A 56445-nucleotide genomic window follows, 5' to 3' on the forward strand; every position below is an offset into this window, starting at 1 on the left:
GCAAACAGATGGACCAGACCGTTCGTTACGCCAATCGTCGTATCCCGGTCAACCTGACGACGCTGCTGATAGCGCGATAACACGTGCCAGGCGCCAATATCCTCGCCCGCGTCCTGTGCCGCGATCAGCGTTTCCGCCAGGCTCATGACATCGCGCAGACCGAGATTAAACCCTTGTCCGGCGATAGGATGCAACGTCTGCGCCGCATTGCCGACCATGACAGTCCGGTGAGTAAACACTTTTGCCGCCGTAGTCAGGGCAAGCGGATACACGCTGCGCTTACCGGCCTGAGTAATTCGCCCCAGCCGCCAGCCGAACGCGGCCTGCAATGCATGGCAGAACTGCGCGTCGGACCAGCTCAGCACCTCATCGCGCTGGTCGAGTGGGTGACACCAAACCAGCGAACATCGGCCATGCGACATCGGCAACATCGCCAGCGGGCCATTGGGAGTAAAACGTTCAAAGGCGCGTCCCTGATGCGGGATAGCGGTCGCGACATTCGCTATCACCGCTAACTGTTCGTAAGGCTCCTGATGCCAGTCAACGCCGCAGGCTGACGCCAGCGCAGAGTGGGTACCGTTAGCCGCCACCAGCAAGCTGCCAGCTATCACATTGCCGTTTTCCAGAGTGACGCTAACTTGCTGTTGGGTACGCGACACGCTGGCTACGCGCTCCGGGCAGTGCAGCGTAACGCCTGGCGCTTTACGCAAGAGCGCAAACAGACGCAGCCCGATATCATGCAGCTCCGCAACGTGACCCAACGCTGCCAGGCTGTAATCCTGCGCGTCGAGAGTCACAAATCCGACATGACCGCGATCGCTGACGTGTACGGTGTTGATTGCCGTTGCGCAATCGGAAATCGCCTGCCAGACGCCAATTCGCGCCAGTTGCTGGCAAGTGCCCGCCGCCAGCGCAATCGCTCTGGCGTCAAAGCCGGGATGACCGTCGGCTTCAGGCGCTTTCGCTTCAATCAGGTGTACCGGCAACGTCCCATGACTGAACTGAGAGATGGCCAGCGCCAGCGTTGCGCCTGCCATGCCGCCGCCAACGATAATGACGCTCATTGCTGCCGCGCCGCCGCCATTAATGCCTCAATGTCATCCGCCTTCTTCACAACGCCAGCGGTCAGGTTTTCATTACCGGTTTCGGTAATGACAATGTCATCTTCAATTCGAACGCCAATGCCGCGATACGCTTCCGGCACGTCGGCATCCGGCGCGATATAGAGGCCTGGCTCTACGGTCAGCACCATGCCCGGCTCCAGGATGCGGGAGCGATCCGGCCCATAAACGCCGACATCATGAACATCCAGCCCCAGCCAGTGGCTCAAGCCATGCATAAAGAAAGGACGATGCGCATTCTCGGCAATCAGTTGATCAACCTCTCCTTGCAAAATCCCCAACTTCACCAGCCCGGTTATCATGATGCGCACGACTTCGCCGGTCACCTGCTGAATAGAGGTACCAGGACGGAACAGTCGCAGGCTGGTCTCCAGCGATTCCAGAACGATGTCATAAATTTCACGCTGAGCTGGCGTAAATTTCCCGTTCACCGGGAAAGTACGCGTGATGTCGCCCGCGTAACCTTTATATTCACAACCCGCGTCGATAAGCACTAAATCGCCGTCGCGCATTTCACTTTCGTTTTCAGTGTAATGCAGGATACAGCCATTTTCGCCGCTGCCGACAATGGTGTTATAGGAGGGATAGCGCGCGCCATGGCGATTAAATTCGTGGTGAATTTCACCCTCCAGCTGATACTCAAACATCCCCGGACGGCATTTTTCCATCGCGCGGATATGCGCCAGAGCGCTAATTTCCCCGGCGCGGCGCATGACCGCAATCTCTTCCGGCGATTTGAACAGGCGCATCTCATGGACGATCGGTCGCCAGTCAGTCATGGTGGCCGGCGCGGTCAGATTCTGGCGGGAGCCTTTACGCAGCTTCCCCAGCGCAGCCAGAACAATCTCGTCGGCATACGCATATTCGCCCTGCGCGTGGTACACCACATCCAGACCATTAAGCAACTGAAAGAGTTGCTGGTTGATTTCGCTAAACGCCAGCGCCCGGTCAACGCCCAGTTTTTCCGGTGCGGCATCCTGTCCTAAACGGCGACCAAACCAGATTTCCGCAGTCAGGTCGCGAACGCGGTTGAACAAAACGCTGTGGTTGTGGGTGTCATCACTCTTAATCAGTACCAGCACGGCTTCCGGTTCGTTAAAACCGGTGAAATACCAGAAGTCGCTACTCTGGCGATACGGATATTCACTGTCTGCGCTGCGCGTCGCCTCCGGCGCGGCAAAGATCAGCGCGGCGCTGCCGGGCTGCATTTGCGCCAGTAATGCCTGGCGACGGCGTTGGTATTCCTGCTGAGTCATGACATGGCCTCCATTTCGTTTTTTCTTAGTGTAGCGTCGGTTTACGCACTTCCGGCGCGGTCGGCTGTTGGCGCGTGAAAGTGTCATGACATAACAGCGCCGCAACACGGACATATTCGATGATCTCTTCGAGCGACATCTCCAGCTCTTCCTGATCTTCGCTCTCATCATAACCAAGCTGCGCAATATTACGCAGGTCGTCAATCGCTTCACCCGTTTCGCCGGTGACTTTATCAAGTTTAGGCTGCGTTACGCCGAGGCCAAGCAAAAAGTGGTTAACCCACCCGGCTAAGGCATCTGCGCGATCGAATACGCTGACATCGTCGCCTTCAGGCAGATAAAGCTGAAAAAGAAAGCCGTCGTCTTCCAGCGCGTCGCTGGTCGCCGCGTGCATTTTGCGCAGCGCCTGAGCAAGCTCATGCCCGAAGGCCAGACCTTCGTTCGTCAGGTCGTGCAGCAGCGGCTGCCATGAGCTGTCGTTGTTGCCGCCGCAAATCATCCCGCTGATTAAACCATGCATTTCAGCCGGGGTCAGACCGGCCCCTTGTTGATTCAAAAACCGGTTCATTTCGTTGTAACCAGGCATTTCGTTCTGTATAGACATAAGCATTCGTCATCAAAGGGAGGATATTCATGATATGCTACCACTTTGGACCCTGGTGAACCAGAAAAGGGCTTGTATCTTCACACCAGGGTAGCTATAGTGTCGCCCCTTCGCGGACCCTGGGTCTGGAGACGAAGGCAGCGCAGTCAATCAGCAGGAAGGTGGCATGTCTGCACAACCCGTCGATATCCAAATATTTGGCCGTTCACTGCGAGTGAATTGCCCGCCTGACCAAAGGGATGCGTTGAATCAGGCTGCGGACGATCTGAATCAGCGGTTGCAAGATCTGAAAGTTCGCACTAGAGTCACAAATACTGAGCAGTTGGTTTTCATTGCCGCATTGAATATCAGCTATGAGTTAACTCAGGAAAAAGCGAAGACCCGCGATTACGCGGCGAGCATGGAACAACGTATTCGGATGCTACAACAGACCATCGAACAGGCGTTGCTTGATCAAGGTCGCATAACCGAAAAAACGGGCCAAAACTTTGAATAACACTTTTCGCTTTACTATGGTAAAGTGATTGTGAAAACAGAATTTCTCTGAGATGTTTGCAAGCGGGCCAGTCCCCTGAGCCGATATTTCATACCACAAGAATGTGGCGCTCCGCGGTTGGTGAGCATGCTCGGTTCGTCCGAGAAGCCTTAAAACTGTGACGACACATTCACCTTGAACCAAGGGTTCAAGGGTTACAGCCTGCGGCGGCATCTCGGAGATTCCCCTTCTGACTGGCGACAGCCATGACGCAACTTCCCGAACTCTCTTTATCACGACAAGAAATCCGCCGAATGATTCGGCAACGTCGTCGTGCGCTGACGCCAGAGCAGCAACGCCGCTTTGGTCAACAGGCCGCCGCCCGAATGCTCAGCTTTCCTCCCGTCGTGATGGCGCACACTGTCGCCGTGTTTCTCTCCTTTGATGGCGAACTCGACACCCAGCCGCTGATTGAACAGCTATGGCGAGCAGGCAAGCGCGTCTACCTTCCGGTTCTTCATCCCTTCAGCCCTGGCAACCTCCTGTTCCTGCACTATCATCCGCAGAGTGCGCTGGTGACCAACCGCTTAAAGATCCGGGAGCCACGGCTTGATGTCCGCGACGTATTGCCGCTGGCAAAGCTGGATGTGCTGGTAACGCCATTAGTGGCGTTTGACGAAGGCGGGCAGCGCCTGGGGATGGGCGGCGGATTTTATGACCGTACGTTGCAAAACTGGCAGCAGCATAAGATCCAGCCCGTGGGCTACGCGCATGATTGCCAGTTAGTAGAAAAACTGCCAGTTGAAGAGTGGGATATCCCGCTGCCTGCGGTGGTGACGCCGTCCAAAATTTGGGAGTGGTAGCCGTGTTTTGTCGATTGACAGCGTCGCTTTTTTGACCTAAATTTCTCGGTGAAGGGTGAGGGAGGCGAACCTCCCTCCTGCGTACTCTCTGTTAATATGCTGGCGTAGCGATGATTAACAGGATCAGCAGCATGATGACGTATCTCATCATCGTCCCTTTCCTTTTTAGAGCCCCTGCTTCGCCAGGGGCTTTCCCGTTTCAGCGCTATGCTGAGCCCTTATCGTAAATTCCTTTTATTGCTGTACAACACGCAACGCTGCCTTTAATTACCAATTGCGGCAAGGCTCGAAAACAGAATGTATGCGTTACACGAAGAGATGTTGAGGCAGGGAAACCAGAGAAAGGATGGGCAGGTCATCTCCTGCCCATTTAGAGGAAATTAGTACAGCAGACGGGCGCGAATGGTACCTGGAATCGCCTTCATCGCCAGCAGCGCTTTCTCCGCCACATCGCCATCGGCTTCTATATCAATTACCACATACCCCATTCGGGCGGAGGTTTGCAGATACTGCGCGGCAATGTTAACGCCCTGCTCGGCAAAAATCTGGTTAAGCGCGGTCAATACGCCTGGGCGGTTTTCGTGGATGTGCATCAAGCGACGACCGCCGTGCAGCGGCAGCGACACTTCCGGGAAGTTCACAGCGGACAGCGTCGAGCCGTTATCCGAGTACTTAATCAGTTTTCCTGCGACTTCCAGACCGATGTTTTCTTGCGCCTCCTGCGTCGAGCCGCCGATATGCGGCGTCAGGATCACGTTATCGAATTCGCACAGCGGAGAGGTAAACGGATCGCTATTAATGGCCGGTTCCGTCGGGAAGACGTCGATAGCCGCCCCCGCCAGATGTTTCGTCGCCAGCGCGTCGCACAAAGCCGGGATATCTACCACCGTACCGCGCGCGGCGTTAATCAGCAGCGAACCCGGCTTCATCAGGGCAATCTCTTTTGCGCCCATCATGTTTTTGGTGGAGGCGTTTTCAGGTACGTGCAGACTGACCACATCGCTCATATTCAGCAATTCAGACAGGTGCTGCACCTGAGTTGCGTTACCGAGCGGCAGTTTATTTTCAATATCATAGAAATAGACATGCATCCCCAGCGATTCCGCCAGAATGCCCAACTGCGTTCCTATATGGCCGTAACCGATAATGCCAAGCTTTTTACCGCGCGCTTCGAACGATCCCGCCGCCAGTTTATTCCATACGCCGCGGTGCGCTTTGGCGTTCGCTTCCGGCACGCCGCGCAGCAGCAGCAACAGCTCGCCAATCACCAGCTCCGCCACGGAGCGGGTATTCGAGAATGGCGCGTTAAAGACCGGAATACCGCGTTTTGCCGCCGCATTTAAATCCACCTGGTTGGTGCCGATGCAAAAACAGCCAATCGCCACCAGCTTCTCTGCGGCGTTAATCACTTCTTCTGTCAGATGAGTACGGGATCGCAGACCGATGAAGTGGGCATCGCGGATGGACGCTTTCAACTGTTCAGCGTCCAGCGCGCCCTTGTGATATTCAATGTTGGTGTAACCTGCCGCACGAAGGCTTTCCAGCGCCTTTTGATGCACCCCTTCAACCAGCAGAAATTTAATTTTATCTTTCTCCAGCGATACCTTTGCCATTTCCCCGATCCTGTCTTTTTTTGCCATCTGATGTTGTGTGTGGATTTGCATCCGTCCTTCAACATATCAAAAAAAATTATCACGGCAATATGAACGTTTGCGCCAGCGTCGTGAAGGAATCGCATACAGCGGGAAATAGCAGATGAAAATACCGGGAATAACTTTTTCTTTGGAGGGATCGGCAGGGCAAACGATTAAACGTGATACATGTCACCAAATTTGCCCTGACCGAATTTTTTACGCGGCAGGAAATACGCCTGGCGCGATCATTTTACGATGGTTTTCACCCCGTCCGGCGTGCCGATCAGTGCGACATCGGCGCCACGGTTGGCGAACAGCCCCACGGTCACGACGCCCGGAATCGCGTTAATGGCGTTTTCCAGCGCGATGGGATCAAGGATTTCCATACCATAAACATCCAGAATCACGTTGCCGTTATCCGTGACCACGTTCTGACGGTACTCCGGACGCCCGCCCAGCTTCACCAGTTGACGAGCGACCGCGCTGCGCGCCATCGGAATCACTTCGACCGGCAACGGGAATTTGCCAAGAATATCCACCTGCTTAGAGGCATCCGCAATACAGATAAATTTCTCCGCCACGGAAGCAATAATTTTCTCACGGGTTAATGCCGCGCCGCCGCCTTTGATCATCTGCATATGACCGTTGATTTCGTCCGCGCCATCGACATAGATACCCAGGCTATCCACTTCGTTGAGATCAAACACGTGAATACCGAGGCCTTTGAGTTTTTCAGTCGAGGCGTCCGAGCTGGAGACCGCGCCTTCAATCTGGCCTTTCATTGTGCCCAGCGCATCAATAAAGTGTGCGGCCGTTGAGCCTGTACCAACGCCCACAATGGTGCCGGGCTGTACATACTGAAGTGCCGCCCATCCTACCGCTTTTTTCAGTTCATCCTGCGTCATAGATCGTTTCGCCTGTGGTGTGAAAATACAGCCGCATTATAGAACATTGTCGGGAAAAATCTCCGTGTCCGTACACAGGCTACGGATTTCATCTGTACCGACGGCAAATTTATGTCATAGTGCGGAAAAAAATAACAGGAGCATGACACAACAATGAAACGTCCGGACTACAGAACACTACAGGCGCTGGATGCCGTTATACGTGAACGAGGGTTCGAGCGCGCCGCCCAGAAGCTGTGCATCACGCAATCCGCCGTCTCACAGCGCATAAAACAGCTTGAGAATATGTTCGGACAACCTTTATTGGTGCGTACCGTTCCTCCTCGCCCTACGGAGCAAGGGCAAAAATTACTGGCTCTGCTGCGTCAGGTTGAACTGCTGGAAGAAGAGTGGCTGGGCGATGAACAAACCGGCTCTACACCGCTGCTGCTGTCGCTGGCGGTTAACGCCGATAGTCTGGCGACCTGGCTGCTTCCGGCGCTGGCGCCGGTGCTGGCGGACTCCCCTATCCGTCTCAATTTACAGGTGGAAGATGAAACGCGCACGCAAGAACGTCTGCGGCGCGGCGAGGTGGTGGGCGCGGTGAGTATTCAGCATCAGGCGCTGCCCAGTTGCCTGGTAGACAAACTGGGCGCGCTCGACTATCTGTTTGTCGCGTCAAGGCCGTTTGCCGAGCGCTATTTCCCCAATGGCGTTACCCGGTCGTCGCTGCTGAAAGCGCCCGCCGTCGCGTTCGACCATCTGGATGATATGCATCAGGCCTTTTTGCAACAGAATTTCGATCTACCGCCCGGCAGCGTGCCGTGCCATATCGTTAATTCATCCGAAGCATTTGTACAGCTTGCGCGTCAGGGCACGACCTGCTGCATGATCCCTCACCTGCAGATTGAGAAAGAGCTGGAAAGCGGCGAGTTGATCAACTTAACGCCTGGTTTGCTGCAGCGCCGGATGCTTTACTGGCACCGCTTTGCCCCGGAAAGCCGGATGATGCGCAAAGTGACCGACGCGCTGCTGGAGTACGGGCACAAGGTGCTGCGTCAGGATTAGCCTCTCTATGAATGCCGGATGGCGGCGTGAACGTCTTATCCGGCCTGCATGACCCATTATTCCCTCGTCACTTCTTTGAAGTTCATCACAAAATCATTGCGTTCAGGCGGCAAAAAACGACGCGCCATTGGCTATTTTTTGCTGGCGACAAGGCGATTCAAAACGCTCACCGTATTAGCAAATCTTCATTTCAATGCGTAATACGGAGCAAAAAACGCGAACACCGGGAGAAAATGCGGCCTGGAAGCGCCCAGGCCGGGCGAGATTACTGCGTGCTGGCGGCCGTGGTCGACGTCTGCCCTGTTCCAGGTTCAAGCTGGAATACCACATCGACCTGATCGTCGAACTGAATGGTCGGCTGCTCGTAAGTTTCCTGCGCGGATACCGGCGCAGCATCTGCGGCTTTCATCATTCGCACCACCGGACTCGGCTGATAATTAGAGACATGGTAACGAACGCTGTAAACCGGCCCCAATTTGCTGTTAAAACCGGCTGCCAGCGCTTGCGCCTGATGAATCGCGTCATCAATGGCGGCTTTGCGGGCTTTGTCTTTATAGGCGTCCGGTTGCGCCACGCCCAGCGATACCGAACGAATCTCGTTCAGACCCGCCTTCAGCGCGCCGTCCAGCAGCGAATTGAGTTTATCTAACTGACGCAGCGTCACCTCAACGGTTCGCACCGCGCGATACCCTTTCAGAATGCTTTTACCGTTTTGGTAATCATAATCCGGCTGCGTGCGCAGATTCGCCGCGCTAATGTCTTTTTTCGCAATCTGATTTTGCTCAAGGAAGGAAAGATATTGCGCCACGCGCTCATCGGCCTGCTTCTTCGCCGTCGCCGCGTCCTTCGCCGCGACGTTCACTTCAATCGCTAAGGTGGCGATATCAGGCACAGCATCGACGCTTGCCGTACCGGAAGTCACGATGTGCGGGCCTTCCGGCAATTCGCTTGCCTGCGCCGACATTGCACTTAAACCCACTAATGCCGCCAGGGCCATCACTTTGAACTTCACAGTCTCTCCTCCATATTGCAGTCATTGCCCTGATATACAGGGCGCATGCAGGCAAGCTTAGCGGATATCGGCCTGTTGTCCATCAGACAACGCTTAGTTGAAAAGCGCGTGCATATGCGCGACGCCTTCCCGCGCCAGTTGGAAGGCGATAAGCCACATCACCACCCCTACCAGAATGTTGATAATGCGTTGAGCTTTCGCCGTACGCAGTCGAGGCGCAAGCCAGGCCGCCAGTAGCGCTAACCCAAAAAACCACAAGAACGACGCGCTAATCGTGCCGAGAGCAAACCAGCGCTTTGGCTCCATAGCCAGTTGTCCGCCGAGACTGCCCAACACGACAAACGTATCCAGATAAACGTGCGGATTCAGCCACGTTACCGCCAGCATCGTAGCAATAATTTTCCAGCGCCCCTGCTTCATAACCTCGGCGCTGGCCAGCTCCAGATTACTGCTCATTGCCGTTTTCAGCGCGCCTAAACCGTACCATAACAAGAACGCAACCCCGCCCCATGTGACCAGCGCCAGCAGCCACGGCGACTGCATCAGCAACGCGCTACCGCCAAAAATACCGGCGCTAATCAGGACTAAATCACTTAACGCGCAAAGCAGCGCTATCATGAGGTGGTACTGGCGACGGATTCCCTGATTCATCACAAACGCATTTTGCGGGCCAAGCGGAAGGATCATGGCGGCGCCAAGGGCAAACCCTTGAAAATAATAAGATATCACGTTAACTACCCTGAGCTGTTTTTCTTAAAGGCAGACTATAGCGCGGGAATATTATTAGCGGAAATTGATAATTTTAATCACTAATAAGAAAAGCTAATGAAGAGACTGAATAACGGATGGCGGCTACGCTTATCCGCTCAATAACCAGAGAATACTGGAGGCGGATAAACGCAGCACTGGCAGGCAGCACGGGAGGAAAATTACTCCGCGGCGTTATCTTTCACGCGTTTAAAATTGACGTCCATCTGCGGGTACGGGAAGCTAATACCAGCGGCGTCGAATTCACGTTTAATACGTTCCAGCACGTCCCAGTAGACATTTTGCAGGTCGCTGCTTTTACTCCAGACACGCACCACAAAATTAATTGATGAGGCGCCCAGCTCATTCAAACGCACCGTCATTTCGCGATCTTTTAAAATACGATCGTCGGACTCGATAATCGTCGTGAGCAGCTGTTTCACCTGATCGATATCCGAATCGTAGGCCACCCCAATAATGAATTCGTTGCGGCGAACCGGCTCACGAGAATAGTTGATGATATTTCCCGCGATAATTTTGCCATTCGGAATCACAATAATTTTGCCGTCTACCGCGCGCATTGTCGTGGAAAAGATTTGCACGTTAAGTACCGTACCGGCAACGCCGCCTAAATCGACATACTCACCGGCGCGGAACGGACGGAACATAACCAGCAATACCCCAGCCGCAAGGTTAGAAAGCGATTCCTGTAATGCCAGGCCAACGGCTAAACCAGCGGCGCCCAGTACGGCAATAACCGAGGCGGTTTGAACCCCCACGCGACCCAGAGCCGCAATCAGCGTAAAAGCGATAACCCCATAGCGCACCAGCGCAGAAAGAAAGTCGGCCACTGTCGCATCAATATGACGCGCACGCATCAGACGATTTACCGTATTGGAAATCACGCGCGCTACAATCAAGCCGATGATGATAATAGCGATAGCCGCAACAATATTCACAGCATAGCTGAGCAATAACGCCTGGTTGCGTACCAGCCAGGTGCCCGCACCATTTATGCTGTCGACAACATTCAAATCTTCCATTCAATATTCCTTGGTCATAGCAAAACAAGCAAATGAGATCATTCTCACGAAAAGAACTTTTTAAAGGTAAACAAAAACAGAGGAATATGCCATTTTTCGGCATCATCCCAAAACCAAAAAAGGCAGGTACATTGTGAGTTGGCCGGATGAAAGCGCTAACTAACGCCGCTCTCCGGAAATAACGATAAAAAAATGGCTTCCCAAGGGAAGCCATTTCAATCAGCAGACTATATTACAGAACGTCAATCGCGTTCAGTTCTTTAAATGCTTTTTCCAGACGAGCGATCATCGAAGTCTGGCCAGCACGCAGCCATACGCGCGGGTCATAGTATTTCTTGTTCGGCTGATCTTCGCCTTTCGGGTTGCCCAGCTGACCTTGCAGATACGCTTCGTTTTCTTTGTAGTAGTTCAGAACACCTTCCCAGGTTGCCCATTGGGTATCGGTATCGATGTTCATTTTCACTACGCCGTAGCTTACGGAGTCTTTGATTTCCTGAGCAGTAGAACCGGAACCGCCGTGGAAAACGAAGTTCAGGCTGTTGTGCGGCAGGTTGTGTTTCTTAGAAACATAGTCCTGAGAATCACGCAGAATGGTCGGGGTCAGAACCACGTTACCCGGCTTGTAAACGCCGTGTACGTTACCGAAGGAAGCGGCAATGGTGAAACGCGGGCTGATTTTGCTCAGTTCAGTGTACGCGTAATCAACGTCTTCCGGCTGGGTGTACAGAGCAGAAGCGTCCATGTGGCTGTTGTCCACGCCGTCTTCTTCACCACCGGTGCAACCCAGTTCGATTTCCAGAGTCATGCCAATTTTGGACATGCGCGCCAGGTATTTGGAGCAGATTTCGATGTTTTCGTGCAGAGACTCTTCAGACAGGTCAATCATGTGAGAAGAGAACAGCGGTTTACCGGTAGCCGCGAAGTGTTTTTCACCCGCGTCCAGCAGACCGTCGATCCACGGCAGCAGTTTCTTCGCGCAGTGGTCAGTGTGCAGGATAACCGGCACGCCGTAGTGTTCAGCCATCTGGTGAACGTGATGCGCGCCAGAGATAGCGCCCAGGATTGCCGCGCCCTGAGGTACGTCAGTTTTCACGCCTTTACCCGCGATGAAGGACGCGCCGCCGTTGGAGAACTGAACGATGACCGGTGCTTTAACTTTTGCAGCGGTTTCCAGAACAGCGTTGATGGAATCAGTGCCCACGCAGTTAACTGCCGGCAGAGCAAAATTGTTTTCTTTTGCTACCTGGAACACTTTCTGTACGTCATCACCAGTGATCACGCCTGGTTTTACGAAATCAAAAATTTTAGACATGTTTCGTTGTCCTGTATCGTCGGGCTTTGGGAAAAAACACGGGCCGCCCTGAATGTCAGATCGGCGATAAATCAACGGGCAGGAATCCCTGCCCGTAACGATTACTTCTTAGCGCGCTCTTCGAGCATCGCTACGGCTGGCAGAACTTTACCTTCCACGAATTCGAGGAATGCGCCGCCGCCAGTAGAAATGTAGGAAATTTTGTCAGCAATGCCGAACAGGTCGATTGCCGCCAGGGTGTCGCCGCCGCCAGCGATGGAAAACGCTTCGCTATCAGCGATGGCATTCGCCACGATTTCAGTCCCTTTACGGAAGTTCGGGAACTCAAACACGCCAACCGGGCCGTTCCACAGAATGGTTTTGGCATTCTTGAGGATTTCAGCCAGCTGCTGAGCGGAAGCATCGCCGATATCCAGGATCTGCTCGTCTTCTTTCACGTCGTTAACGGATTTCAGAGTCGCCGGTGCGGTTTCGGAGAACTCGGTGGCAACGCGAACATCGGTCGGAACCGGGATATCGCAAGTGGTCAGCAGACGTTTTGCTTCGTCAACCAGGTCAGCTTCGTACAGGGATTTACCGACGCTGTGGCCCTGAGCGGCAACGAAGGTGTTGGCGATACCGCCGCCGACAATCAGCTGGTCAGCGATTTTAGACAGGGAATCCAGAACGGTCAGTTTGGTAGATACTTTAGAACCACCAACGATAGCCACCATCGGACGAGCCGGTTCTTTCAGCGCTTTACCCAGCGCATCCAGTTCAGCGGCCAGCAGCGGGCCTGCGCACGCAACATCAGCAAATTTGCCGATACCGTGGGTAGAAGCCTGCGCGCGGTGCGCAGTACCAAAGGCGTCCATCACGAATACGTCACACAGGGCGGCGTATTTTTTAGACAGCGCTTCGTCGTCTTTCTTTTCGCCTTTGTTAAAGCGAACGTTCTCCAGAACCACCAGCTCACCTTCGGCCACGTCAACGCCGTCCAGGTAATCTTTGACCAGGCGAACCGGGTTAGACAGTTTGTCTTTCAGGTAGTTAACAACCGGCAGCAGAGAGAATTCTTCGTTGTACTCGCCTTCGGTAGGACGACCCAGGTGGGAAGTTACCATCACTTTCGCGCCCTGTTTCAGAGCCAGTTCGATGGTCGGCAGAGAGGCGCGGATACGCGCGTCGCTGGTCACTTTCCCTTCTTTAACAGGTACGTTCAGATCCGCACGGATAAAAACGCGTTTCCCGGCCAGATCCAGATCGGTCATCTTAATTACAGACATGGTGAATCCTCTCAATGATGCTTAAAGTTTTGTCGACGCTGACGCGTCGAGCCTGAAACCAACTGCGGCCATCGCTAACGTGGTGTCGAGCATCCGGTTAGCAAAGCCCCATTCATTATCGCACCAGACCAGCGTCTTGATCAGGTGGGCGCCACTAACCCGGGTTTGCGTGCCATCAACAATGGCGCTGTGCGGGTCGTGGTTAAAATCTATCGAGACCAACGGTGATTCCGTATAGTCAACTATACCATGAAATGCACCTTGTGCTGCTTTTTGCAGCAACTGGTTGACTTCACTGGCTTTTACTGGTTTTTTCACCGTTACGCTTAAATCGATCGCCGTCACATTAATGGTTGGAACGCGCACGGCAATCGCCTCAAAACGGTCGTTAAACTGCGGGAATATACGCGTAATGCCTGCCGCCAGTTTTGTATCTACCGGGATAATCGACTGGCTGGCCGCGCGCGTGCGCCGCAGATCGGAGTGATACGCGTCGATCACCTGCTGATCGTTCATCGCGGAGTGGATCGTCGTGACGGCACCAGACTCGATGCCGTAAGCATCATCCAACAATTTAATGACGGGAATTATGCAATTCGTGGTACAGGATGCGTTTGAGACAATACGATGTTCCGCACGCAGTTCATTCTGGTTCACGCCAAAAACGACGGTGGCGTCAAGACCGTTGCTGCCCGGATGAGAAAAGAGCACTTTCTTCGCGCCAGCGGCAATATGCGCCTCGCCATGCTCCCGGTTGCCATATACGCCCGTACAATCTAACACGACATCCACGCCCAGTTCGCGCCACGGCAGATCCGCCAGCGTTCGTTCATGCAGAATACGAATGACGTCGTCGCCGACAAAAAGCTGCTCGCGCTCGTGGCGAACCTCCCATGCAAAACGCCCGTGGCTGGTATCGTATTTCAACAAATGCGCCATGCCTGCGGCATCCGCCAGCTCGTTGATGGCCACCACGGTAATTTCCGCGCGACGTCCGGATTCATACAAAGCACGAACCACGTTACGTCCGATGCGACCAAAGCCATTAATCGCTATGCGTACGGTCATAGGTCTCCTGCAAGGCTATCCCGATTCAGATGAGGCTGACAGAGTAATGCAGCTCATCGTCGAGTAAAACCTCACCTGTCGCAAACTGCGACTGATTGGTTAATTGTCGAACATTTAATTAACTGAAACGCTTCAGCTAGAATAAGCGAAACGGGGAATAAAAGGAATGTTTGTCCAGTCGAAGAAGACAGTTATCTGACCTGCATCACATTTCATGGCCGCTTACGCTGCAATTTATTCCATATTTAAGAATCACCAGTACATCCGTCAGATCTTTTCATCGTCGCGTCACAAATACTGATTTATATCAGAAAGCGCTGTCGCCAGCGTCTATATTATCAGCGCCACGTCCGAGTCTCGGAGTCCTGTAACGATGACTGTATCTCACCACAATGCCTCTACAGCGCGCTTTTACGCGCTTCGTCTGCTTCCCGGCCAGGAAGTGTTTTCCCAATTACACGCCTTTGTGCAACAGAACCAATTACATGCCGCCTGGATTGCAGGGTGTACCGGCAGTCTGACCGACGTTGCGCTGCGTTATGCCGGGCAAGAAGCGACCACATCGCTCACCGGCACGTTTGAAGTTATCTCGCTAAACGGCACGCTTGAATTGACCGGCGAGCATCTGCATCTCGCGGTATCGGATCCCTACGGGGCCATGCTCGGCGGCCATATGATGCCAGGGTGTACCGTGCGTACCACGCTGGAACTGGTTATCGGCGAGCTGCCAGCGCTGACGTTCAGCCGTCAACCGTGCGCCATTTCCGGTTATGACGAACTGCATATTTCTTCCCGTTAATTGACGACTCTTTAAGAGGTACTTTATGGCGCGTCGCCCGTTTTCCAGCCAGTCTCTGGTGCTGATTGTCATCGCTATTGCCATCAATATGATTGGCGGACAGCTTATTAGCATGTTGAAGCTGCCTATTTTTCTCGACTCGATCGGCACCTTAATTAGCGCGGTACTGTTAGGGCCGTTCATCGGCATGTTGACTGGGCTTCTGACCAACTTGCTGTGGGGGCTGCTTACCGACCCTATCGCTGCCGCGTTTGCCCCGGTAGCGATGGTTATCGGTCTGGTCGCCGGGTGGCTGGCGCGCGCAGGCTGGTTTCGTACCCTGCCCAAAGTGATCGTCAGCGGGGTCGTCATTACGTTGGCGGTGACGCTGGTCGCCGTACCGCTTCGTACCGCGCTTTTTGGCGGCGTTACCGGTAGCGGCGCTGATTTGTTCGTCGCCTGGATGCATTCAATGGGCCAAAACCTGGTGGAGTCAGTCGCGATTACCGTCATAGGCGCTAATCTGGTCGATAAAATTCTGACGGCGATCATCGTTTGGGTGCTGCTGCGTCAGCTACCGTTACGTACGACACGGCATTTTCCTGCGATGTCAGCCGTACGCTAAATGCATCCGTTTACCTCGTTAACCTTATGGGCGTTGGCGGCCTGCACCACGCTGCTACTCCCTGCGCAGACCGTGCTCCCGGTTTATAGCGCGGCGGCCTTCCGCTGTCTGCTGGCGCTGAAATCAACGCGGCGGCGGGCGAAGTATGTCGCCTGGCTGATGCTGTCTTTAGGGTTTGGGCTATGGCTGGTACATGGCGGTTGGCTAACGGAATGGATAAGCGGGCAGCCTTGCGATCCGCAGCGCTGGATATATGCCGTTACGCTATGGCTACGCCTGCTGGCGATCGTGTCGACGTCGCAGCTATGGATGCAGTATGTGCCGGTTCAGCGGTTTATTCGCGCCCTGTTCGCTTCACGTTTGCCGCCCGGCATCGCTTACCTGTTCGCTGGCCCGCTGCTGGTCGTCGAACAGCTCAAACGACAACTGACGATCGTTCATGAAGCCCAGCGCGCGCGTGGCGTACCGCTGGATGAAGGCTGGTATCAGCGGCTACGGGCAATGCCTGCGCTGATCGTGCCGCTTACGCAAAATGCGCTTAACGATCTGACAATACGCGGCGCGGCGTTGGATATGCGGGGGTTTCGGCTGCATCGAGCCCGAACCACGCTGTGGGCGCCGAAAGATAGCATGTTACAACGGGTTGCGCGGTATGGCATGGTACTGCTAATACTGGCGGAAGCGGGAGTGTGGATATGGTTACGTTAGAGCAGTTTCGTTATCTTCCGTCCGATGCGACACGCCCGCCGGCATGTTTTGATTTCCACTATTCAACACCCGGAATAGTGGCGATAGTCGGCGATAACGGCAGCGGAAAAAGTACGCTGGCGCAACTGATGGCTGGCTGGTATCCGGATTATCTTCCCGGTGATATTGACGGCACAGGATTACTGCTTGGCGTCCCTATCGGGCAGCTCCCGCTGGTAGAACAGTCGCCCACCATCCAGTTGGTGCAGCAATCGCCTTATTTACAGCTTTCCGGCTGTACCTTTAGCGTAGAGGAAGAGGTGGCGTTTGGCCCGGAGAATCTCGGCCTCCATGAAGCGGAAATTCTACGGCGCATTGACGAGGCGCTGACTCTGACAAACTGCCAGTCGTTACGCCATCGCCATCCCGGCACGCTCTCCGGCGGCGAAACGCAGCGGGTAGTGATTGCCAGCGCGCTTGCCATGCAGCCCAGGCTATTAGTTCTTGATGAAGCCTTCAGTCGGCTGACGTCAGCGGCCACCGGGATGCTGCTGGAACGGCTACAACAGTGGGCGCTGGAACGTCATTCTCTCATTGTGCTTTTTGAGCGTAACCATTTTCCTTTTCTGACGCGATGCCAGCGGGTATGGCAATTGCGCGACGGAGCGCTAACCCCATTATGTTGACGTTAAATCAGGTCGCTTATCGCTGGCCGGATGCCGCAGCCGACTGTTTGCACGCTATCTCGCTTGAACTTCGTGACGGCGAATGGCTGGCGTTGACCGGCGATAACGGCGCGGGAAAATCAACACTGTTACGGATTATGGCCGGCCTGCTTTCCCCCACTTCCGGCTCGGTAACGCTTAATGGAGAGCCGATTGCGCAGCTTAAAAATCGTCAACGCGCCGCCGCTATCGGCGTACTCTTTCAGGAAGCGGAAAACCAGATTTTCCACAGCAATGTCGCGCAAGAGGTCGCTTTTGGGCTGAAACTACAACGCTTATCGGCAGAGGAAATTTCACGGCGCACGCAGGCCGCGCTGCGGTTATGCCAGCTAACGAACGTCGCCGAGGCGCACCCGCTTGATCTGCACGCCGCACCGCGCCGGATGGTGGCGGTCGCCAGTCTGGAGGCGATGGCGCCGCCTGTGTTATTGCTGGATGAACCCAGCCGGGATTTTGACGCCCACTGGCTAACCGTATTTGAACACTGGCTGGCGACATGCCGGGCACGGGGAACCAGCGTCGTGGCGATTAGCCGTGACGCTGCGTTTACCCGGCGTCATTTTTCACGGGTGGTACGGCTGGAAAACGGCAGGTTGTCAAAGGGAGAATAAAAAACGGGTCGCCGAAGCGACCCGTTTTATGCCGTATTAAGGATTACAGCAGTGCTTTCGCTTTGGCGATCACGTTGTCCACCGTGAAGCCAAACTCTTCAAACAACAGCTCTGCCGGGGCGGATTCACCGAAGGTGGTCATCCCGACAATAGCGCCGTTCAGGCCGACGTATTTGAACCAGTAGTCAGCGATACCCGCTTCAATCGCTACACGCGCAGAGACGTCCTTCGGCAGCACGGATTCACGGTAAGCCGCATCCTGCTTGTCGAATGCGTCGGTAGACGGCATGGAAACCACGCGCGCCTTCACGCCTTCGGCAGTTAGTTTTTCGTAAGCGGCAACCGCCAGCTCAACCTCTGAACCGGTCGCAATGAAGATAATCTGCGGCTGGCCCGCACAATCTTTCAGTACGTAACCACCGCGGGCGATATTCGCCAGTTGCTCTTCAGTACGTTCCTGCTGCGCCAGGTTCTGACGGGAGAGGATCAGCGCGGTTGGGCCATCCTGACGCTCTACTCCATATTTCCACGCCACCGCGGATTCCACCTGGTCGCACGGACGCCATGTGGACATGTTCGGCGTTACGCGCAGGCTTGCCACCTGCTCGACCGGCTGGTGCGTCGGGCCATCTTCGCCCAGACCGATGGAGTCGTGGGTATAGACCATCACCTGACGCTGTTTCATCAACGCTGCCATACGCACTGCGTTACGGGCATATCCGACGAACATCAGGAAGGTGGAGGTGTACGGCAGGAAACCGCCGTGCAGGGCGATACCGTTGGCGATAGCGGTCATACCGAATTCGCGCACACCGTAATGAATGTAGTTACCTGCGGCATCTTCGTTAATCGCTTTCGAACCGGACCACAGGGTCAGGTTAGAAGGTGCCAGGTCAGCGGAGCCGCCGAGGAACTCCGGCAACAGCGGACCGAAGGCTTCGATGGCATTCTGGGACGCTTTACGGCTGGCGATTTTGGATGGATTCGCCTGCAGTTTAGCGATGAACTCATTCGCTTTCGCATCGAAGTCAGCCGGCATGTCGCCTTTCATACGACGAGTGAATTCAGCAGCTTCCTGCGGGAAGGCTTTCTCATAAGCCGCGAATTTCTCATTCCATGCGGATTCTTTCGCCTGGCCGGCTTCTTTCGCATCCCACTGGGCGTAGATTTCAGACGGGATTTCGAACGGCGCGTATTTCCAGCCCAACTGTTCGCGGGTCAGCGCGATTTCCGCGTCGCCCAGCGGCGCGCCGTGGGAATCGTGGGTACCCTGTTTGTTCGGCGAACCGAAACCGATGATGGTTTTGCACATCAGCAGGGACGGTTTGTCAGTCACGGCGCGAGCTTCTTCCGTGGCGCGTTTAATGGCGTCGGCATCGTGACCGTCAATGCCACGGATAACGTGCCAGCCGTAGGCTTCAAAACGTTTCGCGGTGTCATCGGTGAACCAGCCTTCAACATGACCATCGATAGAGATACCGTTGTCATCATAGAACGCGATCAGTTTGCCCAGTTTCAGAGTACCAGCCAGAGAGCACACTTCGTGAGAAATGCCTTCCATCATGCAGCCGTCGCCCATAAAGACGTAGGTGAAGTGGTCAACGATATCGTGGCCAGGACGATTAAACTGCGCCGCCAGAGTTTTCTCGGCAATCGCCATCCCGACGGCGTTGGCAATACCCTGACCCAGCGGGCCAGTAGTGGTTTCAACGCCAGCGGTGTAGCCCACTTCCGGGTGACCAGGGGTTTTTGAATGTAGCTGACGGAAATTCTGCAGCTCGGACATCGGCAGGTCATAACCGGTGAGGTGCAGCAGGCTGTAAATCAGCATTGAGCCGTGGCCATTGGACAGCACGAAGCGGTCGCGGTCGGCCCAGGACGGGTTGGTCGGGTTGTGGTTCAGGAAATCACGCCACAGGACTTCGGCAATGTCAGCCATACCCATCGGGGCACCCGGGTGACCGGATTTGGCTTTCTGTACTGCGTCCATGCTCAGCGCACGAATAGCATTGGCAAGCTCTTTACGTGAGGACATTTTGACTCCAGATCGGATGTTGAAAGGCCATGCCCGTAACGACTTGACGACAGCGCGTTTTGGGCTACGCCGGAAAATTTGCCAACAATTTACCCCAAGCCGCGCGTCATGTACATGGAACATCCTTTTACCGCTTCAGAAATCTCTGGATCGTGCTCGTATGTTGCGCAATTAGCTAACTTGCCTGCCATGCTTTTCTTTATACTTAACCCAGGCGCTAATTCATCTGCAACGAGCGCATTTCAAAATAATATTAATTCGTATGGAAGAGAAAAATGAAAATTCGCGCTTTACTGCTTGCTTTGGGCATGGCGACGGTGCTGACCGGTTGCCAGAATATGGACTCTAATGGACTGCTTTCTTCGGGCGCTGAAGCTTTTCAGGCCTATACGTTAAGCGATGCGCAGGTAAAAGCGTTGAGCGATCAATCCTGTCAAGAGCTCGACAGCAAAGCGAAAATCGCGCCGGCGAGCAGCGAATACGCTAAACGACTGGCAAAAATTGCCGCTGCGCTGGGGGATAACATTAACGGCCAGCCGGTGAACTATAAGGTTTACGAGACGAAAGACGTCAACGCGTTTGCCATGGCGAACGGTTGTATTCGCGTCTACAGCGGACTGATGGATATGATGACCGACAACGAAGTTGAAGCCGTGATCGGCCATGAAATGGGCCATGTCGCGCTGGGTCATGTAAAGAAAGGGATGCAGGTCGCGCTGGGCACTAACGCCGTGCGCGTCGCGGCGGCATCGGCAGGAGGCGTTGTCGGCAGCCTGTCGCAATCACAGCTTGGCGATCTTGGCGAAAAACTGGTGAACTCGCAGTTCTCCCAGCGTCAGGAGTCCGAAGCGGATGATTATTCTTACGATCTGTTGCGCAAACGCGGTATCAGTCCGGCAGGACTTGCCACCAGCTTTGAGAAACTGGCAAAACTGGAAGCGGGTCGTCAAAGCTCGATGTTCGACGATCACCCGGCGTCCGCCGCACGCGCACAGCATGTGCGCGATCGTATGAGCGCGGACGGGATCAAATAATCCCCGAACAGTGCCGGATGGCGGCGTGGACGCCTTATCCGGCCTACAAGCATCAATCAGCTGTAGGCCGGATAAGCGCAGCGCCATCCGGCAAAACAACTTACTCGCCTTTCTTCGCCGCCTGGATATAGAGCATTTCTAATGCCAGCGTCGCGGCCGCCAGAGCGGTGATCTCCGACTGATCGTAAGCCGGCGCGACTTCCACTACATCCATACCGACAATGTTCAGATCTTTCAGACCGCGTACCAGTTTAATGGCGCGATCGGAGGTCAAACCGCCGATCACCGGCGTACCGGTGCCAGGCGCAAACGCCGGGTCCAGACAGTCGATATCAAAGGTCAGATAGACCGGCATATCGCCGACGATCTGTTTCACCTGAGCGAGAATATCATCCACGCCGCGATCGTTGACCTGGCAGGCATCCAGCACGGTAAAGCCATTGTCTTTGTCAAACTCAGTACGAATACCGATCTGTACCGAATGATGCGGATCGATCAGGCCTTCTTTCGGCGCGGTGTAGAACATCGTGCCGTGATCGAATTCGCAGCCGTTAGCGTAGGTATCGGTATGCGCATCAAAATGTACCAGCGCCATTTTGCCAAAATGTTTCGCGTGGGCGCGCAGCAGCGGCAGCGTGACGAAGTGGTCGCCGCCGAAAGAGAGCATACGCTTGCCTGCAGACAGCAGTTTTTCAGCGTGCGCCTGTAATTTTTCACTCATCTCACGGGCATCGCCAAACGCATACACCAAATCGCCGCAGTCCACGACGTTCAGGCGCTCGCGCATGTCAAAACTCCACGGGAAACGGTGATGTTCCCAGGCGAGGTTGGTCGACACCTGACGGATCGCCGCCGGGCCATGACGGCCGCCAGCGCGACCGGACGTTGCCATATCAAACGGTACGCCAGTGATCACCCAGTCGGCATCGCTGTCATACGGCTGGAAGTTCATTGGCAGACGTAAAAAACCAAACGCATTAGAAACCAGTGAGTTATCGTACTGATGACCTAAGGTGCTCATGGCAAAAACCTCTTCTTAGTCAATATAAAAAAACCCTCCCGCGTCGTTAGGCCCGACGAGGAAGGGTTTGAATTTGTTTACGGCTCAAAGTTTACTCTGACAGACCGCATTATTGAAGTCAGTTTAGCCAGGTACAGTAGACAACGCCCGAAAAAAATATATATCCAGCGCAAATCAGTAGGCTCATACGTCCATCGCGGTCAGTTAAGAGGCCTTAGGGAGTTGCCGCTGTAAAAACTCAAGCACTAATGCGTAAAACAGCGGTGTTTTCCCCGGCGTCTGGAAAATGGCGTGACCGCTACCGGGAATGAGGGTCATCTCCGCCTGAGGCAGCAGCCGGTACAGCTCGGTAACTTCTTCAACGGTGAAAAATTCATCCCGGTCGCCGTCCAGTAATAGCACAGGAATGTGGATTTTTTTCACCTCTTCTTCCGTCAGCGATGTGGGCGTTGTCCACATTGGCCAGACACCTTCGAGAAACGTGCGCCAGTAGTCTTTTTGCTCTGGATGATGCATGTTCTGATAAAATTTAACCATCCCGGGCGCATCCGAAGCCATTTTATCCAGATCTCGATCCGTCAATTGCCCCTGAGGCATTCCTTTACCATAAAAAATTTCCATCCCCTGCATGTAATGGGTCGTAGCAAAGCGATGCGTTGCGCCGCCGACGATAGCAGCGCGCGCTAGATCCGGGTATCGGCTGGTTAACTTCAGAACGACCATGCCGCCATCGCTGTAACCCATCACCAGCGGTTTTTCCAGCTTCAGCGCTTTAACAAAAGCCGCCATATCTTCCGTCATCAGATCATAGCTAAACGTTCCTTGCGGGTTATTGGTTAATCCATGTCCACGACTGTCCGGCATGATGACGCGAAAATATCGAGATGCCTCTTTCGCTAATCCCTGCCAACTTTTCGCCGTCAGACCACCACCGTGAATCAACAGCAGCGGAGGCCCCTCGCCCTCTTCAACGTAATGAATTTTGATACCATTCGCTTCCACAAATTTATCTTTGTCCATCGTTGTTGCTGAAGCATTTATTAAAAATATAATATTGATAATAAAAATAAATGCTAATTTAAAAATATGATTCATAACACCTCGCCAATCACTTTCCGTGTAAAAGACCATATTATTCAGATTGAACAAAAATAACATCAAAATCGATTTGTATCATTTTCACTTATTTACCGGGGAGACCCCGCATCCTCTTTTTACAGAACGTAAAAAGCCTTTCCGCGATTAGCCTCAACGCGAAAAGGCTCTGAAGTCAGAAAAGTGCCACCTTATTCATTCTGGCTGTAATTCAGGATGACTTGAAGGTCTCTTCCTGAATTGCATTTGGCGCTTTCTTTATTCCTTCGTCTGACAGGGCAAGCTTGACTCGCTAAATGCCGTGGCCGGAATTTTCACAATCGCTTTTTTAACCGGCGCAGGTTTACCACGCGTACAAAGCGGACGGTGGATCTGGTTGGGATAAAAAAGCGCGAAATCGCCAGGATTTAATGTAACGAACTGCTCATTAGCGACACATTCAGGAAAGATGATGTCATCAGGAAGATGCTCAAGCTCCTTTATCCTGGTATCAATTTTGTTGGAATAGCCAATCTCCTCATAACCGCTTAGTAAAATCTGAACATCGATATATTTTTTATGAAGTTCAGCTTTGCGGTTTAACGAAGAGTGTGTTTCTCCTTCGCTTATCATAAGAAATGACTCCGGGAAAGAAAGTTCATATCTACCAGCAGGCTGATCTTCAGCTATCTTCACCGCTTCGATGATAAGTTTTTTAATAATGTGGTTAACGTAAGGTAATAAAGTAAGCTGCTCTATATTTCCATATAGCATACTATAGTTATCCTAAATAATGGTCGTGATTATAATTATCAGCCAATCAGGTACTGGTAAATACCTTCAGCCACAGGAATACCTTCTTTTAAACATTTTTCTTTATAGGCGATTTGCGGATCGTTTGGCGCCAGCACTTTATCAACACCGGGCATCGGTTTTACAGCCCTTAGCTCATTGACCATTGTGCTCATTATTGAGGAAAACAGCGGATTGCCCAACATCTGCGGATCAATAACGATAACCAGACTCGCTAACTTGCGCATCTTGTCATAGTCGCCATACATCCGAACAATATGGTTGCTAAAGTTTGCCCCCATCAGGACGCCCGTGAGCGCATCAATCGCCAGGGCAATACCAGAACCTTTGTGTCCGCCAAAGGGCAGCAGATTTTCAATTTTATGCGGATCGGTAGTGATATGTCCCTCTTTATCCAGCGCCAGACCATGACCTATTGGTTTCCCGGTTTCTTTGGCGTGCAGAATTTTACCAAACGCAATGGCGCTGGTCGCCATATCGACGATCATCGGATGGCTGTCTTTAACGGGGAAGCCGAAGGCGATTGGGTTAGTCCCCAGAAAGCGCTCCGCGCCGCCATACGGCGCAACGCAGGTATCCGTTTGCGTCATGGCGATAGCCACCATTCCCTGGCTTGTCGCCTGCTCAATGAACCACGAGAGCGCGCCGCAATGGGACGCATTTTTGACGCTGACGAAGCCCAGCCCCGTCTCTCTCGCCAGACTAATAGCGTGGTCTGTCGCCTTTATCAGCGCGCAGTGCCCCATTCCATCATCAGAGTCCAGAATAGCGACAGAAGGCGAAATCTGTTCGATGCTGAATGTTGCTTTTGGATTGAGCCCGCCTGCGTTCAGGCGGGTACAATAGTGCTCTACGCGAATAACGCCGTGGGAGTGAACGCCGGTAATATCGGCATGAACCAAAACGTCGGCTACCTGCTGCGCCGTTTGCGCGTCAAGGCCCGCCTGGGTGAGTTTATTAAACGCCAGCGCTTTCAATTCATTTTCTTTGACTAATATTGTTGACATAACTATCCCGCTATTAAAATTTGATAACGCCTTTAACCAATTTTTTGTTTTCTACCACGTTCTTCTGGTACTGGTTGCCGAACGTATAGAAATCGAATTCCTGGTTTTTCATCATTGTTTCGCTAATAGCGCCCTGAGCCATTAGCTCAATGACACATTCGAAGTCTTCCCGCGTCGCGTTACGACTGCTCAATAGCGTGGTCTCTTTTTTATGGAAGGTCGGATCGTCAATGACGAGCTCGCCGATATATAGCCCGATGAAGACGATTTTTCCGCCGTGAAGAATCAGATCAACAGCGCGGCTCATGGAGGATTTATTGCCGGTGGCATCAAGCACAATGCCGGCTAATTCACCGGAGAAACAGGCTTTCAGCACATCAATATAGTCGTCTGACGACGGATCGAGCGTTGCAACGCCTACCTTTTCGGCGACCAGACGACGGCGTTCGGCGTCAATATCAGCTACCGCGACGCGAGCGCCTTTGGCTTTTGCTATCGCGGCGGCGGCCAGCCCAATCGGCCCGGCGCCGACCACCACAATGTTTTGCTGCGGCTTCACGTCAGCGCGGCGTACTGCGTGGGCGCTGATGGCGAAACACTCAACCAGCGCGCCCGCGCTGTCGGTGAGGTTATCCGACAGTTCAACCAGATTTTGTTCACGAACGGCCAGATATTCGCTAAAGCCGCCGTCCTGGTGAACGCCATACAGCGAGACGTTCTCACAGCAGTTGGTTTTTCCTTCCCGGCAGGCTGCGCAAGCGCCGCAAGGAATACAGGGAATAACGCTATAGCGTTGGCCGGCCTTCGCCGTGCTGCACGATTTACCCAATATTTCCGCCACGCCGCAAATTTCATGACCCAGCACGCGCGGATAGGCAAAAAAGGGCTGGCGACCGGCAAACGCATGGATATCGGTGCCGCAAATACCAACCGCTTTAATTTTTAACAGTACTTCATCGTCTTTTAAATGAGGAATATCTCTTTCAATGTATTCGATATTTCCCGGATTATTACAGATAAGCATTTTCATACTTAACCCTTTGAAGATAAACGGTGAATGGTGGCCGTGACGCCATGTAACTCAATATGGTTAAAGGCCTGCTGAATGTCGTTTAAAAAGTCTGCGTTGTCGCCGGCCAGCGTTCCAAAGATGCTATTTATCTGCAGCAAAGACAGCGCTTGTTCCCATCGCGTGTTTTTATTTTTAATAGCCGCATTGAAGGTATCATTGAGCGGGTCGGCCACACTCTGCCCCTGAGAGAGTGTATTAATGACGTAATGGAGCCAGCCCGCAATCAGCGTCGCTAACGCCCTGCCCTTAACGCCGCGCGCCTGAAGCGTCAGATAAGGATCGACGGCCCGCTGAGGCAGCTTCTGAGAACCGTCCATCGCAATCTGTCCGGTCTTATGTTTAATGTTCGGGTTGCTGAATCGCTCAATGAGCAACTGCGCATATTGATGTACATCTACCGCCAAATTCGGGCGCAGCGATTTTGCCTGCTCTTCCGTCATTAAATGATGTACGGCGGTTTTAAAAGCGTCGTCTTCCATGCACTGATAGATAAACTCATATCCAGCCAGGCTGCCGTTATAGGCGAGAAACGAATGGCTGCCATTCAGCATACGAAGTTTCATTTCTTCATAGGGAGGCACGTCCGAGACGAACATCGCCCCTGCTTTATCCCAGTCAGGACGACCGGCAACGAAATTATCTTCGATAACCCACTGACGGAAATCCTCGCATACGATGCCGCAGGGATCGGCAAAACCGATCTGGTCTTTAATCATGTCAAATTGCTCTGGCGTCATTGCCGGCACGATGCGATCGACCATGGTGCCAGGAAAGGTGACATGCTTCGCTATCCAGGCCGCCAGTTGCGGATCGAGATTATCGGCAAACGTAACGATCGCCGTTTTGGTCAAATGACCGTTTTCCGGAATGTTATCGCACGACAGTACACTAAACGGGGGAAGCCCTTGCTGGCGGCGTATCCGTAGCGCTTCGACGATCAGTCCGAGTGCTGAGCGGGGATGTTCAGGATCGGCAAGATCGTGTTTGATGAGCGGATGGCTGAGATCGAGCGTTCTGGACCGTAGATCGGTGCAGTAACCTTTTTCCGTTATCGTCAACGAAACAATTTTTACCTGCGGCTCAGTCAGCTTCTCGATCGCCGCCTGAATACCTGACTTCGGCGTATGCAACGCGCCGGTGATGGTACGAACCAGGCGACTATTGATGGCGCTGGCTGACGTTTCCACCACTGAAAACAGCCCCTGTTGCGCATTTAGCGCATCCACCAGCTCCGCATCGCCGAACAGATTCAGTTCAAAAATCCCCCAGCGGTTGCCGGTTATCTCATTCGTGAGATCGTTATAAACCGCCTGATGACCACGGTGAAAGGCGCCAAATCCAATATGTACGATGTTGGCTTCCATTCCCTGACGTGAATAAGTCGTTTTGAATTGGTGCCTTGTGGCGTCTAACTGGCGAGCTATGGTGTCCATGAATTTTTCCCACTCCTGTTTTGTTTACCAATTCTGCTTAAACAGCATACCAAAATCCGTTAATATGATCACACTCACGGCACCGGGTTCTTCACCCTGGTATGCTGACTAATAGCCAATGAATAAAAATAATTTATTTATCAATTGGTTATAAAATACGCTTGTCAGGATAAATTTTACGATTCACAAAAGCGTGATTTTGATTAGAAAAATCGGCCACAAATTGGCATACCACCCACACAACTGCAATCATTAAACACCATGAAAAACAATACCTTATTGAATAGCACGCCCGCTGCGAGCGTATATGTCACGCATGATTGGTTCAATAATTACCCGAAATACAGCAAACCAAATCTGATAATTTGTCTAGTGAATTAATGAACTCAATTTATTATCAGCATCAACGTTAACCTAAGAACATCAGTTACGGTTTTGATCATCCGGGTCGCTGCTAAAGCGATGAGGAGTGAGCCGCCTTTAGACGTAATTGGCAAATTAATCCATTGATTGAACACAGGAAAAAATTGATGAAGACGCAGATTAGGCACGTTGAAACAAAGCTTTCAAAGCCCCTCTGGCCAAGGTCTTAGTTGACGCAAAACATGGCATAATAGCCATTTCGAACTGGTAACCACGACGATTACGCTGGAAGACGGTTCAACTGGCACCGGATATTCCTATACCGGCGGAAAGGGAGGGTATGCAATTAAAGCGATGATCGACCACGATCTTGCCCCGGTACTGTCAGGGAAAGAGGCGCTGCGATTGACGATATCTATGACTTTATGGAATAGCATATTCACTATGTGGGTCGCGGAGGCATCGCATCGTTTGCGATGGATATCGCTCTTTGGGATTTGAAAGGCAAACGTGAAAAACTGCCGCTGTGGAAAATGGCTGGCTGAAGGCGGCGCGTCTGTCGACGAATGGCGGTCGTTTGGTATGCTCGCTCGGTATGCAGGAATTACACGTCAGACTGGTTTCCGCATTCGAGACTGGCTGACTGGAAGTTCACAGCTTCCCGATCGATCAATATACCAAACATCCGCTGGTGGACGACAATTATCGCGCCGTGGCACCGGACACCTACGGCATTGGCGTAGAGTTTGACTGGGATAAGCTGAGCGTTTACGAAGCCTGATTCCCTCTCTCCGGGCTTGTTTTTGGCGGCAGGCCCGGTTAATCGCTGACAAAAATGTCATCCGCCTGAAAATAGCCGTCAGGTGGCGAAGAAAAAATCATCAAAATCTTCCAGCGAATCATCCTGTTGGAAGATTTTTACCAGCTCATTTTTACTGTTTTCAAGATGGGTCCACGAGGCCTGTCTGGCCTGCTCAGCATCGCGTTTTTGCAATGCAAGGAAGATACTACGGTGATCTTCCACCCATTTCATTCTTAACTCTTTCTTATGTAAATACTTATAGTTTAACTGCTTCCAGCGCGGATTTTCGGTCCTGACAGCCCGCCACAGCTCGGCAGATTGTTTCATTAATACACGATTTTGCGTGGATTCCGCGATGATATTGTGGAACTGACGATCCAGTTCTTCAAATTTGTCGCTGTCGCCGCCAATCTGCTTTTCCTGCTGCTCAATAATACGTTTAAGCTGCTTAAGCTCATTAAATCTTATTTGCGTAGCGGCAAAACCGGTGATGTTACTTTCGATAACCTGCCGGGCCTGTAGCAATTCAAAGGGGCCAATGTCTGAGTAAGGCAAGAGCGCTTTTTGATTGATTTTTTCCAGACTATCAATAAAGTAAGTGCCTGCGCCTTGCTTAACCTCTACCACCCCCTTCAGCTCAAGCATAATAATCGCCTCACGAATCGTCGTGCGGCTGGTTTGAAAACGCTCGCTGAGTTCTCTCTCCGCCGGAAGTCGCTCGCCAGCTTTAAATACCCCTGAATAGAGTAGTTCTTCTATTTGCAGCCCTATATCAAAATAGCGCCGCTTGGTTAAAATTTGTTCCATGCACATACCTATGTAGACAGCAATTGCTCCACTTGAGGGTAGTGTAAACAAATCCTAATGTTTATGGTAAACAATTTCCCTGCCAGAGAGTGGTCGTTTCTTTCCCGCAACCTACGGCTATGCGCGTCACACAGTCCTTCCCCACCAGACTCGGCAGGAAAGGCGCTAATTCCCATAACGCATATTTGACGTTTGATGCCGGGTTTATTTGCGGCAGGGCGGCGGCGCATACCCGTTGTTGTCCGCCGGGAAAGCCTGCGAGGAACAAGGCGGTAGCGTATTTGTTGCTTTACCCTGCAATGCAAAAGCGGCAAAGCCGATGACGCCGATGTTGCGTACATCGCCCTGCGCGGAGTGGGCCGCATAAGCGTCAGCTACGTCGGCGAACTGGAATGCCGCCTCAGTGTGTTTATCTTTGCGAAACCCTTTAATCGCCAGTGAATCGCCGGCGTTAACAATATAGCCATGATGATTCAGCGAGCCTGCTTTTCCGTTCAACACGTCCAGGCCATCAACCGTTGCGACGATTTCGTAATTGGTATCATGACTGTAATTACGAATATATAACTGATAGTTCATCCCTGATCTTGCAGGAATACTATATTGCCATTGTCCCATTGATGCGTTGTAGCGACGAGTAATTGGAATCGAATTAAAATTAGCGTCGCGCACAGCATATTCAAGATCGCTGATACGTATACTATAAACTTTATCGTAACCTGACGGATATTGAGTGGAGTAATTTATTATCACCATTTCGGCAGGTTCTCGATCGGCACGTTCTACCGAAACGCTTTGTACCGATGAATGCACGTCGCCGCCCCAGGCGGTGCCGACGTCGGATGAAGAGCCATTATTAGATTGCATTCCGCTGGAACAACCGCCTAACAGCAAAAACAAGCCAACAATGACGGCATTAAATTTAAATTTGCTCATACTTAACCCCCTTTTTAATTATTAGGGGGATTGTAGGCCCATAAAATTACATAGAGAAGCGGCACCGCTGATAATTAAGAATTTATAAAATATAAAAGGGTCGATTTAAATAATTAAATCGACCCACAAGCGGAATACTCTTAATTACTCATCTTCAAGATAAGTATAACCGTACAATCCCGCTTCAAATTCCTCAAGGAACTGCTGCTGCAACGCATCGTCCAGATCCGTCTGTTTTACCTGGTCGCGGAAATGCGTTAACAGCGTTTTTGGATCCAGTTGCACATATTGCAGCATATCCGCAACGGTATCGCCTTCGTCCGACAGCTCAACCTCGACGCTACCATCCGGGAAGACAAACACGTCAACCGCTTCAGTATCGCCAAACAGGTTGTGCATGTTACCGAGGATCTCCTGATAGGCGCCGACCATAAAGAAGCCGAGCATCGGTGGATTCTCTGGATCGTATTCCGGCATCGGCATCGTCGTGGCGATACCGTCGCCATCGATATAGTGGTCAATAGCGCCATCGGAATCACAGGTTATATCCAGCAGCACGGCACGACGTTCCGGTACCTGATCTAACCCTTCCAGCGGCAGCACCGGAAAGAGCTGATCGATTCCCCACGCGTCCGGCATCGACTGGAACAGCGAGAAGTTGACGTACATTTTGTCCGCCATCCGCTCTTGCAGTTCGTCGATAATCGGGCGATGCGCACGGTTTTGCGGGTCCAGTTGCTTCTGCACTTCATGGCACATGCTGAGATAAAGTTGCTCCGCCCAGGCGCGCTCCTGCAAACTAAACGCGCCGGAAGAGTAGCCGATATGAATATCGTGCAGATCCATTTGGCTATCATGCAGCCACTCACGCAGCGAGCGGCGGGTGCCAGGTTTATGCATCTCCTGCCAGGTTTCCCACAGATTTTGCAGCGCGCGCGGCGCATCTTCAGCAGGGGCAGTCGGATCCGTGTATTCGTTACGCTCCACACCGATAATGTTAGAGACCAGTACCGTATGGTGCGCAGTGACGGCGCGGCCAGACTCGGTAATCATCGTCGGATGCGGTAAACCATGCTCTTCGCAGGCATCGCCAATCGCCCAGATGATGTTATTGGCATATTCGTTCAGGCCATAGTTCACCGAACAGTCGGACTGCGAGCGGGTACCTTCATAATCCACGCCCAGACCGCCGCCCACGTCGAAGCACTGGATATTAACGCCCAGCTTATGCAGCTCAACATAGAAACGCGCGGACTCGCGCACGCCGGTCGCGATATCGCGAATGTTCGCCATCTGCGATCCCAGGTGGAAGTGCAACAGTTGCAGACTGTCCAGACGCCCGGCGTCACGCAGGGTCTCCACCAGTTGCAGCACCTGGGTCGCCGCCAGGCCGAATTTTGATTTTTCGCCGCCGGAGGATTGCCACTTACCGGACCCCTGAGAGGCCAGACGCGCACGCACGCCCAGGCGAGGACCCACATTCAGGCGCTCGGCCTCTTCCAGCACAATCGCGATTTCAGACATCTTTTCGATGACCAGATAAACCTTATGGCCCATCTTCTCGCCAATCAGCGCCAGCCGAATGTATTCACGGTCTTTATAACCATTACAGACGATCACGCTACGGGTCATGCCGGCATGCGCCAGCACCGCCATCAATTCCGCTTTTGACCCCGCTTCCAGCCCCAACGGTTCACCGGAATGGATAAGGGACTCGATCACGCGGCGATGCTGATTGACCTTAATCGGATAAACGAGGAAGTAGTCGCCGTTATAACCGTAAGATTCACGCGCACGCTTAAACGCCGCGTTAATTGAACGCAAACGGTGTTGCAGGATCTGCGGGAAGCAGAACAGCGCCGGCAGACGCTGACCTTGCGCTTCGCGCGCTTTCACCAGTTTGGCAAGATCGACACGCGCTTCCGGTACGTCGGGATCGGGGCATACGCTAATATGGCCCAGCTCGTTGACGTCGTAGTAGTTATTGCCCCACCAGGCAATATTGTAAGTGCGCAGCATCTTGCTGGCTTCCTGGGAGCTCATTGCAACCTCCTGCATGGAGCGTAGTACACCCTGTTCGCCTGCTGACGAAGGCGAACCCATAGACATGTCGTCAGACATAGCGAACCTCAATTTTTATTAGCAAGTGTAAAACAGTTGACTACTATCGCAATCCGAAGACGCGATAACAACCCATAGACAAGCGGATTTTCCAGCAGATAGCGCTGATGCTCCGCCTGCGCGACCGGTTTCTTTTTCATATCATTGTAAACACGTAACCGAACTCACAGATAACGGTTCGGCGAAACCACGAGAAAACTCTTGCGTTAACAAGAGCGCCCTTGTTCAGTCTTCAGCGCCATTGCCGGCTCTGGAATCCTGAGAAGCGCCGAGATGGGTATAACATCGGCAGGTATGCAAAGCAGAGATGCAGATTGCGGGGGACATGCGCGCACCAGAACGATGCGACAGATTCAGCAGAATACAACGGTTCATTATCTCGTATCACCTCCACGGCCGCCTCGTAAGACGAACCCACAAGCCAAAGCAACGTTTTAACCCGGCTGGAAGTGGCGACACGAAGAAAACGTCGTGTGCTTTTGTATGAGCCGCGCGTCGCGTTTTATACCCAGAACGCAGAAAAAAAGCAAAGCATAAATGCGCATAATGTCAGCATTATCAGAAACGTTTATCGCCTGATTTTGACCGACATTGCGACGGCCTTCAAAAAAAGCTGGAAATTGGGCGAAGAAGTGACCTAAAATAGCCGTCCAGATGTTAATCCATCCATACTGATTAACACTCAGACTGCCAGTGTCAGCGACCTTCAGACTCATGGTAGAATCTTCTGTCATGACTATTCCGCACAACAGTTTGAGCTAACTAAATTCTCCTTTAGGTGAAATTAAATATGGCAAAACACCTTTTTACGTCTGAGTCCGTATCAGAAGGGCATCCTGACAAAATTGCAGACCAAATCTCTGATGCCGTGTTGGACGCTATCCTGCAACAGGATCCGAAAGCACGCGTCGCCTGTGAAACCTACGTTAAAACCGGCATGGTTTTAGTTGGCGGTGAGATCACCACCAGCGCCTGGGTCGATATCGAAGAGATTACCCGTAATACGGTGCGCGAAATTGGCTATGTGCATTCCGACATGGGCTTTGACGCCAACTCTTGCGCGGTACTGAGCGCAATTGGCAAACAGTCTCCGGATATCAACCAGGGCGTTGACCGCGCAGACCCGCTGGAACAAGGCGCGGGCGACCAGGGCCTGATGTTTGGCTACGCGACAAATGAAACCGACGTACTGATGCCTGCGCCAATCACCTACGCGCACCGTCTGGTACAGCGTCAGGCTGAAGTGCGTAAAAATGGCACCCTGCCATGGTTGCGTCCGGATGCAAAAAGCCAGGTCACTTTCCAGTATGACGACGGCAAAATCGTCGGTATCGACGCCGTGGTTCTCTCTACGCAGCACGCAGAAGATATCGACCAAAAATCGCTGCAAGAAGCGGTGATGGAAGAGATCATCAAACCCATTCTGCCGTCTGAATGGTTAAATACGTCCACTAAGTTTTTTATCAACCCAACCGGTCGTTTTGTTATCGGCGGCCCGATGGGCGATTGTGGTCTGACCGGTCGTAAGATCATTGTTGATACCTACGGCGGTATGGCGCGTCACGGCGGCGGCGCCTTCTCCGGTAAAGATCCGTCTAAAGTTGACCGTTCTGCAGCTTACGCTGCGCGTTATGTCGCGAAAAACATCGTGGCGGCAGGTCTGGCGGATCGCTGTGAAATCCAGGTCTCCTACGCTATCGGCGTAGCGGAGCCGACGTCCATCATGGTGGAAACGTTCGGTACTGAAAAAGTGCCTGCTGAACAGTTGATTCTGCTGGTGCGCGAATTCTTCGACCTGCGCCCGTACGGCTTGATTCAGATGCTGGATCTGCTGCACCCGATCTACAAAGAAACTGCGGCTTACGGCCACTTCGGTCGCGAAAACTTCCCATGGGAAAAAACCGACAAAGCGCAACTGCTGCGCGATGCTGCCGGTCTGAAATAATCGCCCGCGCCTGACGCTGTTTTTCAGCCAGGTAAACCATACCGTACTTATCAAGGCCAGCGCCCTGCTGGCCTTTATCATTGCTGATACACGCAACGTTATCAGATATTCCAGCGTGAATTTATACTGACCTTTTTGTGATGCGCAGCACAATCCACTCTCCCCTTTCGTTTCTTCGACTACACTTTTTATCATTCAGTTTCAGTCATCATGAAAGCGGTTACATTCATTTTCATTAAGAACTGACCGCCTCACTATCGGTATGCTAATTCTACGATGAAAATATTACATAATTTTTCAACTTTGTCTGAATACCAGGCGATTGATATGGTTATAAGATTATTAAAACTATTATTTTTCAGATAATTAAATAATCACCGAGATAAATAGTAGTGTAAACGATTACACCATTGTGATTAGCCTCACATCTTTTTACGGCGTACTCACCTACTCTTAACATCGATAAAATTGCTAACCCAACCGGAGGGCATAATGCCTGACAATAAAAAACAAGGGCGTTCCAACAAGGCCATGACATTTTTTGTCTGCTTTCTTGCAGCCCTGGCAGGATTACTTTTTGGCCTGGATATCGGCGTTATCGCCGGTGCTTTACCCTTCATTACCGACGAGTTTCAGATTACCGCACACACTCAGGAATGGGTGGTCAGCTCCATGATGTTTGGCGCGGCCGTCGGCGCTGTCGGCAGCGGCTGGCTCTCCTTTAAGCTGGGTCGTAAAAAAAGCCTGATGATCGGCGCTATCCTGTTCGTCGCCGGTTCGCTGTTCTCCGCTGCGGCGCCTAACGTTGAAGTCCTGATTATTTCTCGCGTGCTGCTGGGTCTGGCCGTCGGCGTCGCTTCCTACACTGCACCGTTGTACCTGTCCGAGATCGCGCCGGAAAAAATTCGCGGCAGTATGATCTCAATGTACCAACTCATGATCACCATCGGGATTCTGGGCGCTTATCTGTCAGATACCGCGTTCAGCTACAGCGGCGCATGGCGCTGGATGCTCGGCGTGATCATCATCCCGGCCATTCTGCTGCTGATCGGCGTCTTCTTCCTGCCGGACAGCCCGCGCTGGTTTGCGGCAAAACGCCGCTTCCATGATGCTGAACGCGTCCTGTTGCTCCTGCGTGACACCAGTGCGGAAGCAAAACGTGAGCTCGATGAAATTCGCGAAAGTTTGCAGGTTAAACAGAGCGGTTGGGCGCTGTTCAAAGAGAACAGCAACTTCCGCCGCGCCGTGTTTCTTGGCATTTTGTTGCAGGTCATGCAGCAATTTACCGGGATGAACGTCATCATGTATTACGCGCCGAAAATCTTCGAACTGGCGGGGTACACGAATACCACGGAGCAGATGTGGGGCACCGTTATTGTTGGTCTGACTAACGTGCTGGCAACCTTCATCGCTATCGGCCTGGTTGACCGCTGGGGCCGCAAGCCGACCCTGACGCTGGGCTTCCTGGTCATGGCGATTGGTATGGGGATTCTGGGTACGATGATGCACATCGGCATCCATTCGCCGTCTGCGCAATACTTCGCTATCGCTATGCTGCTGATGTTCATCATTGGATTTGCGATGAGCGCTGGTCCGCTGATTTGGGTACTGTGCTCCGAAATCCAGCCGCTGAAAGGCCGCGATTTCGGCATCACCTGCTCCACCGCGACCAACTGGATCGCCAATATGATCGTCGGCGCAACGTTCCTGACCATGCTGAACAATCTGGGTAACGCCAACACCTTCTGGGTCTACGCTGGCCTGAACGTGCTGTTTATCCTGCTGACCCTGTGGCTGGTGCCGGAAACCAAACACGTTTCGCTGGAACACATTGAACGTAACCTGATGAAAGGTCGTAAACTGCGCGAAATCGGCGCCCACGACTAATCCCTCCACGCTTCCTCCTGCCACAGGAGGAAGCGTTTTTCTTGCAGTCCCTCTTCCGTCGCACTATTCTCTGCCGCTATGAAAACCCCTCGTCTCCCTATCGCTATCCAGCAGACCGTGATGCGCCGTCTGCGGGAAAATCTCGCCCAGGCGAACCTCAAGCTCGATAGACATTATCCGGAGCCGAAACTGGTGTATACGCAACGCGGCACCTCGGCGGGCACCGCCTGGCTGGAGAGCTACGAAATCCGCCTCAACCCGGTGTTACTGCTGGAAAACATCGACACCTTTATAGCAGAGGTCGTGCCGCATGAACTGGCGCATCTGTTGGTGTGGAAGCACTTCGGACGCAAGGCTCCGCATGGCAAGGAATGGAAGTGGATGATGGAAAGCGTGCTGGGCGTTCCGGCCAGACGTACTCATCAATTTGCGCTGCAATCCGTACGGCGCAACACCTTTCCCTACCATTGCCAATGCCAGCAACATCAACTCACCGTCCGCCGTCATAATCGGGTAGTACGCGGCGAAGCGGTTTATCGTTGCGTTCACTGCGGCGAACCACTGGTCGCCGGGTAGTTTCCCGAAACGTCCGGGAACTTTCCTGAGCGGACTGATTGCATACAGACACAACTTTCGTTACGTTGCGGGCTCGTTTTGCTATGGAGTGTGCAATGTACCGTAATTTTTCTTTTGCCGCTGCGTTGCTGGCCGCAGCGTTTTCAGGCCAGGCCCTGGCCGATGGCATTAACAATTTTTCTCAGGCCAAAGCGGCGAGCGTCAAAGTCAATGCCGACGCGCCCGGCAGCTTTTACTGCGGGTGCAAAATCCGCTGGCAGGGTAAAAAAGGCGTCGTAGACCTGGAGTCCTGCGGCTATAAGGTGCGTAAAAACGAGAATCGCGCCAGACGCATTGAGTGGGAGCACGTTGTCCCCGCCTGGCAATTCGGTCATCAGCGCCAGTGCTGGCAGGACGGCGGGCGAAAAAACTGCGCTAAAGACCCGGTCTACCGCAAAATGGAAAGCGATATGCATAACCTGCAACCCGCGATTGGCGAAGTGAATGGCGATCGCGGCAACTTTATGTATAGCCAGTGGAACGGCGGCGAAGGTCAGTACGGGCAGTGCGCCATGAAAGTAGATTTCAAAGCGAAGCTCGCCGAGCCGCCCGCCCGCGCCCGTGGCGCAATCGCCCGCACTTATTTTTATATGCGCGACCAATACCAACTGAAACTTTCCCGCCAACAAACGCAGCTTTTTAACGTCTGGGATAAGCAGTACCCCGTTACCGCCTGGGAGTGCGAGCGCGATGCGCGTATCGCGAAGGTCCAGGGTAATCATAATCCCTATGTGCAACGCGCTTGCCAGGCGCGAAAGAGCTAACCTACACTAGCGGGATTCTTGTTAACCCATGCCCTGGATAGCCAAACGCCGGGGCCATGACGCGGATTTTTTTATTATGCGTATTCCCCGCATTTATCACCCTGAATTGTTGACGTCCGGTACGCAGATTTCGTTATGCGAAGATGCGGCCAACCATATTGGTCGTGTACTGCGCATGGGAGCGGGACAAGCGTTACAGCTGTTTGACGGCAGTAATCAGGTATTCGATGCTGAAATCATTAGCGCCAGTAAGAAAAGCGTTGAAGTGCAAGTGATGAAAGGCGAAATCGACGATCGTGAATCGCCGCTACATATCCATCTGGGCCAGGTGATGTCGCGCGGTGAAAAAATGGAATTTACTATCCAGAAATCGATCGAACTAGGTGTAAGCCTCATTACGCCACTGTTCTCTGAGCGCTGCGGCGTTAAACTGGATAATGAACGTCTGAACAAAAAGCGCCAGCAGTGGCAAAAGATCGCCATCGCCGCCTGCGAACAATGCGGGCGTAACCGGGTGCCGGAAATTCGCCCGCCGATGGCGCTGGAAGCCTGGTGCGCCGAGCAAGATTCCGGGCTGAAGCTCAATCTTCATCCGCGCGCCCATGCCAGCATCAACACTCTGCCGCTGCCGGTTGAACGCGTCCGACTGCTGATCGGCCCGGAAGGCGGGCTGTCGGCGGACGAAATCGCGATGACCGCGCGCTATCAGTTTACTGATATTCTGTTAGGACCTCGCGTTCTGCGTACTGAGACAACCGCGCTCACCGCCATTACCGCGCTACAGGTGCGTTTTGGCGACTTAGGATGAAGCGTTAACGGAGAAAATAATGATCAAGCTCGGCATCGTGATGGACCCCATCGCACACATCAACATCAAGAAAGACACCAGTTTCGCTATGCTGCTGGAAGCCCAACGTCGTGGTTATGAACTTCATTATATGGAGATGGCCGACCTTTATCTGATTAACGGCGAAGCCCGCGCCCGCACGCGAACGTTGAGCGTGGAGCAAAATTACGATAAATGGTACGAGTTCGGCAGCGAGCAGGAGATTAAACTCGCCGATCTGGACGTCATTTTGATGCGCAAAGATCCGCCGTTTGATACCGAGTTTATTTATGCGACCTATATTCTGGAACGCGCTGAAGAAGAAGGGACGCTGATCGTCAACAAACCGCAAAGCCTGCGCGACTGTAATGAAAAACTGTATACTGCCTGGTTTGCCGATCTGACGCCGGAAACGCTGGTAACGCGCAATAAAGCGCAGCTCAAAGCGTTTTGGGAAAAGCACGGCGATATCATTATGAAACCGCTGGACGGTATGGGCGGCGCGTCCATTTTCCGCGTTAAGGAAGGCGATCCTAACATAGGCGTTATTGCCGAAACGCTGACCGAGCTGGGCAACCGCTACTGCATGGCACAGAACTATTTGCCCGCGATCAAAGATGGCGATAAGCGCGTCCTGGTCGTCGACGGCGAGCCGGTGCCTTACTGCCTGGCGCGTATTCCGCAGGGCGGCGAAACCCGCGGCAACCTGGCGGCTGGTGGTCGCGGCGAACCCCGTCCGTTGAGCGAAAGCGACTGGGAAATCGCCCGCCGCGTTGGGCCAACGCTTAAAGCCAAAGGGCTTATTTTCGTCGGTCTGGATATTATCGGCGACCGCTTAACGGAAATTAACGTGACCAGCCCAACCTGCGTGCGTGAAATTGAAGCGGAATACCCGATCTCTATCACCGGGATGTTGATGGACGCCATCGAAGCGCGTCTGGCGAAGTAAAGGTTTATTGCCCGGTGGCGTGCGCTTACCGGGCCTGAGCAATCACGCCGCCCCGGTCGGATAAGGCGGCGCATCAGCATCGCCATCCGGCAGTCTATTGCCCGATAAGGCCACCGTCCTTTGGCAAAAGACGGCTTATATGAGTGACAACCGTCCGCTTTCCCCACATACTGAACACTGTCGTTTTTTTGAACCAGGAAACAGAACCTCTGACAATGAATTTACAGCATCACTTTCTTATTGCCATGCCTGCGCTCCAGGACCCGATTTTCCGCCGTTCCGTGGTGTATATTTGCGAGCACAACCAGGACGGCGCTATGGGGATTATTGTTAATAAGCCTTTGGAAAATCTGCAAATTGAAGGGATTCTGGAAAAACTAAAAATTACGCCGGAACCGCGCGATTCGTCAATTCGTCTTGATAAAGCCGTGATGCTCGGCGGCCCGCTGGCGGAAGATCGCGGATTTATTCTCCATACTCCGCCGTCACGTTTCGCCTCCAGCATTCGTATCTCAGACAATACCGTGATTACCACCTCCCGCGATGTGCTGGAAACGTTAGGTACCCAACAACAGCCTTCCGATGTACTGGTCGCGCTGGGCTACGCCTCCTGGGATAAAGGCCAGCTTGAACAAGAGCTGCTTGATAACGCCTGGCTTACCGCGCCCGCCGATCTCAATATTTTGTTCAAAACACCCATTGCCGAGCGCTGGCGCGAAGCGGCAAAACTTATTGGCATTGATATTCTGACCATGCCTGGCGTTGCGGGGCACGCCTGATGAGCGACACCTTACTGGCCTTTGACTTCGGCACAAAAAGCATCGGCGTTGCAATAGGACAATGCATTACCGGCACCGCCCGTCCGCTTCCGGCAATCAAAGCACAGGACGGCACGCCCGACTGGATGCTCATTGAACGTTTGCTGAAAGAGTGGCAGCCGGACGAAATTATTGTCGGGCTACCGCTCAATATGGATGGCACTGAACAGCCGCTGACGGCGCGCGCACGTAAATTCGCCAACCGTATTCATGGGCGTTTCGGGGTAACTGTCACGCTGCACGATGAACGACTCAGCACCGTTGAAGCACGCTCCGGTCTGTTTGAACGAGGTGGGTATCGCGCACTGAACAAAGGCAAAGTGGACTCGGCCTCCGCCGTGATTATCCTCGAAAGCTATTTTGAACAGGGGTATTAAAGCCGTTTTTGTCAGCAGGCGGATAACGCGGTCACGGTTGCCAGGCTTACTGGGCAATAAGCTGGTTTAATGCCTTCAACGCCTGTAAACGCGCAGCCGCCTCCGCCTCATCAATCCGCCACATTCCCGCAAAGGCCAGCGCTGCGGCGTGCTTGCCTAGCGGTTGCGCCATAGAAACTTCACCATCAGCGTGATGCCACAGCACGTATCCCCGCTGGCGCTGCTGCGCCACATGCGGCGCCAGATTACGCCATTGCTCCGGAGTAAAACGCTGCATTAGCGCCTCATCGCTTTCTGCCGCCAGTAACGCCACTCCTGTTACCGACTGCCAGGCCGGGCACATGCGAAACCCCGCCAGCGCCTGACTTCCCTGCGAACCCGGCGTAGAGTGATAAATATAGATAATCTGGTCTTCCCATAGCACGCCTAATGCCACCACGATGTCTTTGGGCGCATGGCGTTCAAGGATAGGCAACGCATGGGAGAACAGCGCTGAACCACGAATCGCCTGCGCCGCCAAAGCATGAATGCCTGGCCCGGGTAAATAGCGTCGGTGCTCATCCTGCATCGTGAGTCCAATAGAGGCCATCGTCATTAACAGGCGATTAACGCGCGTGGTATTAATATCCATCAGCCGGGCAAGCTCGCGACATCCGATAGCACGGTCGCTGGAGACCAGATATTGCAGACAGCGAATGCCATCTATCAGGCTTTGATTCGGTTGTGATGACATCGTTAAATGGCTTCGCTGTGGTTTTAACAAAGCTGCGATTTTAACGCCGGTTCGCCAGGATACAAGCCTGCATGCCGTTCAATCCACCGCGCCAGTCAACACTTTACAACCCCCCTACGCCGCCATCTTCGCTACAGTCGTCCCTGCGCCTGACGCCATTGCGCGCTCTGGGCGAATGTCATCATCCCCTGCTGCTGCCCGGTTTGTATCACGTGGGCCAACTGATGGAGTTTGCCTTCACGGATCAAATTCCCTGTGGCTGGCGTATTAATCAGTAATTCAAACAACGCCACGCGCCCATCCTGTCTGTCGACCTCCAGTTTTTGTGATAGTACGGCGCGCAGACTACCCGCCAGTTGGCTGCGTACCGGTTCTTTTTCCTGCGCCGGAAAACTATCCACTAATCTTTCCACCGCCTGCGCCGCACCGCGAGTATGCAGGGTTGCCAGTACCAGATGCCCCGTTTCCGCCGCCGTCAGCGCCAGGCGAATGGTCTCGCTGTCACGCAGCTCTCCCAGTAAAATGACATCGGGATCTTCACGTAACGCCGCGCGCAGCCCGGCGGCAAAAGTGGCGCAATGCTGGCCGATTTCCCGCTGCTGTATCAGGCAACGCTTGCTGGTGTAACGGTACTCAATAGGATCTTCCAGCGTCAGGATGTGTTTATCGGCATGTTGATTAAGATGTCCCACCATCGCCGCCAGCGTAGTGGATTTCCCGCAGCCAGTAGCGCCAGTGACCAGAATCAGTCCGTTCTCGCTGGCAAGCAGTGCGGGTACTATCGGCGGCGTCTGGATTTCCGCCAGATCAGGACAACGCTCGGGCAATAGCCGTAGCGCCAGCGACGTTCCCTGTTGATGTGTGAACGCACTGGCGCGCAGGCGCCGCGTGCCAGACAGCGAGACGGCGAAATCAAGCTGGCCGTGCGTTCGCCACTGATATTGTTGCGCATCATTAAGCCAATCAAGCAGAAGCCTGTCGACATCAGGCGCGGTAAAAGGCGCGTTCTCCATGCGTCCTTGTTTGCGCCATCGCGCAGGCCAGGCGTTACACAGGTGTAGATCCGAGACGTTATGCTTTACACTAAGCGTCACAATTTCTTCCATATTCATATAAACATCCTCGGAAAATGAACGATATCGCGCATAACCTGGCATACATCCGGGACAAAATCTCCGCCGCGGCGACGCGTTGCGGCCGCTCTTCAGAAGAAGTTACGTTGCTTGCAGTGAGTAAAACCAAACCTGCGAGCGACATCGCAGAAGCCATTGCCGCCGGACAACGGGCATTTGGTGAAAATTATGTACAAGAGGGGGTGGAAAAAATCCGCCACTTTCAGGAAGCGAAAGTGGAAGGCCTGCACTGGCACTTTATTGGCCCTTTACAGTCCAACAAAAGTCGGCTGGTGGCCGAGCATTTTGACTGGTGTCATACCATCGATCGCCTGCGTATCGCCTCACGGCTGAGCGAACAGCGTCCGGATAATCTGCCGGCGCTAAATGTTCTGATCCAAATTAATATCAGCGATGAAAACAGCAAATCAGGCATTCCGCTGGCGGAACTGGATGAGCTGGCCGCTGCGGTGGCTACACTGCCGCGTCTGCGGCTTCGCGGACTGATGGCGATCCCGGCGCCAGAGTCAGATTATGTAAGGCAGTTTGAAGTCGCACGTCAAATGGCTGTAGCATTTGCCGGGCTGAAAGCGCGCTACCCTGACGTTGATACCCTATCTCTGGGTATGAGCGACGATATGGAAGCCGCGATTGCGGCAGGTAGCACAATGGTGCGCATCGGCACCGCTATCTTTGGTGCTCGTGATTACACAAAAAATTAAGGAAAACTGAGGAACGCCATGAATACGTTGACCTTCCTGCTCTCAACGGTAATTGAGCTGTATACCATGGTGCTATTATTGCGCGTGTGGATGCAGTGGGCCCGCTGTGACTTTTACAACCCTTTCTCCCAGTTCGTGGTGAAAATTACGCAGCCCATCATCGGACCGCTGCGTCGTATTATCCCGCCAATGGGGCCGATTGACAGCGCTTCCCTGCTAGTGGCGTTTATTCTTAGCGTTATTAAGGCGATAGTGCTGTTTAAGGTCATTACGTTTCAGGCGATTATCTGGATTGCCGCAGTGCTTATCTTGCTTAAAACAATCGGCCTGCTGATCTTCTGGGTGCTGCTGGTCATGGCTATCATGAGCTGGGTGAGCCAGGGTCGTAGCCCGATTGAATATGTATTGATTCAGCTTGCCGAGCCGCTGCTCAGCCCGATTCGCCGTATACTGCCTGCGATGGGCGGCATCGACTTCTCGCCGATGGTTCTGGTGCTGCTGCTGTATGTCGTTAATATGGGGATCGCTGAAGTCTTACAAGCGACAGGCAACATGTTGCTGCCGGGGCTGTGGATGGCGCTATGAGTGCTGTGACTCGCTGCGAAGACGGTCTGGTGTTACGGCTTTATATTCAGCCGAAAGCCAGCCGCGACAGTATTGTGGGCTTACATGGCGACGAGGTGAAAGTCGCCATTACTGCCCCACCGGTTGACGGTCAGGCAAACAGCCATCTGACCAAGTTTCTTGGTAAACAGTTTCGCGTGGCGAAAAGTCAGATCGTCATCGAAAAAGGCGAGCTGGGCCGTCACAAACAGGTAAAAATTATTCACCCGCAACAGATCCCGCCGGAAATTGCGGCGTTAACTGAGTAGGTATTCCATGCAAAAAGTTGTTCTCGCAACCGGCAACGCCGGTAAAGTGCGCGAGCTCGCGTCGCTGTTAAGCGATTTTGGGCTTGATGTGGTAGCGCAAACGGAACTGGGCGTCGATTCCGCGGAAGAAACCGGCCTGACGTTTATTGAAAACGCGATTCTCAAAGCGCGCCATGCCGCCAAAATGACCGGCCTGCCCGCCATTGCCGATGACTCCGGTCTGGCCGTTGACGTTTTAGGCGGCGCGCCGGGTATCTATTCCGCGCGCTATTCTGGCGAAAACGCGACAGATCAGCAAAATCTGGAAAAACTGCTGCATACTCTACGGGATGTTCCGGACGACAAACGCCAGGCGCGATTCCATTGTGTACTGGTTTATTTGCGTCATGCGGAAGATCCCACACCGATAGTCTGTCACGGTAGCTGGCCTGGCGTCATTACTCGCCAGGCGGCCGGAAATGGCGGATTTGGCTATGATCCCATTTTCTTCGTACCGTCTGAAGGCAAAACCGCCGCAGAACTGACCCGTGAAGAAAAAAGCGCGATTTCCCACCGTGGACAAGCGCTCAAGCTGCTGCTGGATGCGTTACGCAATGGCTAAACTACCGCCGCTCAGTCTTTATATTCATATTCCCTGGTGTGTACAAAAATGTCCATATTGCGACTTCAATTCCCATGCGTTGAAGGGCGAGGTGCCACATGACGACTACGTCCAGCATCTGTTAAACGATCTGGATGCCGACGTCGCTTGGGCGCAAGGGCGTGAAGTAAAGACCATTTTTATTGGCGGCGGTACGCCAAGCCTGCTTTCCGGGCCGGCGATGCAAACGCTGCTGGACGGCGTGCGTGCGCGCCTGAATCTGGCGGCGGATGCGGAAATTACTATGGAAGCGAACCCCGGCACGGTCGAAGCCGACCGCTTCATCGACTATCAGCGCGCCGGCGTAAACCGGATCTCCATTGGCGTGCAGAGCTTTAGTGAGCCTAAGCTGAAACGTCTTGGCCGTATTCACGGTCCACAAGAGGCGATGCGGGCAGCAAGACTGGCAAATGGGCTTGGGCTACGCAGCTTTAACCTCGACTTGATGCATGGATTGCCGGACCAAACGCTGGAAGAGGCGCTGAATGATTTGCGACAGGCAATTGCGCTTAATCCGCCGCATCTCTCATGGTATCAATTGACGATTGAACCCAACACTCTGTTCGGTTCGCGTCCGCCGGTTTTACCGGACGATGACGCTCTGTGGGATATCTTTGAGCAGGGCCACCAGTTATTAACCGCCGCGGGCTATCAGCAATACGAAACGTCGGCCTATGCCAAACCCGGTTATCAGTGCCAGCATAATCTGAACTACTGGCGCTTTGGCGACTATCTGGGGATTGGCTGCGGCGCCCACGGTAAAGTCACCTTCCCGGGCGGCAGGATCCTGCGCACCACCAAAACCCGTCACCCACGCGGTTATATGCAGGGACGTTACCTGGAAAGCCAGCGTGACGTGAGTGATGACGATAAACCCTTTGAGTTCTTTATGAACCGTTTTCGGTTGCTGGAGCGCGCGCCTCGCGCCGAATTTGTCGACTATACCGGGCTTACGGAAGCGGTTATTCGTCAGCCAATCGACGAGGCTATTGCCCAGGGCTACCTGACCGAATGCGAGCAATACTGGCAGATTACCCGGCACGGTAAACTGTTTTTAAACTCTCTTCTTGAGTTGTTTCTCGCGGAATAACAAGGATAAGCCTGTCGCGCCAGCGGGTAAAATACCTGATGGCGCGACGCTTACCGACCTGTGGCGGTTAATGCGCCGCCGGCAAGCGCATTATTTAATAACTCCTTTACGACGCAAATCGTCCGTATCTTTTTTCCAGCGCTCGTAACCGTCATTAATATCCATAATTTTCACACGGATATCACTCTGTTGCATCTGAAGTTTCTGTACCGCTATATTCAGCGGATATTGTCCTTTCTCTAACGTTATCCAGTCATTCTGCGCTTTTCGACGCAGCTCTTCTGATTTCAAAAATACCTGCCGCCGTTGCTCGTGTATGTCTAAATCTCTTTTCTGCTGAATAGCCGCTTCATTGCACGGCTCACTCTGCTTACGGCACGCGTCTAATGCCGGTTGATAGACCTCTTTTTCGTATTTCTCGGCATATACGCTGCTATCGTTGGCTTTTACATAATCATCGCGCTCTTTTAACGTCTTTTTAAACGCCTCAGCGCGGGTCAACGGTTTCCCATCAGCGCCTTTTCCCCAATACGCGTCCGCTTCTTTTTTAGCTACCGCTATTTTCTTATCCAGGGCAGAGAGTTGTTCTTCAAGACCGGGGATCGACGCTTTCTGCGCACGCCAGGAGGCTTCAATGTTGCCAAACCGATAGTTAAAATCATCGCTGTTGACGATCAGGTATTTATCATTCGTTTTAATGTCGTCAATAGCCCGGCCCTGATCGCTGGCTGCCATTTGTAATGAGTAATAGTTCACCGTCCAGCCAGAGGCTGGCGTCCCTTTACTGGTTAACATGGCAGAAAATTTAACGGGACGATCTTTGGTCCAGGTTTTTTCAACAAAATAATAATCCGCCGCCATACCAACGCCGGTATACATATCTTCACGGGAAGAAATATCCCCTTCGGCAGACCAGGTGGCCTGATTGCCCGTCGAATCAAGATTTTTTAAGGTAATGGAGTCCAGTTTAAGTATGCCGTGGTACTGCTTACTAAACTGTTCTTTTAAGATGTTATCGGAGGGTTGAGCAACCTCTGCCCAACTATAGCCTGAAATCAGGGCAAACAGCGCTGCGCCAGCAATCCATTGTCGAACCACTTGTGGACCTCCCGTCCAGAGACATGACGCCCACAATTATCATAACCATGATGATAATTAGCAAGATAATAGTGTTGGTTGTGCGAGAGGTCTTCCAAAAATAGCCCCGGCCTTCCGACCGGGGCATTATCATTAATACTGATTGAACATCGTCTGGATCTGTTTTGGATCTTTAGTCTGGGTTAACGCCAGTTGCAGTAAGACACGCGCTTTTTGCGGGTTCAGCGTGCCGGAAGCGACAAAGCCGTATTTTGCATCGTCAACTTCCGCATCCTGCGTGGTTGCGCCAGTCGGCACACGTGAAGAACGCACCACTACCGTACCGTTGTGCGCGGCGGTCGCCAGGGTATCAAAGACCGTTTTATACAGGTTGCCGTTACCCACGCCTGCGCTCACGATCCCGTCATAACCCGCGTCTACCAGCGCTTTTGCCGGCAGATCGGACGCATTCGCATAGTTATAAACGATACCGACTTTCGGCAACGCGGTCAGCTTCGACACGTCGAACGGGGTGGAGGTGGTATGTTTACGCTCTGGCGTACGCTGGTAGTCAATTTTACCGTTGTGGATATAACCCAGCGGGCCGTAGTTAACCGCTTTAAACGTCGCCACGTCAGTCGTATTGGTCTTAGTGACGTCGCGTCCGTCCATGACGGTATCATTCATTACCACCAGCACGCCGCGGTTGGCAGACTGTTTATCAGCCGCTGTTACTACCGCATTATAGAGGTTGAACGGGCCATCTGCGCTCATTGACGTGGAGGGACGCATCGCGCCGACCAGTACCACCGGTTTATTGCATTTCACGGTCAGATCGAGGAAATAAGCGGTCTCTTCCATCGTATCAGTACCGTGGGTGATCACGAAACCGTCGGTGCTGTCGCACTCGGTATTGATTTTTTTCGCCAGCGTGAGCCAGACTTCATCGTTCATATCCTGCGAGCCAATGTTAACGACCTGCTCGCCTTTCACTATCGCAATGTCCTTCAATTGAGGAACGGCATCCACCAGATTTTCGACACCGACTTTACCTGCCGTATAATTTGATTTTGTTGCTGAATCACCGCCGCCAGCGATCGTTCCGCCGGTCGCTAAGATGGTGATATTCGGTAAAGCGAACGCTGCGCCGCTGAAACCCATTACCAGAGCAGCTAATGCCGTTTTCCTGAAAAACTCCATGTTATATCTCCAGTTATGTCAACTGGTCGCATTATCTCTATATTGCAGACGAATAATGTGACGCCATACGATTAACCAGCGATATATATCCGACAGAGAGTATTTTTTAGAGATGGATAACAAAATGCAGGAAAAAACAGAATAAAAAGGCGCAGATACGATCTGCGCCATTGTTTAAAAAGGAAAGATTACTTCAGGCTGCCAACCAGCGCTTTGCGGCTATCTTCTAAGGTCACTACGCGGCTACAGACATCTTTGCCAAACTGCTGGAAATCTTTCTCCTGGTTTTTCCATTCGTTCTGGATAGCGGTTTGCAAACCACCGAGGCTGCCCATCACACCCTGTAAAGGATTGCCGCCGCCTTTAAGCACTACTTTGGCGCCCATTTCGTTAATGCTGTCCTGCAAAATACCGCCCATCGCCTGATTCACCAACTGCTGACCGTCGGCACGCACCTGGTCGATAGCCTTATAGTGGAACGTCAGGCCGTCCGTACGATGTTCAATAATGCGGTTCATTTGCGCTTTTAATTGCGCATCAAGCTTCGTCAGACGGCTACGCATGTTGCTGCTTTCGCCCACCTCTTTAGCGATGATTTTATCCAGCGCCACGCGGCCTTTTTCGACGCGCGATCGGGCGCCCTCATCAATCCACGGCAGCGCGCTTCGCAGTTCCGCCTGGTAATCTTTCGCTTGCTCGCGTTGCGCGGCGCTAAGGGTGTACTGCTTACCGTTGTACATCACATTGCCGTCCGGCGTGATCACCAGGTTGCCGTTTTCACCTTTCACCTGCACCGTTTGTGGACTCAGGATCACATCGTCACGCGGCGTGACGCTGCATTTGTAATCTGCATGAGCGGCCATCGCCGTAAACGTTAGCACTGCCGCCAACAGCGTTTTGCGCATCATAACTTTCCCTCAAGACAAAGCGGGCCGGCATTTGCCGACCCTGTACTTATTAGTCCCACCAAACGTCGAAAAGTTCGCTGGTTCGGACTTCTTCAAGGTTGCGCGCTTCCAGCCACTTACGCACAATCGCCTGATGTTCTTCGGTACATTTACCGATTTCCTGCATACAAATCAGCCCTTCCCAGGCCAGGTAGCCGCTGCCGTCAAACGCCAGTTTATTAGGCTCAATAACGTCATTAATAAAGTCATCGACAGTCTTATCGACCTGCTCTTCAGATGTACCTTCCGGAAAACGCCATGCCACCGAAAATCCTAATTCCTGGAATTCGTCAATGTGCATTTTTTTACGCAGACGACGACTACGGTTCTTTGCCATTATTTCACCCTCTCGAACATTAAGTCCCATACGCCATGACCAAGACGATGGCCACGTTGTTCAAATTTCGTTACCGGGCGCGATTCCGGGCGCGGTACATAATCATTGCTCTCTGACAGATTTTTGTACCCGTCGATAGAAGACATGACTTCAAGCATGTGTTCCGCATACGCTTCCCAATCGGTCGCCATATGGAAAACGCCGCCCAATTTCAGCTTGCTCAATACCAGTTCAGCAAACGGCACCTGAACGATACGGCGTTTATTATGACGCGCTTTATGCCACGGGTCAGGGAAAAAGAGCTGAACCATCGATAAAGAATTGTCAGGAATCATTTTATGCAACACTTCTACCGCGTCGTGGCACATGACGCGCAGGTTTTCAACGCCCTCTTCATGAGCGGATGCCAGACACGCGCCGACACCGGGTGAATGCACTTCAATGCCGAGGAAATTCTGCTCCGGGCGCGCTTTCGCCATCGCCACGAGAGACGCCCCCATGCCAAAACCAATCTCCAGCGTCACCGGCGCTTCGCGACCAAACAACGTGGCGAAATCTACCGGCGCTTCGCTGAACTCGACGCCCATCACCGGCCAGTAGTTTTCCAGCGCGTGTTCTTGCCCCTTTGTCAGTCGCCCCTGGCGACGAACAAAACTACGAATACGGCGCAGCGGGCGACCGTTTTCATCAAATTCCGGTGAAATGACGTCGTTTTTCATAAAAGTGTAGTCTGCTGTGTTTGAGTTCTGAAAACGGGCATTATCCAAAGTTAGTTGCCGGATGCAAGCATGAAGCGCACTGCGGAAAGTTCCGGTTTACACCCTGCGGCCTCTGTGCTGCAATCTTGCCCCCGGCAATAATGAATGAGTTTCCATGCAAGCGTCTCAATTTTCAGCCCAGGTTCTGGACTGGTACGACAAATACGGGCGGAAAACGCTGCCCTGGCAAATTAACAAGACGCCTTACAAAGTATGGCTCTCGGAAGTCATGTTGCAACAAACGCAGGTGACGACGGTGATTCCTTACTTTGAGCGATTTATGGCGCGCTTTCCGACGGTAACGGATTTAGCGAATGCGCCGCTGGATGAAGTACTCCATTTATGGACCGGGCTCGGCTATTACGCCCGCGCACGTAATTTGCATAAAGCGGCGCAACAGGTGGCGACGCTTCACGGTGGAGAATTCCCGCAAACTTTTGCCGAAATCGCCGCGCTCCCCGGCGTCGGACGTTCAACCGCCGGCGCAATTCTCTCCCTCGCGTTAGGTAAACATTATCCGATTCTTGATGGAAACGTTAAACGTGTGCTGGCTCGCTGTTATGCTGTTAGCGGCTGGCCTGGAAAAAAAGAGGTGGAGAATACGCTGTGGACGTTGAGCGAGCAAGTGACGCCCGCACGCGGCGTGGAGCGTTTTAATCAGGCGATGATGGATCTGGGCGCGATGGTTTGTACGCGTTCAAAGCCAAAGTGCACCCTGTGTCCGCTGCAAAACGGTTGTATCGCCGCTGCGCATGAAAGCTGGTCATGCTATCCGGGTAAGAAACCGAAACAGACGTTGCCGGAGCGGACGGGTTACTTTTTATTGTTACAGCATAATCAGGAGATTTTCCTGGCGCAGCGCCCTCCCAGCGGTTTATGGGGCGGACTCTACTGCTTTCCGCAGTTCGCCAGCGAAGATGAATTACGTGAATGGCTGGCGCAACGGCATGTTAACGCTGATAATTTGACCCAGCTTAACGCGTTTCGCCACACATTTAGCCATTTCCACCTGGATATTGTGCCTATGTGGCTTCCCGTGTCGTCACTGGACGCCTGCATGGATGAAGGCAGCGCGCTCTGGTATAACTTAGCGCAACCGCCGTCAGTCGGACTGGCGGCCCCCGTGGAGCGCTTGTTACAGCAGTTACGTACCGGAGCGCCAGTTTAACGCCCCGGTCGATGAAGAGGATGACTTATGAGCAGAACGATTTTTTGTACTTACCTGCAACGCGACGCTGAAGGGCAAGATTTTCAGCTCTACCCTGGCGAACTGGGAAAACGTATCTATAACGAGATCTCTAAGGACGCGTGGGCGCAGTGGCAGCATAAGCAGACCATGTTGATTAACGAGAAAAAGCTCAACATGATGAACGCCGAGCACCGTAAGCTGCTGGAACAGGAGATGGTGAGCTTCCTGTTCGAAGGCAAAGACGTTCATATCGAAGGTTATACGCCGGAAGATAAAAAATAGGCCCGTTGCTGAATGACGCTGCGCTTATTCGGCCTGTGAGTTATGCCGGATAAGCCCTTAGCGCCGCTGCCCGGCAACATGGCATAACGACAACACAACATGCACTCCCGGAATGATGAAAAAATTACTCGCGCTTGCTGTTATTGCGCCGTTGCTCATCTCCTGCTCCAGTTCGACCAAAAAAGGCGAGACGTATAATGAAGCCTGGGTCAAGGATACCAACGGCTTTGATATTTTGATGGGGCAATTTGCCAACAATATTGAAAATCTGTGGGGATATAAGGAAGTCCTGATTGCCGGGCCGAAAGACTACGTCAAATATACCGATCAGTTCCAGACCCGTAGCCACATCAACTTTGATGATGGGACCATTACCGTTGAAACCATCGCCGGGACGGAACCTACCGCACATCTGCGCCGGGCTATTATTAAAACGTTGCTCATGGGGGACGACCCAACCTCCGTCGATCTTTACTCCGATGTCGATGACATAAAAATTTCTAAAGAACCCTTCCTGTATGGTCAGGTCCTCGACAATACCGGCCAGCCTATTCGCTGGGAAGGCCGCGCCACGACATTCGCGGATTACTTGCTGAAAACGCGGCTCAAAAGCCGCAGTAACGGCCTGCGTATTATTTACAGCGTCACCATTAATCTGGTGCCGAACCACCTTGATAAACGCGCGCATAAATACATTGGCATGGTACGCCAGGCCTCCCGTAAATACGGCGTTGACGAGTCGCTGATTCTGGCGATTATGCAAACGGAGTCCTCGTTTAACCCGTATGCGGTCAGCCACGCGGATGCGCTGGGCCTGATGCAGGTGGTGCAACACAGCGCCGGGAAAGATGTTTTCCGTTCTCAGGGTAAGTCCGGCACGCCAAGCCGTAACTTCCTGTTCGACCCCGCCAGCAATATCGATACCGGCACAGCGTATCTGGCGATGTTGAATAATGTCTATCTGAGCGGTATCGAGAATCCGACGTCGCGGCGCTATGCGGTCATTACTGCCTATAATGGCGGCGCAGGCAGCGTATTACGCGTATTCTCGAACGATAAGATTCAGGCCGCGAATATGATTAACCGCATGTCGCCGGGGGATGTGTACCAGATATTAACCACCCGACATCCATCTGCGGAGTCGCGCCGCTATCTGTATAAGGTGAATTCCGCCCAGCGATCGTATCGCCGCCGATAAACCATCGCATCCCGCCTCTGGCCAGCAAATGACAGAGGCGGGAAAGGCAAAAGTGTTAACTCCGTCACCCTTTTGCTTTGCAATCAGAAATTGTTTGCAAATATTTGTCACAGGTAACAAAAAAAGCCCGCCTCTCATTGATAGAATCACACCAAATCACAACGGCAAATGTGCCTTTTAAAACATTCATCCGCTCTCAGGTGTGAGGAAATTAACATGAATCTTAAGCTGCAGCTTAAAATACTCTCTTTTCTGCAGTTCTGTCTGTGGGGAAGCTGGCTCACTACCCTGGGCTCGTATATGTTCGTCACCTTAAAATTTGACGGCGCATCTATTGGCGCAGTTTATAGTTCACTGGGGATTGCCGCCGTCTTTATGCCGACCTTGTTAGGCATTGTGGCTGACAAATGGCTGAGCGCGAAATGGGTCTATGCCCTGTGTCATGTCGTCGGCGCCATCACGCTATTCATGGCCGCGGAAGTCACTACGCCTGGGGCGATGTTCTTTGTGATCCTGCTTAACTCGTTGGCCTATATGCCGACGTTGGGCTTGATCAATACCATATCGTATTACCGCCTGCAGTCTGCCGGCATGGATATCGTGACTGACTTCCCGCCTATCCGTATCTGGGGCACCATTGGCTTTATTCTGGCGATGTGGGGCGTGAGTTTCTCCGGTTTCGAGCTGAGCCATATGCAGCTTTATATCGGCGCGACGCTTTCCGTTCTGCTGGTACTGTTTACCTTTACCCTGCCGCACATTCCGGTGGCGAACCAACAGAAAAACCAGAGCTGGACATCAATGCTGGGCCTTGACGCTTTTGCGCTGTTTAAAAATAAGCGGATGGCGATTTTCTTCATCTTCTCCATGATGCTGGGCGCGGAACTGCAGATCACCAACATGTTTGGCAACACCTTCCTGCATAGCTTTGATAAAGATCCGCTATTCGCCAGTAGCTTTATCGTGCAGCACGCCTCGGTGATGATGTCGATTTCGCAGATTTCTGAGACGTTATTCATCCTGACCATTCCGTTCTTCCTGAGCCGTTATGGTATTAAGAACGTTATGCTTATCAGTATTGTGGCGTGGATGCTGCGTTTCGGCCTGTTCGCTTATGGCGACCCGACGCCGTTCGGTACCGTTCTGCTGGTACTGTCGATGATTGTGTACGGCTGCGCCTTCGACTTCTTCAACATTTCTGGCTCGGTGTTTGTCGAAAAAGAAGTACGCCCGGAAATCCGCGCCAGCGCGCAGGGGATGTTCCTGATGATGACCAATGGCTTCGGCTGTATCCTGGGCGGCATTGTGAGCGGTAAAGTGGTGGAGTATTACACTCAAAACGGCATTACCGACTGGCAGACCGTGTGGCTCATCTTCGCAGGCTACTCGCTGGTGCTGGCCTTCGCGTTCGTAGCCTTGTTCAAATACAAACACGTTCGCGTTCCGGCAAGTTCGCAACCCGTTGCACATTAATCCTTGCCCTGTTTCGCAGGCCGGATAAGGTGTAAATGCCTTATCCGGCCTGCAGGCAACGTTACTTTAAAACATATCCGTACAAGCGTTGAATTCCATCGGCATCGGTCTCGCTATATACCCCCTGCAATTCCGGCGAAAAACCGGGCAACAGATTGATGCCCTCTTCCAGCGCCAAAAAATAACGCTGCGCCGCGCCGCCCCAAATCTCCCCGGGCACCACGCACAGTACGCCCGGCGGGTATGGCAATGCCCCCTCGGCAGCAATACGCCCGCCCGCCTCGCTGATACGCACCAGTTCTACATCGCCGCGAATAAAGGCGCTGTTGGCGTCCTGTGGGTTCATCGCCACATGCGGCAGGCTTTCTTTGCGGAACATCGCTTTTTGCAGATCCTTAACGTCAAAGCTAACGTACAGATTGTGCATCTCCTGACATAGCTCACGCAGGGTGTAATCGCGGTAGCGCACCGGGTATTTCTGAAAAACCGTCGGCAATACATCCGCAAGCGGCGTATCGTCTTCAATGTGCCGTTCAAATTGCGCCAGCATCGCGACCAGCCGCGCCAGTTTCTCTTCGCTCTCGGCGGGTGTCAGCAAGAACAGAATCGAGTTGAGATCGCACTTCTCAGGCACAATACCGTTCTCACGCAGATAGTGGGCGAGAATGGTCGCCGGGATGCCGAATTCGGTGTACTGCCCGCTATCGGCATCAATACCTGGCGTGGTCAGTAACAGTTTACAGGGGTCGACAAAATACTGGTCATCCGCATAACCCTCAAAGCCATGCCATTTCGCCCCGGGCTCAAAACTGAAGAAACGACGATTGCTGGCAATGGTCTCCGTCGGATATGCCTGCCACGGCTTGCCGTCAACCACCAGTGGGATAAAGGGCTGAAGCAGTTTGCAACGGGCGAGAATGGCTTTGCGTCAATGCCCAGCGCAACGCACTCCGCCCACAGGCGGCGACCGCTCTCCCCTTCGTGGATTTTGGCATTGACATCCAGCGCCGCAAACAGCGGGTAGAACAGACTGGTTGAAGCATGCAACATGAAGGCGTTGTTCAGGCGTTTGTGCGGGCAAAAACGCGCCTGGCCGCGAATATGGTTATCTTTTTTGTGGATCTGCGAGGTTTGTGAGAACCCCGCCTGTTGCTTATGTACCGATTGGGTCACAAAGATCCCTGGGTCGTTTTCATTAAGCTCCAGCCGCAACGGCGAGGTATCCGCCATCATATTGATAAACTGCTCATAGCCTACCCACGCGGAGTCAAACAGAATGTAATCGCAGAGATGCCCGATTTTATCCACCACCTGACGGGCGTTGTAAATAGTGCCGTCATAGGTACCCAGCTGAATGATCGCCAGGCGGAACGGACGCAGCGCATCGGCGCTTTCCGGCATCACGTCACGAATCTGGTCGCGCAGGTACGTTTCATCAAAACAGTGCGCATCAATACCACCGATAAAACCAAACGGGTTACGCGCCGCTTCAAGATAGACCGGCGTCGCCCCGGCCTGAATCAGGGCGCCGTGGTGGTTGGATTTGTGATTATTACGATCAAACAGCACCAGATCGCCGCGCGTCAGCAGGGCGTTGGTGACCACTTTATTCGCCGCCGAAGTCCCATTCAGCACAAAGTAGGTTTTATCCGCATTAAACACTTTTGCCGCAAATTTCTGCGCGTGTTTGGCAGAACCTTCATGTATTAGCAGATCGCCAAGTTTCACATCGGCGTTACACATATCCGCACGAAACAGGTTTTCACCAAAAAAGTCATAAAAATGGCGGCCTGCGGGATGTTTTCTAAAAAACTCGCCATGCTGGTGCCCCGGACAAGCAAAGGTACTATTCCCCATGTCGACATATTGGGTCAGGGTGTCATAAAAGGGCGGCAGAAGTTCCGCTTCGTAGCGACTGGCGGCGTTTTCCAACTCCAGCCATTCCTGCGCGTTCCCGCCGATTACCGCCGTAACGCCGACAGGCGCTCTGACGGGTTCATCCGCAAGCATAAACACCGGCAGGTGAAAACCGGTGCGTTTAAGCAACGCCAGAATACCGCTACGGCTGTCGGCAGTGGTAATGACGACTGCGGCCACATCGGTAAAGTCGGTACTGTCCAGCGCCACTACGTTTCGGTGGGTGGATAGACGGGGGATGAGTTCACCGCTGGCGGCAATATTCATTGATTTCATAAGCGCAAATACCCGTTTCGGGAGTAGAGTAACCCCAGACAAGGCCCGATGCCTTGCCCAACGAGATGCCGGGTCAAACTGGATACCAGCTCCGACCGCCAGACATCAGTAAAAACAGACTGTTTCTGATTTTACTGTTGTCCTG

58 protein-coding genes, 1 other RNA gene and 1 pseudogene (1 of these 60 running past the window's edge) are annotated in these 56445 nt (G+C 52.9%); 28 read left to right on the top strand and 32 right to left on the bottom strand.

What is annotated here, in order from left to right:
- The 3 genes in view from ubiH to ACQ29O_RS19180 are tightly spaced (at most 25 nt apart) and all read right to left on the bottom strand, a layout consistent with a single transcriptional unit that may run on beyond the window.
- Positions 1-1064, bottom strand: the 5' portion of a protein-coding gene (gene ubiH, locus ACQ29O_RS19170) for a 2-octaprenyl-6-methoxyphenyl hydroxylase (protein ID WP_000111150.1). Its footprint begins 115 nt before the window's first position; the window shows 1064 of its 1179 coding nt (coding positions 1-1064); its start codon is at positions 1062-1064; its stop codon lies beyond the left edge, outside the window.
- Complete coding sequence (gene pepP / locus ACQ29O_RS19175; RefSeq protein ID WP_000193689.1) at positions 1061-2377, bottom strand: Xaa-Pro aminopeptidase; 1317 nt, start codon at positions 2375-2377, stop codon at positions 1061-1063. The genes ubiH and pepP overlap by 4 nt, the downstream gene beginning before the upstream one ends.
- A 25-nt stretch (positions 2378-2402) precedes the next feature.
- Entirely contained in the window at positions 2403-2981 is a 579-nt protein-coding gene (locus ACQ29O_RS19180) for a YecA family protein (protein WP_000027236.1), read from the bottom strand.
- A 166-nt stretch (positions 2982-3147) separates the two neighbouring features.
- On the opposite strand from ACQ29O_RS19180, the gene zapA reads away from it, so the two are divergent.
- The 3 genes from zapA (at position 3148) to ACQ29O_RS19195 (ending at position 4319) form a co-directional block, all read left to right on the top strand.
- A complete protein-coding gene (gene zapA, locus ACQ29O_RS19185; protein WP_001276011.1) occupies positions 3148-3477 on the top strand; it encodes a cell division protein ZapA in 330 nt (109 codons plus the stop codon).
- Positions 3478-3518: 41 nt separating this feature from the next.
- Positions 3519-3702, top strand: a non-coding RNA gene (ssrS, locus tag ACQ29O_RS19190) — 6S RNA.
- A 20-nt stretch (positions 3703-3722) separates the two neighbouring features.
- Positions 3723-4319: a 5-formyltetrahydrofolate cyclo-ligase gene (locus ACQ29O_RS19195; RefSeq protein WP_001574944.1), complete on the top strand. Its 597-nt coding sequence runs from the start codon at positions 3723-3725 to the stop codon at positions 4317-4319.
- 380 nt (positions 4320-4699) lie between these two features.
- Here the strand turns inward: ACQ29O_RS19195 and serA are convergent, their stop codons facing one another.
- Both serA and rpiA read right to left on the bottom strand, forming a co-directional pair.
- Positions 4700-5932 (bottom strand): phosphoglycerate dehydrogenase, encoded by a 1233-nt coding sequence (gene serA, locus ACQ29O_RS19200; RefSeq protein ID WP_001151626.1) that lies wholly within the window; start codon positions 5930-5932, stop codon positions 4700-4702.
- A gap of 266 nt (positions 5933-6198) precedes the next feature.
- Entirely contained in the window at positions 6199-6858 is a 660-nt protein-coding gene (gene rpiA, locus ACQ29O_RS19205) for a ribose-5-phosphate isomerase RpiA (protein ID WP_000189741.1), read from the bottom strand.
- Between the two features lie 153 nt (positions 6859-7011).
- On the opposite strand from rpiA, the gene argP reads away from it, so the two are divergent.
- Positions 7012-7905, top strand: a complete 894-nt coding sequence (gene argP / locus ACQ29O_RS19210) for a DNA-binding transcriptional regulator ArgP (RefSeq protein ID WP_000828348.1) — start codon at positions 7012-7014, stop codon at positions 7903-7905.
- 265 nt (positions 7906-8170) lie between these two features.
- Here argP and ACQ29O_RS19215 read toward each other — a convergent pair whose 3' ends face one another.
- The 6 genes from ACQ29O_RS19215 to epd form a co-directional block, all read right to left on the bottom strand.
- Entirely contained in the window at positions 8171-8917 is a 747-nt protein-coding gene (locus ACQ29O_RS19215; protein WP_000669854.1) for an oxidative stress defense protein, read from the bottom strand.
- A gap of 93 nt (positions 8918-9010) precedes the next feature.
- The gene (argO, locus tag ACQ29O_RS19220) at positions 9011-9646 is read right to left on the bottom strand and encodes an arginine exporter ArgO (protein ID WP_000626870.1); all 636 of its coding nucleotides are present in this window, start codon (positions 9644-9646) and stop codon (positions 9011-9013) included.
- 200 nt (positions 9647-9846) lie between these two features.
- On the bottom strand, positions 9847-10707 hold the full coding sequence (locus ACQ29O_RS19225; protein WP_000389828.1) for a small-conductance mechanosensitive channel MscS: 861 nt from the start codon (positions 10705-10707) through the stop codon (positions 9847-9849).
- Between the two features lie 232 nt (positions 10708-10939).
- Entirely contained in the window at positions 10940-12019 is a 1080-nt protein-coding gene (fbaA, locus tag ACQ29O_RS19230) for a class II fructose-bisphosphate aldolase (protein ID WP_000034386.1), read from the bottom strand.
- Positions 12020-12120: 101 nt separating this feature from the next.
- On the bottom strand, positions 12121-13284 hold the full coding sequence (pgk, locus tag ACQ29O_RS19235) for a phosphoglycerate kinase (protein ID WP_000111274.1): 1164 nt from the start codon (positions 13282-13284) through the stop codon (positions 12121-12123).
- Between the two features lie 21 nt (positions 13285-13305).
- Positions 13306-14352 carry an erythrose-4-phosphate dehydrogenase gene (epd, locus tag ACQ29O_RS19240; RefSeq protein WP_000218342.1) on the bottom strand — a complete coding sequence of 349 codons (1047 nt, stop codon included), beginning with the start codon at positions 14350-14352 and terminating at the stop codon, positions 13306-13308.
- A gap of 373 nt (positions 14353-14725) precedes the next feature.
- On the opposite strand from epd, the gene ACQ29O_RS19245 reads away from it, so the two are divergent.
- From ACQ29O_RS19245 to ACQ29O_RS19265, 5 genes are read left to right on the top strand one after another with little or no spacing between them, the layout of a single operon-like run.
- A complete protein-coding gene (locus ACQ29O_RS19245; RefSeq protein ID WP_000218564.1) occupies positions 14726-15151 on the top strand; it encodes a PPC domain-containing DNA-binding protein in 426 nt (141 codons plus the stop codon).
- Between the two features lie 25 nt (positions 15152-15176).
- Positions 15177-15755 (top strand): ECF transporter S component, encoded by a 579-nt coding sequence (locus tag ACQ29O_RS19250; protein WP_000124001.1) that lies wholly within the window; start codon positions 15177-15179, stop codon positions 15753-15755.
- Positions 15756-16463, top strand: a complete 708-nt coding sequence (locus ACQ29O_RS19255) for an energy-coupling factor transporter transmembrane component T (RefSeq protein ID WP_000553275.1) — start codon at positions 15756-15758, stop codon at positions 16461-16463.
- The gene (locus ACQ29O_RS19260) at positions 16451-17128 is read left to right on the top strand and encodes an ABC transporter ATP-binding protein (RefSeq protein WP_001676772.1); all 678 of its coding nucleotides are present in this window, start codon (positions 16451-16453) and stop codon (positions 17126-17128) included. The genes ACQ29O_RS19255 and ACQ29O_RS19260 overlap by 13 nt, the downstream gene beginning before the upstream one ends.
- A complete protein-coding gene (locus ACQ29O_RS19265; protein ID WP_020937172.1) occupies positions 17122-17778 on the top strand; it encodes an ABC transporter ATP-binding protein in 657 nt (218 codons plus the stop codon). The genes ACQ29O_RS19260 and ACQ29O_RS19265 overlap by 7 nt, the downstream gene beginning before the upstream one ends.
- Before the next feature lie 43 nt (positions 17779-17821).
- On the opposite strand, the gene tkt is transcribed toward ACQ29O_RS19265, so the two are convergent.
- The gene (gene tkt / locus ACQ29O_RS19270) at positions 17822-19813 is read right to left on the bottom strand and encodes a transketolase (protein WP_000098654.1); all 1992 of its coding nucleotides are present in this window, start codon (positions 19811-19813) and stop codon (positions 17822-17824) included.
- A 275-nt stretch (positions 19814-20088) separates the two neighbouring features.
- On the opposite strand from tkt, the gene ACQ29O_RS19275 reads away from it, so the two are divergent.
- Complete coding sequence (locus ACQ29O_RS19275; RefSeq protein ID WP_000701824.1) at positions 20089-20847, top strand: M48 family metallopeptidase; 759 nt, start codon at positions 20089-20091, stop codon at positions 20845-20847.
- 100 nt (positions 20848-20947) lie between these two features.
- On the opposite strand, the gene speB is transcribed toward ACQ29O_RS19275, so the two are convergent.
- The 6 genes from speB to ACQ29O_RS19305 form a co-directional block, all read right to left on the bottom strand.
- Entirely contained in the window at positions 20948-21868 is a 921-nt protein-coding gene (gene speB / locus ACQ29O_RS19280) for an agmatinase (protein WP_000105553.1), read from the bottom strand.
- Between the two features lie 204 nt (positions 21869-22072).
- Positions 22073-23029 (bottom strand): alpha/beta fold hydrolase, encoded by a 957-nt coding sequence (locus tag ACQ29O_RS19285; protein ID WP_077248501.1) that lies wholly within the window; start codon positions 23027-23029, stop codon positions 22073-22075.
- A gap of 192 nt (positions 23030-23221) precedes the next feature.
- On the bottom strand, positions 23222-23716 hold the full coding sequence (locus tag ACQ29O_RS19290; protein ID WP_000965537.1) for a YhcH/YjgK/YiaL family protein: 495 nt from the start codon (positions 23714-23716) through the stop codon (positions 23222-23224).
- 38 nt (positions 23717-23754) lie between these two features.
- Positions 23755-24762 carry an Ldh family oxidoreductase gene (locus ACQ29O_RS19295; protein ID WP_000104226.1) on the bottom strand — a complete coding sequence of 336 codons (1008 nt, stop codon included), beginning with the start codon at positions 24760-24762 and terminating at the stop codon, positions 23755-23757.
- 13 nt (positions 24763-24775) lie between these two features.
- Positions 24776-25792, bottom strand: a complete 1017-nt coding sequence (locus ACQ29O_RS19300) for a zinc-binding alcohol dehydrogenase family protein (RefSeq protein WP_000783057.1) — start codon at positions 25790-25792, stop codon at positions 24776-24778.
- Between the two features lie 2 nt (positions 25793-25794).
- Positions 25795-27267, bottom strand: a complete 1473-nt coding sequence (locus ACQ29O_RS19305; RefSeq protein ID WP_024143621.1) for a mannitol dehydrogenase family protein — start codon at positions 27265-27267, stop codon at positions 25795-25797.
- 839 nt (positions 27268-28106) lie between these two features.
- On the opposite strand from ACQ29O_RS19305, the gene ACQ29O_RS19310 reads away from it, so the two are divergent.
- The gene (locus ACQ29O_RS19310) at positions 28107-28175 is read left to right on the top strand and encodes a mandelate racemase (protein ID WP_001675272.1); all 69 of its coding nucleotides are present in this window, start codon (positions 28107-28109) and stop codon (positions 28173-28175) included.
- 314 nt (positions 28176-28489) lie between these two features.
- Here the strand turns inward: ACQ29O_RS19310 and ACQ29O_RS19315 are convergent, their stop codons facing one another.
- The 6 genes from ACQ29O_RS19315 to ACQ29O_RS19340 all read right to left on the bottom strand — a co-directional run bounded on the left by ACQ29O_RS19315 (position 28490) and on the right by ACQ29O_RS19340 (position 33030).
- Positions 28490-29290 (bottom strand): FadR/GntR family transcriptional regulator, encoded by an 801-nt coding sequence (locus ACQ29O_RS19315; protein WP_001576357.1) that lies wholly within the window; start codon positions 29288-29290, stop codon positions 28490-28492.
- Positions 29291-29443: 153 nt separating this feature from the next.
- Entirely contained in the window at positions 29444-30175 is a 732-nt protein-coding gene (locus ACQ29O_RS19320; protein WP_000032793.1) for a hypothetical protein, read from the bottom strand.
- A gap of 144 nt (positions 30176-30319) precedes the next feature.
- Positions 30320-32296, bottom strand: coding sequence for a biosynthetic arginine decarboxylase (gene speA, locus ACQ29O_RS19325; RefSeq protein ID WP_024143622.1), 1977 nt, complete (start codon positions 32294-32296; stop codon positions 30320-30322).
- A gap of 8 nt (positions 32297-32304) precedes the next feature.
- Positions 32305-32436 carry an acid stress response protein YqgB gene (gene yqgB / locus ACQ29O_RS19330; RefSeq protein WP_000729109.1) on the bottom strand — a complete coding sequence of 44 codons (132 nt, stop codon included), beginning with the start codon at positions 32434-32436 and terminating at the stop codon, positions 32305-32307.
- 85 nt (positions 32437-32521) lie between these two features.
- Positions 32522-32671, bottom strand: coding sequence for a hypothetical protein (locus ACQ29O_RS19335; protein ID WP_001751809.1), 150 nt, complete (start codon positions 32669-32671; stop codon positions 32522-32524).
- Positions 32672-32730: 59 nt separating this feature from the next.
- Entirely contained in the window at positions 32731-33030 is a 300-nt protein-coding gene (locus tag ACQ29O_RS19340) for a hypothetical protein (RefSeq protein ID WP_001576358.1), read from the bottom strand.
- Positions 33031-33086: 56 nt separating this feature from the next.
- On the opposite strand from ACQ29O_RS19340, the gene metK reads away from it, so the two are divergent.
- From metK to ruvX, 8 genes are all read left to right on the top strand, one after another.
- Positions 33087-34241, top strand: coding sequence for a methionine adenosyltransferase (gene metK / locus ACQ29O_RS19345; RefSeq protein WP_001062140.1), 1155 nt, complete (start codon positions 33087-33089; stop codon positions 34239-34241).
- A gap of 492 nt (positions 34242-34733) precedes the next feature.
- Positions 34734-36128: a galactose/proton symporter gene (gene galP / locus ACQ29O_RS19350; RefSeq protein WP_001113168.1), complete on the top strand. Its 1395-nt coding sequence runs from the start codon at positions 34734-34736 to the stop codon at positions 36126-36128.
- A 78-nt stretch (positions 36129-36206) separates the two neighbouring features.
- Positions 36207-36704: a SprT family zinc-dependent metalloprotease gene (locus ACQ29O_RS19355; RefSeq protein WP_000856781.1), complete on the top strand. Its 498-nt coding sequence runs from the start codon at positions 36207-36209 to the stop codon at positions 36702-36704.
- 95 nt (positions 36705-36799) lie between these two features.
- Entirely contained in the window at positions 36800-37507 is a 708-nt protein-coding gene (gene endA / locus ACQ29O_RS19360) for a deoxyribonuclease I (RefSeq protein ID WP_000286118.1), read from the top strand.
- Positions 37508-37583: 76 nt separating this feature from the next.
- On the top strand, positions 37584-38315 hold the full coding sequence (gene rsmE / locus ACQ29O_RS19365; RefSeq protein WP_001675718.1) for a 16S rRNA (uracil(1498)-N(3))-methyltransferase: 732 nt from the start codon (positions 37584-37586) through the stop codon (positions 38313-38315).
- Between the two features lie 19 nt (positions 38316-38334).
- On the top strand, positions 38335-39282 hold the full coding sequence (gshB, locus tag ACQ29O_RS19370; RefSeq protein WP_000593248.1) for a glutathione synthase: 948 nt from the start codon (positions 38335-38337) through the stop codon (positions 39280-39282).
- A gap of 215 nt (positions 39283-39497) precedes the next feature.
- A complete protein-coding gene (locus ACQ29O_RS19375; RefSeq protein ID WP_001053173.1) occupies positions 39498-40061 on the top strand; it encodes a YqgE/AlgH family protein in 564 nt (187 codons plus the stop codon).
- Complete coding sequence (gene ruvX / locus ACQ29O_RS19380; protein ID WP_001285489.1) at positions 40061-40477, top strand: Holliday junction resolvase RuvX; 417 nt, start codon at positions 40061-40063, stop codon at positions 40475-40477. The genes ACQ29O_RS19375 and ruvX overlap by 1 nt, the downstream gene beginning before the upstream one ends.
- A 46-nt stretch (positions 40478-40523) precedes the next feature.
- Here ruvX and ACQ29O_RS19385 read toward each other — a convergent pair whose 3' ends face one another.
- Complete coding sequence (locus tag ACQ29O_RS19385; protein ID WP_000098325.1) at positions 40524-41210, bottom strand: IclR family transcriptional regulator domain-containing protein; 687 nt, start codon at positions 41208-41210, stop codon at positions 40524-40526.
- A gap of 131 nt (positions 41211-41341) precedes the next feature.
- The gene (locus ACQ29O_RS19390; protein WP_001055642.1) at positions 41342-42322 is read right to left on the bottom strand and encodes a type IV pilus twitching motility protein PilT; all 981 of its coding nucleotides are present in this window, start codon (positions 42320-42322) and stop codon (positions 41342-41344) included.
- Between the two features lie 17 nt (positions 42323-42339).
- Between ACQ29O_RS19390 and ACQ29O_RS19395 the strand changes: the two genes are divergently transcribed.
- From ACQ29O_RS19395 to hemW, 5 genes are read left to right on the top strand one after another with little or no spacing between them, the layout of a single operon-like run.
- Positions 42340-43044 carry a YggS family pyridoxal phosphate-dependent enzyme gene (locus ACQ29O_RS19395; protein ID WP_000997812.1) on the top strand — a complete coding sequence of 235 codons (705 nt, stop codon included), beginning with the start codon at positions 42340-42342 and terminating at the stop codon, positions 43042-43044.
- A gap of 18 nt (positions 43045-43062) precedes the next feature.
- Entirely contained in the window at positions 43063-43629 is a 567-nt protein-coding gene (locus ACQ29O_RS19400) for a YggT family protein (RefSeq protein WP_001094848.1), read from the top strand.
- Complete coding sequence (yggU, locus tag ACQ29O_RS19405) at positions 43626-43916, top strand: DUF167 family protein YggU (RefSeq protein WP_001277205.1); 291 nt, start codon at positions 43626-43628, stop codon at positions 43914-43916. The genes ACQ29O_RS19400 and yggU overlap by 4 nt, the downstream gene beginning before the upstream one ends.
- 7 nt (positions 43917-43923) lie before the next feature.
- Positions 43924-44517, top strand: coding sequence for an XTP/dITP diphosphatase (locus ACQ29O_RS19410; RefSeq protein WP_001174769.1), 594 nt, complete (start codon positions 43924-43926; stop codon positions 44515-44517).
- Positions 44510-45646: a radical SAM family heme chaperone HemW gene (gene hemW / locus ACQ29O_RS19415; protein ID WP_001096521.1), complete on the top strand. Its 1137-nt coding sequence runs from the start codon at positions 44510-44512 to the stop codon at positions 45644-45646. Before ACQ29O_RS19410 ends, hemW begins: the two co-directional genes overlap by 8 nt.
- A 90-nt stretch (positions 45647-45736) precedes the next feature.
- Here hemW and ACQ29O_RS19420 read toward each other — a convergent pair whose 3' ends face one another.
- The 5 genes from ACQ29O_RS19420 to trmB form a co-directional block, all read right to left on the bottom strand.
- On the bottom strand, positions 45737-46744 hold the full coding sequence (locus ACQ29O_RS19420) for a DUF1202 domain-containing protein (protein ID WP_000252197.1): 1008 nt from the start codon (positions 46742-46744) through the stop codon (positions 45737-45739).
- Between the two features lie 132 nt (positions 46745-46876).
- Positions 46877-47923 carry an L-asparaginase 2 gene (ansB, locus tag ACQ29O_RS19425; RefSeq protein WP_000394184.1) on the bottom strand — a complete coding sequence of 349 codons (1047 nt, stop codon included), beginning with the start codon at positions 47921-47923 and terminating at the stop codon, positions 46877-46879.
- 188 nt (positions 47924-48111) lie between these two features.
- A complete protein-coding gene (locus ACQ29O_RS19430) occupies positions 48112-48831 on the bottom strand; it encodes a DUF2884 domain-containing protein (protein ID WP_000984829.1) in 720 nt (239 codons plus the stop codon).
- A gap of 49 nt (positions 48832-48880) precedes the next feature.
- Entirely contained in the window at positions 48881-49207 is a 327-nt protein-coding gene (locus ACQ29O_RS19435; protein ID WP_001107574.1) for a YggL family protein, read from the bottom strand.
- Positions 49207-49926, bottom strand: a complete 720-nt coding sequence (gene trmB, locus ACQ29O_RS19440) for a tRNA (guanosine(46)-N7)-methyltransferase TrmB (protein ID WP_000786890.1) — start codon at positions 49924-49926, stop codon at positions 49207-49209. The genes ACQ29O_RS19435 and trmB overlap by 1 nt, the downstream gene beginning before the upstream one ends.
- Before the next feature lie 154 nt (positions 49927-50080).
- On the opposite strand from trmB, the gene mutY reads away from it, so the two are divergent.
- The 4 genes from mutY (at position 50081) to ACQ29O_RS19460 (ending at position 54107) form a co-directional block, all read left to right on the top strand.
- Positions 50081-51133 (top strand): A/G-specific adenine glycosylase, encoded by a 1053-nt coding sequence (gene mutY / locus ACQ29O_RS19445; RefSeq protein ID WP_001148955.1) that lies wholly within the window; start codon positions 50081-50083, stop codon positions 51131-51133.
- A gap of 27 nt (positions 51134-51160) precedes the next feature.
- Positions 51161-51436 (top strand): oxidative damage protection protein, encoded by a 276-nt coding sequence (locus ACQ29O_RS19450; RefSeq protein ID WP_000091706.1) that lies wholly within the window; start codon positions 51161-51163, stop codon positions 51434-51436.
- 112 nt (positions 51437-51548) lie between these two features.
- Complete coding sequence (mltC, locus tag ACQ29O_RS19455; RefSeq protein WP_000976289.1) at positions 51549-52634, top strand: membrane-bound lytic murein transglycosylase MltC; 1086 nt, start codon at positions 51549-51551, stop codon at positions 52632-52634.
- A 216-nt stretch (positions 52635-52850) separates the two neighbouring features.
- Positions 52851-54107 carry a nucleoside permease gene (locus ACQ29O_RS19460; RefSeq protein WP_001049804.1) on the top strand — a complete coding sequence of 419 codons (1257 nt, stop codon included), beginning with the start codon at positions 52851-52853 and terminating at the stop codon, positions 54105-54107.
- A 61-nt stretch (positions 54108-54168) separates the two neighbouring features.
- Here the strand turns inward: ACQ29O_RS19460 and ACQ29O_RS19465 are convergent.
- Positions 54169-56300 (bottom strand): annotated as a pseudogene (locus tag ACQ29O_RS19465) (ornithine decarboxylase).
- Positions 56301-56445: the final 145 nt, after the last annotated feature.

Source organism: Salmonella sp. GDC200615, from assembly GCF_050574145.1.
In the GTDB taxonomy this organism is placed as follows: Bacteria; Pseudomonadota; Gammaproteobacteria; order Enterobacterales; family Enterobacteriaceae; genus Salmonella; species Salmonella enterica.

Excerpts from the sequence above, each read along its gene's own strand:
- pepP (WP_000193689.1), bottom strand. The coding sequence starts at position 2,377 with ATGACTCAGCAGGAATACCAACGCCGTCGCCAGGCATTACTGGCGCAA.
- ACQ29O_RS19180 (WP_000027236.1), bottom strand. The coding sequence starts at position 2,981 with ATGTCTATACAGAACGAAATGCCTGGTTACAACGAAATGAACCGGTTT.
- zapA (WP_001276011.1), top strand. The coding sequence starts at position 3,148 with ATGTCTGCACAACCCGTCGATATCCAAATATTTGGCCGTTCACTGCGA.
- ACQ29O_RS19195 (WP_001574944.1), top strand. The coding sequence starts at position 3,723 with ATGACGCAACTTCCCGAACTCTCTTTATCACGACAAGAAATCCGCCGA.
- serA (WP_001151626.1), bottom strand. The coding sequence starts at position 5,932 with ATGGCAAAGGTATCGCTGGAGAAAGATAAAATTAAATTTCTGCTGGTT.
- rpiA (WP_000189741.1), bottom strand. The coding sequence starts at position 6,858 with ATGACGCAGGATGAACTGAAAAAAGCGGTAGGATGGGCGGCACTTCAG.
- argP (WP_000828348.1), top strand. The coding sequence starts at position 7,012 with ATGAAACGTCCGGACTACAGAACACTACAGGCGCTGGATGCCGTTATA.
- ACQ29O_RS19225 (WP_000389828.1), bottom strand. The coding sequence starts at position 10,707 with ATGGAAGATTTGAATGTTGTCGACAGCATAAATGGTGCGGGCACCTGG.
- fbaA (WP_000034386.1), bottom strand. The coding sequence starts at position 12,019 with ATGTCTAAAATTTTTGATTTCGTAAAACCAGGCGTGATCACTGGTGAT.
- pgk (WP_000111274.1), bottom strand. The coding sequence starts at position 13,284 with ATGTCTGTAATTAAGATGACCGATCTGGATCTGGCCGGGAAACGCGTT.
- epd (WP_000218342.1), bottom strand. The coding sequence starts at position 14,352 with ATGACCGTACGCATAGCGATTAATGGCTTTGGTCGCATCGGACGTAAC.
- ACQ29O_RS19245 (WP_000218564.1), top strand. The coding sequence starts at position 14,726 with ATGACTGTATCTCACCACAATGCCTCTACAGCGCGCTTTTACGCGCTT.
- ACQ29O_RS19250 (WP_000124001.1), top strand. The coding sequence starts at position 15,177 with ATGGCGCGTCGCCCGTTTTCCAGCCAGTCTCTGGTGCTGATTGTCATC.
- ACQ29O_RS19255 (WP_000553275.1), top strand. The coding sequence starts at position 15,756 with ATGCATCCGTTTACCTCGTTAACCTTATGGGCGTTGGCGGCCTGCACC.
- ACQ29O_RS19260 (WP_001676772.1), top strand. The coding sequence starts at position 16,451 with ATGGTTACGTTAGAGCAGTTTCGTTATCTTCCGTCCGATGCGACACGC.
- ACQ29O_RS19265 (WP_020937172.1), top strand. The coding sequence starts at position 17,122 with ATGTTGACGTTAAATCAGGTCGCTTATCGCTGGCCGGATGCCGCAGCC.
- tkt (WP_000098654.1), bottom strand. The coding sequence starts at position 19,813 with ATGTCCTCACGTAAAGAGCTTGCCAATGCTATTCGTGCGCTGAGCATG.
- ACQ29O_RS19275 (WP_000701824.1), top strand. The coding sequence starts at position 20,089 with ATGAAAATTCGCGCTTTACTGCTTGCTTTGGGCATGGCGACGGTGCTG.
- speB (WP_000105553.1), bottom strand. The coding sequence starts at position 21,868 with ATGAGCACCTTAGGTCATCAGTACGATAACTCACTGGTTTCTAATGCG.
- ACQ29O_RS19290 (WP_000965537.1), bottom strand. The coding sequence starts at position 23,716 with ATGCTATATGGAAATATAGAGCAGCTTACTTTATTACCTTACGTTAAC.
- ACQ29O_RS19295 (WP_000104226.1), bottom strand. The coding sequence starts at position 24,762 with ATGTCAACAATATTAGTCAAAGAAAATGAATTGAAAGCGCTGGCGTTT.
- ACQ29O_RS19300 (WP_000783057.1), bottom strand. The coding sequence starts at position 25,792 with ATGAAAATGCTTATCTGTAATAATCCGGGAAATATCGAATACATTGAA.
- ACQ29O_RS19305 (WP_024143621.1), bottom strand. The coding sequence starts at position 27,267 with ATGGACACCATAGCTCGCCAGTTAGACGCCACAAGGCACCAATTCAAA.
- ACQ29O_RS19320 (WP_000032793.1), bottom strand. The coding sequence starts at position 30,175 with ATGAGCAAATTTAAATTTAATGCCGTCATTGTTGGCTTGTTTTTGCTG.
- speA (WP_024143622.1), bottom strand. The coding sequence starts at position 32,296 with ATGTCTGACGACATGTCTATGGGTTCGCCTTCGTCAGCAGGCGAACAG.
- yqgB (WP_000729109.1), bottom strand. The coding sequence starts at position 32,436 with ATGAAAAAGAAACCGGTCGCGCAGGCGGAGCATCAGCGCTATCTGCTG.
- ACQ29O_RS19335 (WP_001751809.1), bottom strand. The coding sequence starts at position 32,671 with ATGAACCGTTGTATTCTGCTGAATCTGTCGCATCGTTCTGGTGCGCGC.
- ACQ29O_RS19340 (WP_001576358.1), bottom strand. The coding sequence starts at position 33,030 with ATGACAGAAGATTCTACCATGAGTCTGAAGGTCGCTGACACTGGCAGT.
- metK (WP_001062140.1), top strand. The coding sequence starts at position 33,087 with ATGGCAAAACACCTTTTTACGTCTGAGTCCGTATCAGAAGGGCATCCT.
- galP (WP_001113168.1), top strand. The coding sequence starts at position 34,734 with ATGCCTGACAATAAAAAACAAGGGCGTTCCAACAAGGCCATGACATTT.
- ACQ29O_RS19355 (WP_000856781.1), top strand. The coding sequence starts at position 36,207 with ATGAAAACCCCTCGTCTCCCTATCGCTATCCAGCAGACCGTGATGCGC.
- endA (WP_000286118.1), top strand. The coding sequence starts at position 36,800 with ATGTACCGTAATTTTTCTTTTGCCGCTGCGTTGCTGGCCGCAGCGTTT.
- rsmE (WP_001675718.1), top strand. The coding sequence starts at position 37,584 with ATGCGTATTCCCCGCATTTATCACCCTGAATTGTTGACGTCCGGTACG.
- gshB (WP_000593248.1), top strand. The coding sequence starts at position 38,335 with ATGATCAAGCTCGGCATCGTGATGGACCCCATCGCACACATCAACATC.
- ACQ29O_RS19375 (WP_001053173.1), top strand. The coding sequence starts at position 39,498 with ATGAATTTACAGCATCACTTTCTTATTGCCATGCCTGCGCTCCAGGAC.
- ruvX (WP_001285489.1), top strand. The coding sequence starts at position 40,061 with ATGAGCGACACCTTACTGGCCTTTGACTTCGGCACAAAAAGCATCGGC.
- ACQ29O_RS19385 (WP_000098325.1), bottom strand. The coding sequence starts at position 41,210 with ATGTCATCACAACCGAATCAAAGCCTGATAGATGGCATTCGCTGTCTG.
- ACQ29O_RS19390 (WP_001055642.1), bottom strand. The coding sequence starts at position 42,322 with ATGAATATGGAAGAAATTGTGACGCTTAGTGTAAAGCATAACGTCTCG.
- ACQ29O_RS19395 (WP_000997812.1), top strand. The coding sequence starts at position 42,340 with ATGAACGATATCGCGCATAACCTGGCATACATCCGGGACAAAATCTCC.
- ACQ29O_RS19400 (WP_001094848.1), top strand. The coding sequence starts at position 43,063 with ATGAATACGTTGACCTTCCTGCTCTCAACGGTAATTGAGCTGTATACC.
- yggU (WP_001277205.1), top strand. The coding sequence starts at position 43,626 with ATGAGTGCTGTGACTCGCTGCGAAGACGGTCTGGTGTTACGGCTTTAT.
- ACQ29O_RS19410 (WP_001174769.1), top strand. The coding sequence starts at position 43,924 with ATGCAAAAAGTTGTTCTCGCAACCGGCAACGCCGGTAAAGTGCGCGAG.
- hemW (WP_001096521.1), top strand. The coding sequence starts at position 44,510 with ATGGCTAAACTACCGCCGCTCAGTCTTTATATTCATATTCCCTGGTGT.
- ansB (WP_000394184.1), bottom strand. The coding sequence starts at position 47,923 with ATGGAGTTTTTCAGGAAAACGGCATTAGCTGCTCTGGTAATGGGTTTC.
- ACQ29O_RS19430 (WP_000984829.1), bottom strand. The coding sequence starts at position 48,831 with ATGATGCGCAAAACGCTGTTGGCGGCAGTGCTAACGTTTACGGCGATG.
- ACQ29O_RS19435 (WP_001107574.1), bottom strand. The coding sequence starts at position 49,207 with ATGGCAAAGAACCGTAGTCGTCGTCTGCGTAAAAAAATGCACATTGAC.
- trmB (WP_000786890.1), bottom strand. The coding sequence starts at position 49,926 with ATGAAAAACGACGTCATTTCACCGGAATTTGATGAAAACGGTCGCCCG.
- mutY (WP_001148955.1), top strand. The coding sequence starts at position 50,081 with ATGCAAGCGTCTCAATTTTCAGCCCAGGTTCTGGACTGGTACGACAAA.
- ACQ29O_RS19450 (WP_000091706.1), top strand. The coding sequence starts at position 51,161 with ATGAGCAGAACGATTTTTTGTACTTACCTGCAACGCGACGCTGAAGGG.
- mltC (WP_000976289.1), top strand. The coding sequence starts at position 51,549 with ATGATGAAAAAATTACTCGCGCTTGCTGTTATTGCGCCGTTGCTCATC.
- ACQ29O_RS19460 (WP_001049804.1), top strand. The coding sequence starts at position 52,851 with ATGAATCTTAAGCTGCAGCTTAAAATACTCTCTTTTCTGCAGTTCTGT.